The organism is Streptomyces sp. NPDC002577 (assembly GCF_053594815.1).
This window is the reverse complement of sequence record NZ_JBSFWK010000018.1, coordinates 1-57671: the sequence shown is the minus strand read 5'-3', so window position 1 is coordinate 57671 and position 57671 is coordinate 1. Positions and strand designations below refer to the sequence as shown.

The following is a 57671-nucleotide window of genomic DNA, read 5'->3' as shown; positions in this document are numbered from 1 at the left end:
CTCGGGCCGCGCGACGGCGCGCCAGCCGGAGAACCAGTCCTGCTCCTTGCGTGTGCGCCAGCGGTCGCGCCGGTAGACCTGTTCGACGGCGAGTGCCCGCTCCGACCGGCCGTCGCTCAGGACGAGTTCGATGCGGTTGCCGAAGACGTGGGCGATGTCGGCACCGGACAGGACCATCAGCCCCTCGAAGGCGATCCCGTGGCGGTCCGCCTCGAAGGTCTCCAGGACAGCCTTCTGCCGCTCCACACGCAGCAGCGACGTCTCCAGCCGGTCGCCGGTCAGTCGCCGGTACAGCCCCTGGTCGTCGACGTGCAGGTACGGCCGGTACTCGGGCTTGGAGTGCGGGTCGCAGAACAGCGCGAAGTTGCCGGTGCCGACGGCGTGGTGCTGCAGCCGGGACATCGGAACGACGGCGTACTGCAGTACCAGGTCGTCGGGTATCTGCGCATAGACCTTGTGCAGCGTGGGGAAGATCGCGGCGATCTCCGCCTCGCTCATGATGCGATGGATGTTGCGCAGGTACGGCTGGAAGGTGCGGACGACGAAGCGCTGGGCGAGGCGCACGGTGCGTGCGTTGAGCGAGCCCGTGCGCTTCAGAAGATGGTTGGACAGCCGGATCAGTTCCTGCGTCTTGACCGGGTCGTTCCACGGCAGGTCGAAGAGTGAGTCGCTCTGTTCCTGGTCACGCTCGTAGCAGGTGGCACGGGGCGCGGTGGTGACCCGGCGCGCGTGCAGCAGCGCGGGCACCGTCATCCAGGCGTCCTCATAGCCGGGCCCGGCGCCGCAGCGCAGCCGCTGCTCGCGCACGAGACGGGTGCTCAGCAGCTTGGCGCCCAGACCGGTCGAGAAGACGAGATAGGGGGCGTCGTCGAGTTGGGTGACGCTGTCGGGCTTCTTCCCGAAGTAGCGCTTCCACGGCTCGTCGGTGCCGCGCCGCGGTCCCGGGAAGTTGTCCTGGTCACCGACGACGACATCGGCCTTCGCGTCCCGGGCTGCCCGCACGAGGTGGCCGACGCTGTCCTCGCCGAGGATGTCGCGCGCTCGCGCGAACATGACGTACGGGGCGCTCACGTACTGCAGTCCGTTGTCGAACGCGGCACGCATCCCCATGGCGACCTGCGTGACGACCCTGGTGTTCGGGTAGTGCGCGGCGAAGTTCGCCAGCTGCCGGGGCGTGGAGTCGCTCGACCCGTCGTCGACGAAAATCACTTCGGTACGGGTGAACTCGCCTTGTGCAGCGAGGGAGTTGAGGAACTCGTAGAGGTTGTACTCGTCGTTGTGGCAGTGGACGACGACCGCGGCGGCGTAGCGGCGCGGCGGAGTGAACGGCTCGGGGGCCTGGCTCTTGGCCCACCACAGCCACGGGGTGCCGCGCGGGTCCAGCTGGGCCTGCCGTTCGCTGGTCTCGGGCCGCATCGCGAGATTGCCGCTGACGGTCTCGTAGATCTCGTACGTCTCGCCGTCACCGTGGTAGCGCTCTCGATGGACGTCGAGCCCGCGCACGCAGACCGTGGTGGTGGCCCGCTGGCCGTCGTGTCGGATCTGGACGAAGAGGTTCCAGACGGCCGACCGGTCGGCCCGTCCGACGGTCTCGTCCAGGTCGACGGTGGTGTGGTAACGGATGTACTCGTCGTCGACCTCGATGCCGCTGACCGCGAACGTGTGGTCGGTCTTGGGACTGCGGCGGCGCAGTACGGCGGTGAGGTCGAGCTTGTCCTTGGGGCCCACCCTGCCGAACTGGTTGCGGATGTAGCCGGTGACGTGGAGTTCGCCGTCCCGGATCTCGGCGCGGGTCGCCTGGTTGAACAGTCGCGCGTCCGACAGGCTGGTGCCGGTCAGGTCGAGGTCGGTGACGTCGAGGAACTCCTCGGCGCGCGGGCGGCCGAGCAGCGACCCCGACCAGTAGACCCTGCCGTCGCGCTCCACGAGGTCGGAGCTCAGAACACTGCGTCGCTGGGTGTAGTCGGCGACGGACAGTGCCACGTCGACGCGGCCGTGCATCAGCCCGAAGGCCCGCACACGCTCCATCGGGCCGCACAGCTCGTACGTGTCCGGTGTGAAGGAACGCAGATACGGGGCGACGCACTGGACGAAGCCCTGCCGGTAGGAGTCGTCGCCCGACCGCAGCTCGGGAGTGTAGAGCCGCAGGTCGTGCGAGAGGAACTTGGCGGCCTTGTGGGCGATCAGGTTGTGCGCGCCGTTCTGGGCGAGAAACGCGTCCGCCCACTGGTGCACGAGCACCCGGTCGCGGATGCTGCGTAGCTCGGCGCGCCGGTTGGTGATGGAGGGCGCATCGGTCTCGCGCTCCCAGATCCACCGGTAGACGGGCGCGGAGAGCAGGGTGATCGATTGCGCGCAGTAGCCCGCCACCGTGGAGAAGTAGGTGTCCTCGAAGAAGACGCCTTCGGGGAAGCGGATGCCGTGGTTGTGCAGGAAGTCGACCCGGTAGAGCTTGGCCGCGGCGATCGGATCCTCGAGGAGTTCGGGCGCCGCCGCGAGGCCGCCCACGACCGTGCGGTCCGTTCCGTAGAGCTGCGGCTGCCAGACAGTGATCTCGTCCTTGTCGAGATTGACCCGCAGGGCCCGTCCGGCCGTGATGTCGGCGCCCGTGGCGGTTGCCGAGGCGAGAAGCACCTCGCAGGCCTTGAGCGGCAGCTCGTCGTCGGCGTCCAGAAACAGGACGTACTGGCCGGTAGCCACCTCGATGCCGTTGTTGCGGGGGGCGCCCACGCCACCGCTGTTCTGCGGGCGGGCGACGACCCGCACCCGCGGATCGCGGTGCGCGTACTGCTGGGCGACGGCGAGGGTGCCGTCCGTGGAGGCGTCGTCGACGACGACGACCTCGATACGCCGATGTGTCTGGCCCAGGGCGGAACGCAGAGCACGGTCCAAAGTGGCGCTCGCGTTGTAGGCCGCGACGACGACGGTGACCGTGTACGCGGAGGGGTCGGCGTGCCGGACCGGAGGCGAGTACGGAGCGGAAGTCGGGTACGAGGCGGCAGACGCCTGCGCAGCGGGGGCCGCGTACGAGGTGGGAAACGCCTGCGGAGCGGGGTCGTGCGGGACACTCATCGCAGTCGGCCCTCGGCCTCCGTCCAGGCCGAGTCGACGCGCTGGACGGGTATCTGCTGTGTGGACGCCTGCGGCACGTACGCGTGCTGTGCGGCGGCCGGCTGGCGTATGTAGGCCTCGTGGCCCTGGAACTCGGGCTGCGGATAGGGCTGGAAGCCGGGGTCCTCGTACGGCTCAGGTGCCGGGAAGCGCTCCTCGAGCGTGAGCGGAGGCTGCGCGCCGGGGCCCGCGGAGCCGCCCCGGTGACGCCCGGCGTAGAGATGGTCGGCCACGGTACCGACAGTGGACGCCGCTGGGGCGAGGTTCTCCATGACCCGGGTGAAGTCCCGGGTGGAGAGCCAGAACTTGTACATGATCACGAGCTCGAAGAGGCCGAGCAGCACCGCCGAGACGGCCGTGGTCCACAGGATCTGACCGATCAGCGGCCCGACGATGAAGATGAACATCTGGAACTCGATGCCGCTGATGAGATGCGGCCGGATCCGGCTGCGCAGGAGGGCCTGCCGCACGCGGGCGTACCAGGGGAAGCGGCCGCGGAACTGTGCGTGGAGGTCGACGACATCGCCCGCGTCCGCGTGCTGCTTGAGGACCTCGGCCTCGACACCGGGATTCTCCCGCAGCAGATCCTCCATGAAGACGACCGTGGGCTCGGTCCCGCCGGCGGTGCCGGCCTCCGCCGACAGTTGGTGCTGCCGTGCCTGCGCCTCGGCGGCCTTGCGCTCGGCGGTGACCTTCTCGATCTTCGTACGCATCGACATGCGCATCTTGTAGATCTGGAGGGCGTCGACGTAGCGCAGCATGTCGAGGAAGACCACGACGAGCGCGGCCAGCAGGTAGTACGCCTCCTGCGTGCGCAGGTACTGGCCGCCCATCAGAGCGAGCGCGCAGAAGAGCACGCGGATGCGGTCGAAGACGTAGTCGAGCCAGCCGCCGAAGACCGAGCCGTTGCCCTTGAGCCGGGCGAGCTTGCCGTCGATGCAGTCGAGGATGAAGCTCACGTGGTAGAGCGCGGCGCCGATGATCAGTGAGGTGCGGTCGCCGCGCAGAAAGAGCCCGGCGGAGCCGAGCCCCACGAACAGCGCGGCCCAGGTGACGCCGTTGGGCGTGACGAACCGGAATCTGGCCAGCCAGCACAGCAGGCGGGTCGCCACCGGGTCGACCAGGAGGACCGTCCACCAGGCATCACGCTTCTTGCACGTGAGCTTCTGCACGGCCCTCAAGGACAGCTTTCTCATCGACCCCTCAGCCTCAACCCGACCGAGGCTCGCCACCTCAAAGTCTTCACCTGTACTTCACGCCATGTTCCGCGATCGTTCGCATGGGAACCGGCGCGAAGGATCTTTGCTCTTTCATGAAAGATGCGTCAAGCACATAACTAAACAGGCATGAAGGTTGCAAAATCGCCCGACTTTGCCGCCGCGAATCGGACCTTCCCGGGCAACTTGCCTGCAATATCACGCAGGACTGTGGAAGAGACCGCACTTCGCCGACCTGTGACAAGAGACACGCAGAGCCACGTACAACTTTCCCGTCGTTCGGGGCGTCCGCGAGAACAAGGCCCAGCTGTGGACGTGCGAGTTGAACTGGGCGCGACGGAGGGGTGATAGCGCCGCGAATTCTGTTTATAGTGCTTCGATGTCCGGCCGATCTTCGCACGTCCGTACGCCCGCGACGGCGTCCTGACGCGCGTCGACCCCACCCCGCGCCGGCCCGCACGAACAGGCCCTGCCCTCGGCGATCCCCCCACGGAACTGCCGCCGTTCCCGCGTGCGACGACCAAACGGCCGCGTCCCGGAGGATTGCGAACACATGAGTCATGCCACCGCCACGCACAGCCGACCGCGCTCGCACGGGCGTCGAGGCCGTCCGGAGCGCCCCGGACGTACCCGTGGACAGCGCGTCCGCCGGATCATCCTGTGGACGCTGCTGATCGTGCTACTGGCTGCAGGCGGCACCGGCTACTGGCTCTACAGCAGCCTGGACGGCAACATCGACGGTGTCGACCTGGACAAGGCGATCGGTGACGACCGCCCCGAAAAGCTCCCCACGTCGGGCCAGAACATTCTGGTCCTGGGCTCCGACTCACGCTCCGGGGCCAACGCCTCGCTTGGCACGGGCAAGGTCTCGGGAGCCCGCTCGGACACGGCTCTGGTGATGCACATACCCGAGGGCCGCACCCAGGCCACCGCCATCAGCATCCCCCGGGACACGCTGGTCACGCGCCCCGAGTGCACCAAGTCGGACGGTTCGACACTCCCGTCGGCGAAGCGCGTGATGTTCAACTCCGTGTACTCCCTTGCCGGTCCGGCCTGTGTGGTCAAGACCGTGGAGCAGATGTCCGGGGTACGTATGGACCACTTCGTGGAGATCGACTTCGCCGGCTTCAAGGGGCTGGTCGACGCCATCGGCGGCGTGACGGTCACCATCGACCAGGCCATCCACGACAAGTCCAGCGGGCTGGACCTGGAGGCGGGCACCCACAAGCTGAACGGCACCGAGTCGCTCGCTTTCGTGCGCACTCGGCACGGCATCGGGGACGGCAGCGACCTCGGACGCATAGGCCTCCAGCAGCAGTTCATGCTCGCTCTGCTCTCCGAAATCAAGAAGCAGGACCTGCTGGGCAGCCCCACGAAGGCGTACAAGATCGCCGACAAGCTGACCGAGTCGCTCACCACCGACTCCGACCTGGCCTCCCTGACGTCCCTCGCCGAGTTCGCGCGCAGCATGAAGGGCGTCGACCCCGCCACCATGGAGACGATCATGCTGCCCGTGAAGTACGACACCGCGGACCCGAACCGCGTGGTGGCCGCCGAACCGCAGGCTTCGCGCCTGTGGAAGGCGATCCGCACCGGCACGGAGATCCCGGAGTCGGCCAAGAAGTCGCCCGCGCACGGGGCTTCGGAATGATCGCTGCGCGGGCCCTTACGAGGGCCCGCGCACGCGCCGGACGGACGGTTCACGGCCGGACCGGATCATCGGCACACATACGGCCCGGAGGGTCAGATGCGGTACCAGTCGCCGAGCGAGAGCCCGGGGGCGTCCGTCTGATGGGCCACCCACAGTTCGCCACGGTCGTCGATCGCGGCGAGCGTCACCCTGCCGTACCCGTCGAGTGCGAGGCCCGGGCCGCCCTCGCAGCGCCGGCCGGTGTCCGCCCACCACACGCCGCCCGCCTCGGACTCGGTGACGAAGGCGGAGAGCATGACGGAGCCGGTGGCCGACCGATGCGCCAGTACCGTGCAGTCGTAGCCGTCGATGAACGTGCGTACAGCCGCGATCTGGGTGTCGTCCGTGGTACTGCCGAGCGGAGTCGGCCAGGCGCCGGGGCGCTGTACGAGGATGCCGCCCCCGGGGTCGGACCAGTAGTACGACACGCGTTCCTGCGCCGTCTCCAAACCGACGACGGAGCCGGCCACGGGCGCCTGTTGAATGTCCTGGCCACGAAGCAACTGCCCACGGGCCTCGGTCTGGTACCAGTGCAGCGCACCCCTGCGGCCGGGGGCGAGCAACTCGATCCGGCCCGAGGCGGTGACCGCGGGCGCGAGACCGTGAAACGCGTGGTCTCCGCCGAGGTTCTGCCACGGCTCCCATTTGCCGCTCGGGCCCTCGCGGCGCATGTGGACGCTGCCGTCGCCGTTCCGCACGAAGACATGGACCGTGCCGGAGGCGTCGACGGCCCCGGCCGGGCGGCCGAACTTGTTCGCGGCTTCGGGGTCCTTGAACGGGTTCCCGAGGCTTCGCCACTCCGAGAGCGGACGCCCGGTCTGGTACTGGATGGCGTGCACGATGTCGACGAGGGGCGTCCCATCGGCCCGTCGACGGGTACGGCGCCCGAGGACATGGACGTATCCGTCCGCCCCCTGTGCCAGCGAGACGAAGCGCACCTTGGGGGCCGGGAACAGTTCGGGCCCGCTCCAATCCGCACCGCCGACCCGGGTCTGCGTCCAGCGCAGGATGCCGTCCTTGACCGGTACGTAGGCGGTCAGCCTGCCGTCCTTCCCCAGCAGCAGCCAGCGGCCCGAGTCGGTACCGACGAGCTCTCGCCGCTTGCCAGGTACGTCCGAGAGCTCCTGCCGGCGCTGCCCTCGTCCCCCCTCCGAGCGCGCGGACTTCATCCGCATGACGGTGTGTCACCCTCCCACGAAGTTGTGGTCCGGCCTCGAGGCACGGATCCCGATTTTTCTTATCATAGTGTTTGATTCAATGACAGAGAGGTGGGAGCCATGACGCCACTCGTGATCATCGACGCCGCCAACGTCGTCGGCTCCGTCCCCGACGGCTGGTGGCGCGACCGGCGCGGGGCCGCGGAGCGGCTCAGGGACCGGCTCGTGCGGTACGCCGTCGACGGGTTGCCGGGCCGGCCCGGCCCCCTGGGCATCGTGCTCGTGGTGGAGGGCGCGGCCCGTGGAGTGGAATCCGTGCCCGGTGTGCGCGTCGATGCGGCACCCCGCAGCGGCGACGACCGCATCGTGGAGCTGGCGGCCGAGGCGCAGGGCCTGCCCTGTCTGGTCGTCACGGCGGACGGTGAACTCAGGCGTCGGGTCGGTGAGTTGGGGGCCGAGGTGGCCGGGCCGCGGACGGTCCTGGGTGACGGCTGACGGCGGCTCCCAGCACGAGCGGCGAGGGCCTCACGACGGCACCCCACGCCCCCTCACACCACCCGCGCATACAGCACCGCCCCGTCCACCGTCCCCACCGCCTCGTATCCGGCCGCCAGCAGATGTTCGAGCGACGGCACCCGGTCCGGGGCGTACGGCTTTCCGCGTGAGTCGTCGACGATCAGTGCCGGGGCGTGTCTCCTCATCTCCTGGCGGAAGACGGGCCATGCGCCCGCGACCGCGTACTTCTCCCCCACCTGGGGCCCGTTGCGGCCTCCGCTGTAGTTCGTGAGCAGGCCCGCTGTCAGATAGCGGGTGGCCGGGGTGCGGTCGGCGAGCCAGTAGGTCTCCGGGTGTATGCCCCAGACGAGGACCCGGTCGCCGGGTGCCGTGCGGTGCGCCACCGCGGCCGCGACGCGCTGCGCGTGCGTCAGTTCGGGGCGCGGCGCCAGGACTCCCCACGCGAGGAACAGCGTGCACGTGCAGGCCGAGGTGAGCACGGCCGTGGCCAGGCGGTCGCGGGGCAGGATCTGCAGTGCGGCGGTGGCCAACAGCGCCATGGGCGGGATGACTTGAAGGTAGTAGTGGCCGAAGAAGTGGAAGCCCACGAGGACCGCGGCGGCCGAGGAGCCGAGCCACAGCCACAGGTCCCTCGATCCGGTCCTGGCGATGCGCAGGACGCGTACGACCGGGGGGATCAGCCCCGCGCAGGCGACGGCCACAATCGCCGTGTTGACCAGCCCGCGCGCCAGTACGTGGAGTTCGGATCCGGTGAAGGAGGCGTACGTGCCGGAGCCGGTGACCGTCCAGAACAGGAAACCGGACGGATCGGTGACCGCGGCCGCCGCCAGTACCGGCGCCACCAGTCCCACCGCGAACCGCAGCAGGCCGCTTCGCGGTGGGCCGGACCGCCACAGCAGCCACACCACCGGCACCAGTACCGCCCCGCCGGTCTGCTTGGTCAGGAACGCGCAGGCCACGGCGGCGCCCGCGGCGCCCCAGCGACGGCGGTCGGCGCACCACATGGCCGCGGCCGTGGGCGCCAGCATGAAGATCTCGAAGGTGGCGGCCTGGGCGTCCTCGGGGTTGAGGCCGATGGCGGCCGACAGGTACAGGAATCCGGCGGTGCGGCCCGCGCCGTCGCCCCAGCGGCGCCGGGCCAGGGATGCCAGCAGGACGGCGGTCAGTAGTTGGGCGAGGACCGCCAGGATCCGTACGGAGGTGAGCGACGCGTCGCCGAACAGCGCGAACGCGCCCGCGTACAGCCAGGGCACCAGAGGCGGTTTGCGGTCGACGACCGTCTCGTACAGCTCTCCCCCGTGGGCCAGCATCCGTGCCTGCACGGCCAGATAGCCCTCGTCCGGGTTCCACAGCGGGCGCAGGAACGCCGGTACGTGGGTGATGAACGCCAGCGCGGCGAGGGCGGGGAGCAGGCGTGCCCAGTACCGGTACCGGGAGCAGCCCGGCAGCTCCGTGCGCGGTGCCGGCGGACGCGGCGGCTGCGGCGCCCGCCGCGTCTGAGGCGTCCGGGGCCGCGGCGGCAACCGCGGTTCGATTACGGAACGTGGCGATGCGGTGGGCTCGGCGAGCATACGGGCACGCTATCCGGCCCCGCACTCTCTACCGAAGCAGGACATACGGGTCCGGATGGCTGGCGACCACGGACCTCGGCGCCTACTTGCGTCGCTTGACCAGCTCACTGTGCGTGCGCCCGTACAGGAAGTAGACGACGAACCCGATCACCATCCAGATGGCGAATCGCAGCCAGGTCTCGGCCGGGAGGTTCAGCATCAGCCACAGCGACGCCGCCACCGAGATGGCGGGCACCACCGGCACCCAGGGGGTGCGGAAGGCACGGTGCAGATCGGGGCGGGTGCGGCGGAGGATGATGACGCTGATCGCGACGACGACGAACGCGAAGAGCGTGCCGATGTTCACCAGCTCGGCGAGTTCGCTGAGGCTCGTGAAGCCGGCCAGGATCGCGATGAGTACGCCGAGCAGGATGGTCGGCCGGTGCGGCGTCTTGTACTTGGGGTGGACGTGCGAGAAGAACCGGGGCAGCAGCCCGTCGCGGCTCATCGCGAAGAAGACGCGGGTCTGGCCGAGCAGCAGGATCATGCACACGGTGGTGAGGCCGACGGCGGCGCCGAAGCTGATGATGCCCGCGTAGAAGGGGTGCCCGGTGGCCTTGAAGGCGTCGGCGAGCGGGGCGTTCACGGACAGCTTGCTGTAGTGCTGCATGCCCGTGACGACGATCGACACGAGGACGTAGAGCAAGGTGCAGATGAAGAGGGAGCCCAGGATGCCGCGCGGCATGTCGCGCTGCGGGTTCCTGGTCTCCTCGGCGGCGGTGGCCACGATGTCGAAGCCGATGAAGGCGAAGAAGACGACCGAGGCCGCCGTGAAGATGCCCATCACCCCGAAGCTGGTGGGCTGGTACCCGAACATGAGCTGGATGAGCGGCGCCTTGAGACTCTGGCCCGCCGGGATCTTCTGGGATTCGGGGATGAAGGGCGAGAAGTTCTCGGCCTTGATGAAGAAGGCGCCCGCGATGATGACGATCAGCACGACGACCACCTTGACGGCGACGACGACCGTGGTGACGCGGGCGGACAGTTTCATGCCGAGGACGAGGATGCCCGTCAGTACGAGCACCAGCGCGAAGGCGAGGATGTCGAAGCCGACGCCCTGGGCGACGTCGGGCCCGGCCAGCGCGTCGGGCAGGTGCCAGCCCGCGTTGTCGAGGAGCGAGCGGATGTAGCCGGACCAGCCGACGGCGACCACGGCGGTGCCGAGGGCGAACTCCAGCACCAGGTCCCAGCCGATGGTCCAGGCGGGCAGCTCCCCGAGCGCGGCGTAGGAGAAGGTGTAGGCGGATCCGGCCACCGGCACGGTCGAGGCGAACTCCGCGTAGCACAGGGCCGCCAGGGCGCAGACGACGCCTGCGACGACGAAGGCGAGCGCGGTGGCGGGACCGGCGTTCTGCTTGGCCACCTGGCCGGTGAGCACGAAGATGCCGGTGCCGATGATGACACCGACACCGAAGACGGTGAGATCAAGCGCGGACAAGGACTTCTTGAGCGCATGCTCCGGCTCTGTCGTGTCCCGGATCGACTGCTCGACACTCTTCGTCCGGAAGAGAGCGCTGTACAAGACTGGACCTCCCACGCTTGTCGCCTCGACTCGGTCGAGAGCGGGTACGGTCCATATGCCACGTTGTGCCCGGTTTCATGCGAATGGGCCGGTCCCGCCACCCGTGCAGGGTGCGGAACCGGCCCAAGGGATCGGCTGAGCGGCCCCCACCGTCGTGCCGGCCGAGCCGCGGACGGATCAGTCCCGCACCGGCTCCACCGGGTCCACCCCGTCGGCGGCGGTGCGCGCCGCGGGCGCGCCGTCGGCCGCACGGAGCTGGGACTGCGATGACGGGCCGTCGAGCTTCGCGACCAGGCCCGTGACCTGGCGGGCGATGTCCGGGGCGGTCAGTCCGATCTCGGCCAGGACCTCCTTGCGCGAGGCGTGGTCGAGAAAGCGCGGCGGGACGCCGAAGTCGCGCAGCGGCAGGTCGACGCCCGCGTCGCGCAGGGCCTGCGCGATCGCCGAACCGACACCGCCCGCGCGCGAGTTGTCCTCCACCGTCACCACGACGCGGTGCTGCTCGGCCAGCGGCGGCAGCGCCTCGTCGACCGGCTTGACCCAGCGCGGGTCGACGACGGTCGTGGAGATGCCCTGCTTGTCGAGGAGGCCGGCGATCTCCAGGCACATCGGGGCGAGCGCGCCGACAGAGACCAGGAGCACGTCCGGCCGGTCCACTCCGGCCTCGCGCAGGACGTCCATGCCGCCGACCTTGCGCGCGGCCTGTACGGCGGGGCCGACGGCGCCCTTCGAGTAGCGCACGACGGTCGGTGCGTCGTCGATCTCGACGGCCTCGCGCAGTTGGAGGCGCACCTGGTCGGCGTCGCGCGGGGCCGCGATCCTGAGGCCCGGCACGCACTGCAGGATCGACATGTCCCACATGCCGTTGTGCGAGGCGCCGTCGGTGCCCGTGATGCCGGCCCGGTCCAGAACGAAGGTGACTCCGCACTTGTGCAGGGCCACGTCCATCAGCACCTGGTCGAAGGCGCGGTTGAGGAAGGTGGCGTACACCGCGAAGACGGGGTGCAGGCCGCCGGTGGCCAGGCCCGCGGCCGAGACGGCGCCGTGCTGCTCGGCGATGCCGACGTCGTAGACGCGGTCAGGGAATTCCTCGGCGAACTTCTTCAGGCCGACCGGCTGCAGCATGGCGGCGGTGATGGCGACGATGTCCTCGCGCTCACGGCCGAGCTTGACCATCTCCTCGCCGAAGACGGACGTCCAGTCGAGGCCGGCCTCGGAGATCGGGAGACCTGTGTCCGGGTGGATCGGGCTGATGCCGTGGAACCGGTCCGCCTCGTCCTGCTCGGCGGGCTTGTAGCCGCGGCCCTTCTCGGTGAGGCAGTGCACGATGACCGGGCCGCCGAAGCGCTTGGCGCGCGACAGCGCCGACTCCAGCGCCGCGATGTCGTGGCCGTCGATCGGGCCGACGTACTTCAGGCCCAGGTCCTCGAACATGCCCTGCGGCGCGATGAAGTCCTTCAGGCCCTTCTTCGCACCGTGCAGCGTGTCGTAGAGCGGCCGGCCGACGACCGGGGTGCGCTCGAGGAGATCGCGGGTGCGGGCCAGGAACCGCTCGTAGCCGTCGGTGGTGCGCAGCGTCGCGAGGTGGTTGGCGAGGCCGCCGATGGTGGGGGCGTAGGAGCGCTCGTTGTCGTTGACGACGATGACGAGCGGACGGTCCTTGGCGTCCGCGATGTTGTTCAGCGCCTCCCAGGCCATGCCGCCCGTCAGGGCGCCGTCACCGATCACGGCGACGACGTGGTCGTCCCTGCCGAGTACCTCGTTGGCCTTCGCCAGGCCGTCGGCCCAGCCGAGGACGGTGGAGGCGTGCGAGTTCTCGATGACGTCGTGCTCGGACTCGGCGCGCGACGGGTAGCCGGACAGGCCGCCCTTGGTGCGCAGCCCGGAGAAGTCCTGGCGGCCGGTGAGCAGTTTGTGCACATAGCTCTGGTGGCCTGTGTCGAACAGCACCTTGTCCTTCGGCGATTCGAAGACCCGATGCAAGGCGATGGTGAGCTCTACCACACCCAGGTTGGGGCCGAGATGGCCGCCGGTCTTGGCGACCGCGTCGACGAGGAAGGTCCGGATCTCCTCGGCCAGCTGGTCCAGCTCCTCCAGGCTGAGCCGGTCCAGATCGCGCGGTCCCGTGATGCGGTTCAGCAGCGGCACCCGTGCCTCCTTGCAGTAGAGCTGTTCGAGCCTTGGCAGGCCTGTCGAGTCTAATGTTGCGCCTGAGCGGCACGTGTCCGGGTTGCGTGTCGTCCGTCACCCGGACGGCCGTACCCGACCTGGGCCGCTCCTATGGCGCGACTGTGCCCGGCACCACATGTGGTGCCGGGCACAGGAGCTTTCAAAAGAGACTAGGCGCGGCCGGCCGCCTTCTGGCTCCTCCGGGACACGGAGTCGATGACCACGGCGCCCAGCAGCACCGCACCGGTGATCATGTACTGGATCGACGTGTTCATGTTCAGCAGGTCCAGACCCGTCTGGATCGACTGGATCACCAGCATGCCGAGCAGTGCCGACCACACCGAACCACGGCCACCGAAGAGGCTCGTACCACCGATGACGGCCGCCGCGATGGCGAGCATCAGCGTGTTGCCGCCACCGGCGTTCAGCGTCGCGCTCGCGGTCTGGCCGGCGAAGAACATACCGCCGATCGCCGCGAAGCCGCCCGAGATGGCGAACACGGTGATCCGGACCATCGGCACGTTGATACCGGCACGACGGGCCGCCTCGATGCCGCCGCCGACCGCGAAGACCTTGCGGCCGTAGGTCGTACGACGCAGCACGAAGTCGACGATCACCAGCGCGGCGAGGAAGATCACCAGGGCGTTGGAGACACCGGCGGCGCTGTTCAGCACGGCCGCGGCGGCGAAGGCCGCGACCGCGAGGGCACCGACGCGCATCAGGATCTCGCTGGTGGGCCGGAACGGCACACCGGCCGCGCGGCGGCGGCGCTGCTCGTTGAAGGAGCCCACGGCCGACAGCACGACAGCGAGACCGGCCAGCAGGTACGCGCCGATGATGTCCTGGTCCATGAAGAAGGAGCTCTGGCCGAGCACGTGCACCGGACCGCTGTCGGCCGGGATGTTGATGGTGCCGCTGTCGCCCAGCAGCCACAGCATCAGACCGTTCCAGCCGAGGAAGCCGGCCAGGGTGACCACGAACGCCGGGACGCCGATCTTCGCGAAGAACCAGCCGTGCAGCGCGCCGATGAGGACGCCCGTGATGATCGTGAGGATCAGGGCCAGCCACTGGTTCATCCCGTGGTTGACCGCGAACACGGCGAACACCGTGGACGCCAGACCGCTGACCGAGCCGACGGAGAGGTCGATCTCGCCGAGCAGCAGCACGAACACCAGGCCGATGGCGAGCATGCCGGTGGCCGAGAGGAAGTAGCTGATGTTGGACAGGTTGTCCGCGCTGAGGAACAGGCTGTTCTTCACCTGGAAGATGGTCCAGATGATGATCAGGCCGACGAAGACCGGCAGCGAACCCAGTTCGCCGCCCTTCACCTTGCGCTTGAACTCCGTTATATAGCCCTTGAAGCCCTCTTCGCGGACCAGCAGACGCGGGTCGACGACGGCGGCGACGGGCGCGGCCGTGGGGTCGTCGGCGGGCGCGGCCGTGGCCGTCGCCCCGGCCGGCTCGGCCTTCGCGGTCTTCTCGGTCTTGGACGTCTCGCTCACTTTGCCGCCTCCGTGGTGCGACGCTCCGCACGACGGGTCACGGCGTTGTCCGTGGCGCCCGTGATCGCGGCGATGATCTCTTCGTGGCTGGTGCTCTTCACGGGGAAGGAGCCGTTGTTCTTGCCCAGGCGCAGCACGGCGACGGTGTCGGCGACCGCCTTGACGTCGGCCATGTTGTGGCTGATGAGGATGACGCCGAGGTTGCGCTCACGCAGCCGCTCGACCAGGTCGAGGACCTGTGCGGTCTGCTCGACGCCGAGGGCGGCGGTCGGCTCGTCCAGGATGACGACCTTCGGGTCACCGATCAGGGCGCGGGCGATGGCCACGACCTGACGCTGACCGCCGGAGAGGCTGGCGATCGGGATGCGCACGCTCGGGATCCGGATGGAGAGCGTGCTGAGCAGCTCGCGCGCCTGCTTCTCCATCGTCACCTCGTCGATGACACCGCGGTGCAGCAGCTCGCGACCGAGGAAGAGGTTGCCGACCACGTCGAGGTTGTCGCAGAGCGCGAGGTCCTGGTAGACCGTCGCGACGCCGAGTCCCTGGGCGTCGTGCGGCTTGTTGATGCTGACCGGGTTGCCCTCCCACTCGATGACGCCCTCATCGATGGGGTGCACACCCGCGATCGTCTTGACCAGGGTCGACTTTCCTGCGCCGTTGTCGCCCACCAGGGCGACCACTTCTCCGGCGTGGACCTCCAGATCGACGTCGGTGAGTGCCTGCACCGCACCGAATCGCTTGGAGACTCCGCGCAACGCCAGCACGGGCGTAGCGGACACGTGAACCATCTCCTTCGCCGCCTGACCGGCGGGGATGCCGCGCTTGTTGATCAGGCGCGGAGGGGTGTGCGCGGTACCTCGGGGTTCCTCGGGTGCACGCACAAGGTTTACAAAATGAATGCGCGAATCCGCCGCGTACGGCAGCGGTTCCGTCCGACGCCCGCCCCGGCAGCGGGGTTTGTAGGCCGAAGCGGGCGTCGGAGGGTTACGCGGGACCGCCGCCGAGCGGCGGTCGTAGCCCGGGTGTCGTCATGCGATCACCCGGGCACATGGGACCGGTGCGGATTACTGCAGGCCGGCGGTCTTGCAGGCCGCCGCGTAGTCCGAGGTGCAGATCTGCGCGACGGTGTACAGACCGTCCTTGACCACGGTGTCCTTGATGTTGTCCTTGGTGACCGACACCGGGGTCAGCAGCTGCGAGGGCACCTTGTCGCCGGAGCCGCTGGTCTGCGTGGTGGTGGCGAGCGACGAGATGCTCTTGCCCTCGGCCAGGTTGACGGCGATCTGGGCGGCGGCCTCGGCCTCAGGCTTGAACGCCTTGTAGACGGTGGACGACTGGGTGCCGGCGACGATGCGCTGGATACCCGCGAGCTCCGCGTCCTGACCGGTCAGCGGGATGCCGCTGATGCCGGCGCCCTTGAGCGTGGTGGCGATACCGCCGGCCATGCCGTCGTTGGCGGAGTAGACACCCGCGATCTTCTTCGCACCGAGCTGGGTGATGGCCGCCTTCATCTTCTGCGCGGCGACCGTGTCCTTCCACAGACCGGACTGCTCGTAGGCGATGTCGACCTTGCCGTCCAGGACCTTGTGCGCGCCCTGCTTGAACTGGCCGGCGTTCGGGTCGGCGTCGTCACCGTTGACCATGACGACCTTGGACTTGGTGGTCGCCTTGGAGCCGAGGGCGTCGAGCAGGGCCTGACCCTGGAGCTCGCCGACCTTGACGTTGTCGAAGGAGACGTAGGCGGAGACCGGTCCCTGGGCGAGGCGGTCGTACGCGACGACCTTGATGCCCTTGTTCACGGCGGCCTGGATGGAGGACTTGATGGCGGCGGAGTCCTGGGCCGAGACCACGATGACCTTGACGCCCTTGGTGACCATGCTGCTGACCTGCTGGGCCTGCTTGGCGGCGTCACCGGCGGCGTTCGCGTACTCGACCTTGCAGTCGGCACACAGCGAGCTGACCTTGTCCTCGAAGTACGGCTTGTCGAACTTCTCGTAGCGCGCGGTCACGCTGTCAGGAAGCAGCAGGCCTATGGTCTTGCTACCACCGGCGGAGCTGCTGCTCGAGTCGTTGTCGTCCTTCTTGTCGCCGGCCTTGCCGCAGGCGGCGAGCGACAGCGCCATGGAAACCGCGGCGGTGCCGATCACGACTCTACGCATCGTTGCGTTCATGTGTGGGGTGCCTCCCTGACAGGGCCGCAACGCTGCGGCCGAGGTGGCTGGAAGTCAACTCGGCCGCACGTGCGACGTCAAGAAGTAAATCCTTAACGAGATGGCAACGGCTGAATTCGTTCTTTAGGTGAAGGCAGGGGTGGCGGCAGGCAGCGCATCATCCAAAAGGGTCGAATCACCCATCTCGCTGAGGGCGAGCGCGAGCGCCCCGAGTACTTCGGCGCGGCCCCCAAGTGCCCCGGGAAGCACGGAGAGTTGGCGCGCGGCGCTGGGGATGGCGTAGCGGCTGACGGACTCTCTGACGGGCCCCAGCAGCAGTTCTCCGGCCTCGGCGAGGTCGCCGCCGAGGACCACGCGGCTCGGGTTGAGCAGGTTGCAGAGATTGGCCACCCCGGAGCCGATGTGACGGCCGACGTCGGCGATCACGCGGCGGCAGCCCGGGTCACCCTCTCGCGCCAGTCTCACGACGCCTTCCATGGTCAGGTCGGTGCCGTGACTGGACTGGAGCAGCGGGAGCACGTAGCGCGCGGCCGCGAAGGTCTCCAGGCAGCCCCGGTTCCCGCAACGGCAGACGGGGCCGGCTTCGTCGAGTGTGATGTGTCCGATCTCACCCGCCGTGCCGCCGGGCCCCCGGTAGATCTTGCCGTTGATCACCAGGCCGGCACCGACACCGCTGGCGACCTTGATGTAAGCGAGATCACGCACGCCTCTGCCGCTGCCCCAGACCAGCTCGCCCAGGGCGCCCAGGTTGGCGTCGTTGTCCACGTGCACGGGGACGCCGAGCCGGCCGCGCAGCTCCTCGGCGGGCTTGGTTCCGGTCCAGCCCGGCAGGATGGCGGTGGAACCCAGGGTGCCCGACTCCACGTCGATCGGGCCGGGCACGCCGAGGCCCACCCCGGCGATCTTGGAGCGGTCCACCCCTATGGCCGCGATCAGCCGGTTGACCAGCTCTTCCGCCCGGTCGAAGCCTTGTGCGGAGGAGGCGTCCACGTCCAGCGGCTCGGACTCCTCGGCGAGCACCTGGTGGGCGAGGTTCCCGATCGCGACCCGCAAATGCGCGTGCCCGAAGTCCACGCCGATGACGATGCCGGCATCCCCGCTCAGGGACACGCTGCGGGCCCGCCGGCCACCGGCAGAGGTGGGCGTGACCTCGACCGTTCCACCGTCCTTGAGCTCCCGCACGATGTTGGAGACGGTCGCCGCGGACAGACCCGTCGTCCTCGCGATCTCGGCCTGCGTGAGGGCTCCGGCCAGCCGCACGGCGCGCACGACCCGCTCGAGATTGGCCCGGTGCAGCGACGACTGCGACCCCGGAGTCTCCATCGACCCATCCACTCCTGCCCTAGGACGGGCAGCGTCGATGCCGCCCGTGGGCCCGGTTCACGGCAGCGGTGAACCGGGCCACGTACAAGTTGTGAACTCCAAGCTCTGCCGAAGGGGTTACCAGAGTCAAGAGCTTGACAGAAATCGCTGCCCTTGGATCCAGGTCCAGGGCCGTGCCGATAGCCCGGTTCACGGGGCGTCCTCCCTGGTACCGGGCGGTGATGGTGGCCTGAGGCTACTTCAGCGCGCCTGCCGTGAGACCGGCCTGCACCTGCCTCTGGAAGATGAAGTAGACGATGAGCACCGGAAGCATGGCGATCATCATTCCGGCCATGAGGGCGCCCCAGTCGTTCTCGTAGCCCTGCTGGAGCGCGATCATCGCGAGGCCCTGGGTGAGGACGTACTTGTCCTCCTGCTGGTTGAGGACCATGGGCAGCAGGTACTGGTTCCACTGGCCCAGGAAGTTGAAGATCCCGATGCTGATCAGGCCGGGCTTGGCCATCGGCAGCATCACCTGGAAGAACACCCGGGTGTGCGAGGCCCCGTCGATCAGGGCGGCTTCCGCGACCGAGGTGGGCAGGGTGCGGAAGAAGGCCGTCATGAAGAAGACGGTGAACGGCAGCGAGTACGCGATGTAGACCAGGATCAGGCCCTGGTACGTGGCCAGCAGGGACGTCCCGGGGAAGTCGCGCAGCACGAAGAAGAGCGGGATCACCAGCATGAAGACCGGGAACGACATGCCCGCCACGAACAGGAAGTAAATGAATCTGTTGCCCGGGAACTCGAAACGGGCCAGGACGTAGGCGGCCATCGAGCCGAGCACCATGGTGCCGATCAGCGAACCGCCCACCACGATCGCGGTGTTGATGAAGTACTGGCCCATGTTCGCCTTGTCCCAGGCGTTGGACCAGTTCTCGAAGTGAAGGCTCGTGGGCAGCCCCCAGGGGTCGGAGAGGATGCCGTTGCTGGTCTTGAACGAGCTCCACAGCACCCACAGCAGCGGTACGCCGACCATGAGCGCCCACACGATGAGCATGCCGTGCGAGAAGACGTTCAGGATGCCGCCCTCGGAGCTCCGGCCGTCGGTCGGGCCGAGCTTCCTGGTGACGCCGGGCCTGGCCGTCGCCTCGCCCCCGGCCACGCCGTCGTCCTTGGCCACCCCGTCGATTTCGGTCGTCATGCGCCCGTACCCCTAGAACTCGATCCGCTCACGCCGCGCGAAGCGCATGGTGAGGATGGCGAACGTCATGGTGACGATGAGCATGGCGACGCCCATCGCGGATGCGTAGCCGAACTGGCTGTCACGGAAGGCGGTCTGGTAGAGGCGCAGCGGCATGACGTCCGTCGCGCCGTCAGGACCGCCCATGTTGACCGACATGATCTGCACCAGGGCGAAGCCGTCCAGCGCGATGATGCCCATGTACACCCAGCCCGTCTGCACCGTGTCCCACAGGAGCGGCAGCGTGATCCGGAAGAAGGTGTGCATGCGGTTGGCGCCGTCCAGCAGCGCGGCCTCGTAGATGTCCCGCGGGATGGACGCCATGGCGGCGGAGAACAGCACGACGTAGAAGCCGACGTGCGACCAGATCATCACCGCCATGATGCAGAGCAGGGCGATGCTCTTCTCGCCCAGCCAGGCGTTCTGCAGGCTGTCCAGGCCCACCGCGCCCAGCAGGGAGTTGAGCATGCCGTCCTGCGGGTCGGGGTTGTAGATGTTGAACCAGATCACCGCGATGATCGTGATTGAGATGACCTGGGGGAAGAAGAAGACGAACCGGTAGAACTTCGAGCCGGCGACACCGGTCACCACTTCGTTCTTACGGCGCTTTCCCCCGACGTTGAGCATGAAGGCGAAGAACAGGCCGAGCCCCAGCGTGACGATCGGCACGGCTATCAGCATGTAGAGGTTGTGACGCAGCGCGTTCCAGAAGTCGTCGCTGTTCCACAGCTTCTGGAAGTTGTCGAGGCCGACGAACTTCGCGGTGCCGACGAGCCCCGACCAGTCGGTCATCGAGATCTGGAACGCCTGGACGAACGGCGAGATCACGAAGACCGCGTAGATGATGAGAGGCAGGGCCAGGAAGCCCACGATGAATCGGTACTTGCCGTGCTGCATGGTGCTCCCCGGGCCCTTCCCCTCGGCGTGCCGTGCTGCCTGCCTACCCGGTCAGGCCGTGCGCTTGAACTTCTTGACCGAGTCGTCCTTGGCGACCGCGTCGCAGTAGGCCTGGGTCTTCTTGATCCAGTCGGCGGCCTTCAGGTCGCCGGTGAGCAGCTCGCTGGTGAGGCCGCCGATCTTCTCGTCGGTCAGCGCCGGGTACCACTCCTGGAGCTGCAGGCTGATCAGGTTCTCGCCGGCCTCCTTGAAGACCTTGCTCGCGGAGGCGAGGCCCGGCGAGAGCGTCATGCCGTCGGTGGCGCCCACCACGCAGGTCAGCGACTTGACCTTGGTGGCGAAGTTCTGGGCGTGCTTCTTGGAGAGCATGATGCGCAGCAGCTCCATGCCGCCCGCGGGGTTCTTGCCCTTGCTCGCCACGATGTAGGGCTCGCTCGGCTCGCCGCGCAGCGTGCCGTGCGGCATCTTGTCGCCGGAGCCGCCGTCGAAGAGTGCGCCCACGGCCATGCCGAAGTCCTTGGGCGTGGTCGGCGCGGACTCGTTCTCGACCCAGGAGCCGTTCGGGATGAAAACGGCCTTGCCCTTGTTCCACGCGGTCTGCGACTGGATGTGGGTCAGACCCTGGCTGCCCGCCAGGAAGTACTTCTTGGCCGCGAGCTCCTCGTAGTGCTCGACGACCTGCTTGACCGCGTCGTTGCTCGTCCAGGCGTTCGGCTCGAGGTTGTCGATGGCGATCCAGCCGTCCATGCCGCCGATCTTGGCGATCTGGGCGAAGAGGTTGAAGTGGACGTAGTACGGATACTTGCCCGCGTACGTCCAGGGCGCGATGCCCTCCTTCTTGATCTCGCCGCAGAGCGTGACCATCTCGTCGAGGGTCTTGGGGTACTCCCAGCCCTTGTCGTCGAGGAGCTTCTGGGAGTACCAGGTGCCGTAGATGGTGAAGGCGTAGTACAGCACGTCGAAGACGTCGCCGTGCTTGCCCTTCTCGATGGTGCTCGGGTGGATCGTGTCCTTGACCTTCTTGCTCGCGTCGTCGATGGACGCGGCCTCGAGCAGCGCGTTCAGGTCCTGCAACTGGCCCTGCGTGGACAGCTTGTTCATGTCCAGGTGGTCGGCGCCGGAGTTGTCGATGACGTCCGGCGGGTTGCCGCCCGCGAAGCGCGGGGTGAGCTTCGGGCCGACCTGCTGGGTGCCGGTGTGCTTGACCTCGGCGCCGTAGGTCTTCTTGTAGTCGGCCTCCGCGTCCTTGGCGTACTGGTCGCCCAGACCGCCCTTGAAGATGAATGCCTCCAGCGGAGCGCCCTTCTCCACCCCCAGCGGGTTCTTCGCGGACGTCTTGCCGGGGGCCTTGCTCGGCTTGCTCTCACCGCCGCCGCCACCGCCGGTGGCACACGCGGAGAGGAAGCCCATCGTGGGAACGGCGATCAGGCCCAGCGCCGCGGACCGCTTGATCAGATCACGGCGGCCGACACCCGCGTGGTTGCTGCCGGCGTTCTCGGGGGTGCTCTGGCCGGAAGTGGGTCCCATGCTCAAGTCCTCGCCTTCTCCAGGACTCAGGCGGTGAACCGGATCCTCCCCGGCACCGCGATGATGTGCTGTGACTTCCCGGGAGGCAACCCCCGGGCCCCGGCCACAGGGCCGGGTCGGACGGCGTACTCGGTGCGCCCCTGACAAGGGGGTTGGGTGGAGCTGGGTCGTGCGGGGCACGGGGACCGACTGGAACACACGGTTGCCGGCACTGCTGAGAGCGCATTCGGTGCCAGTGAAACCGTCTCCATCACCCCCGCCCCCCTGGTCCGCCCACGGCCGGTCGACGGCCATACGGACGCCGACAGGTATAGTCCACTTTCCGAGGCAGGGGCAAGATCGAAAACAGGTTTGGTCGGCAGTCTTTCCCGAGTTGAGACCTGGGAGTAACGCCCGGGCCCGTGCGACACCGGGGCAGAAACATATGAACTGCCTGTGAATTGACTGCATGCCGGCCGAGCGGCCCTCGGCGTTTCTCCCGGCGCCTTCTGGATGGCGGCCACCCGGCGATGCCGGCCCGTAGGCCGGCTCAGACTTAGGCGTACACCGTGCGCAGGTTGTCCTTCGCCGGGCGGGTACGGCCGGCCGGGCCCTGGGCGAAGACGCGGAGCATGTTTTCGGTGACGCGACTGGTGAACGCGCCTGCGCGGGCGTCGAGATGATGGTTGCCGCTGCGGCCGTCGCCGTGTGCGTCGAGCGCCTCGACCCAGCGCATCGTGCCCGTGGCGAAGACGCCCGCACCGCTCGGCACGGTGTAGTAAGCGCTGTTGTGGTGGCTGCGACGGCCGTCGCAGACCAGGGGAGAGTGCGCCAGGAGCTCGATCGGGCGCGGGGTGGGGAAGCCGGTGTCGACCCGGTCGTACTCGACGCCGACCAGGTGCGGGAAGCTGTCGCCCGCCTTCACCCCGGTCCCCTCGAACAGCCAGTGCCCGGGGTGGGTGACCACATAGGGGGCGTCCGCCGGATAGCCGTCGTAGATCACGCCCAGGAGGGAGCTCTCCGGCGCGGCACCGGGTCCGGCACGGAAGTCCGTCGTGGCCGGGCGGCCTTGCTGGAAGCCGGGGTCCTGCTCGTAGGCGGTCTTGTAGCAGACCACCGTGCGGTCCGCCCCCAGCTCCGTGTCCTCCAGCCGGATGCGCCGGAAGCAGCAGTTGGCGCCGAGGATCGCCACGTTGCTCCCCGCGTCCCGCGCGGCGGTCACATGCGCACGCTGCTCCGGCGACCAGTACTCGTCGTGGCCCAGCGACACGAGGGTGGTCGCGCCCTTCAGGAGGTGCTCGTCACGGGCCACGTCGACGCCGGTGGTGTAGGCGAGCGGGATGCCGATCCGCTCGGCCAGCGCGATCAGCGGTGCCTCGTACACGAGGAACAGGCCTGCCCCGTCGGCGTATTGGTAGGGCCGGTCGAAGGTGACGGTCAGCGAACGCGTCTGGTAGCTCCCGGACTCGCCGAGATAGCTGCTGTAGCCGCCCCAGCGGTTGTACGCCTGCCAGGTGCTCACCGCGTTCATGATCACTGTCAGTCCCGCGGTGGACGCCGACCGCACCGTGAGCGGTACGAAACGCTGGCCCGCCCCACCGTGCGCGTCGAGGCGGAGCAGATAGCTGCCTTCCGGCCAGCCGGTGGTGTGCACCGTCGTCGTGCGCGGCCACCGGGTGTGCACCATGCGGGTGCGCGCATCGAACGCCGCTTCCGGCTGGCGCCTGCCGGGCAGGTCCTGGGAGCGCCACACCAGCCGGGCGCGGGCCCCGCCGTACCAGCCCATGCGGTACGCCGAGACCGTGAACCGGGAGGCCGTGGTGGACACATGCAGCCCGAACGACTCCCCCGGCAGCACGCTGACCCGGTCGGCGTACCCCTCGATCGCCCCCGCCGGACCGGCCTTGGTCACGCGCCAGTCCCGGTCGCCGCGGCGGGCGTTCTCCGCCTTCGTGTCGAGCGGGCGCGGTGGGGCGGGCTTGTGGAGGGGTTCGCTCCTCACCTTGCCAACGGGCTCCCGGGTGGGGCGGCCCTGCTTCGCCGCGTCGTGGCTCGCGCACCCGGCGAGCCCACCGAGTGCCGCCGCGCCAGTCCCTGTGGCCAGCGTCAAAAACTGTCGCCTGCCTGGGCCTTCACCCGCGCGATCGGTCGCCTGTTGCGTCATGCCGGGCACGCTAGGACGCAGGCCGGAGAAGACTTCGCCGGATGAACCGGTGCGACGCGATCTTCACTCCAAGTGGCACATGAGGTGGCGCCGGCCGGCCCACGCAGGTCAACGGCGAGCCGTGGCCCCCTTACTTCGAGTGACGGTACCGTCGTACACAGGACCACGGCGCGTACCCACGTCCACACTCGCACCCATGGGAGCAGTGATGATCAACCCCCGGGGAGAGCGGGCCACCGAGGACACCTGGATGTTCCCGCCGGCGGACGGCTGGACCTTCGACCAGGTCAAGCACTTGGAGCTGCCCTTCGACTGGGAACTCGTGGACGGAGTGATCGTGGCCCGGGGGCAGATCAAGCTGTGGCACAACTATGTACGGGACGGCATCGCGGACGCACTCAAGGCAGCCTGCATCGAGCCTTACGAGGTCGTGATCGAGCAGTGCGTCATGTTCGACGACCAGAACACCCCAAAGCCCGACGTCATCGTCTGTGACCCCCGCGAGCTGAGTTTCTTCGAGATCGAGTGCGTACCCGTGGAGACGGTCATGACCGGGCAGGGCACACAGAAGTGATCCCGCCTGCAGGCTCAGCAGGCGGGACCGTGGACACGTGGGCGGGAGCCGGTGTACCGCTCCCGCCCACCGATCGTCACCCTGGCCGGCAGGCCAGATCGGTGGCGGGATCATCCCCTGAACCGGTGACGACGTAGCCGAACGTCGTACTCTCACCCGGATCCAGGGACCCGTTCCAATCGGCGTTGTGCACCATCACGTCCTGGCCCTCGGTCGTCACGGTGCCGTTCCACAGACTGTCGATCGCCTGCCCGTCGGGCAGCGTCCAGTCCACCATCCAGCCGAGCAATGGGATGTCGCCGGAGTTGGTGACGGTCACCTCGGCCTGGTAGCCGCCGGACCAGGTGCCGGTGGTACGGCGGGTGGCGGAGCACTCGCCGGCCGGCGGCTCGGTCGGGGTGTCGCCCGGGTCCTTGATGCCCGTCACCTCACCGTTGCCGCCGTCGAAGACGACGTCGGAGCAGGAGTAGAAGGTCTCCTGGCTGTCCGAGCGCTGCCACACCATGTAGATGATGTGGCGGCCGTCCTTGCCCTCGGGCAGCGTGCCCGTCCACGAGTAGTTGGCCTCGACCGTCCCCGGCGTGCCGTTCAGCGGCGGGTGATCGGCCGTGAGGAAGGGCTCTTCCTCCATGTCGTCCCAGGTGAGCGGCTGGGTCGGGTCGAAGCCGTCCTTGGTGATGTAGACGTAGAACCAACCCGGGTGCGCGGCCCATGCGTTGTACGAGAAGTCGACCGTCGATCCCGCCGTGAGATGCGTGAGCGGCCAGTCGTCGCGCGGCAGGTTGAACCCGGTGAAGTTCGTGTTCCCGCCGCTGCACAGCTCTCCGTCGGGGACGAAGCCGCGGGTGCGGCCGCCCCCGTCCGAGCGGAGCACGGAGAACCAGTTGTAGAACGGCGTGGTGCCGCTCACCTGGGCGGCTGCCGCGCACGCCGGGTTGACGGGCTTGATCTCCCCGGTGTCCGTGAGCCCGTCCTGCCAGCACAGGAAGGTGCGGCTGCCGGGCTTCATGGGCGTGCCGTGCGCCTCGGCCTTCCCGCCTGCCGTGAGGACCAGTCCCAGGGCCGGGATCGTGGTGAGCAGGGCCAGGAGGACGAGGAAGAGGGCTCTGTGTCGGCGGGGCAACAGCGGTAATCGCAGTGTTGTAGCGGACATGACAACTGCGTCCCTTCGTTGTCGATGACTCGATGGTCGCGAGGAAGGTGCGCGTGGGATGGGAGCACTCCTTGGGGCGGGTTCCGGTCCGCTGAATATGGGAGCGCTCCCATCTCACTGCTCGTGAAGTTAGCGAGGGCCGCCACAGTTGTAAACGCCCGGCGCAGCAAGCAGCACCGACACATCAGGGCCGTCTGTCCACCGCTGCGTCGTCTGTCCGCCGATGCCCACCTGTCCGCGGGCACACGAGGGCCGCACCCCCGTGACGGCGGGCGCGGCCTCGCGATGACTGGAAACCCTGTTCAGCTCGCTCAGCTCACCGGTGGATCACTGGTGGATCACTGGTGGTGAGGAGACGTCAGATAGTGCTGTCGAAGGAGCTCCTTTCCGTAGTCGTTGCCGTTCGGCGTGCGGATGATGGAGTGGACGTGCTTCTGCGTCGCGCCGCTTCCCTGCGCCGCGCCGTAAGCACCCGCGAGAGGGCCCGGTGCCTGGCAGTCGACCTCGATCCAGACGACGGGGCTGTGCACCCGGATATAAAAGGCGGAGTCGTCCTCGATACCGCCGGCCCAGGTGACGTAGGTGTCGCCCAGGTGCTTGCGGATCTCGGACATGCGCACCTTGGCGGCGTCCGCCTTGGCGCGGCCGACGAACGCCTCGGCGACGGCGAGGAGCTTGAGCTTCTGGGCGCCGGTGAGTGCGTTGCCCCGGATGCCCGCGTACTCCTGAACGGTGTTGTCAGAGAAGGCTCCTGCCTTCATCGACTCGTTGGACTTCGTCGAGGACGCGATGGCCACCTTCTGCTGGGCCTCCGTCAGGGAGTTGATGAAGGCCAGGCTCGCCACGACCTCCTCGTGGCACACCGTCACGGTCTCCCCGTCGATCTCCATGGAGGTCGGCTCCGAGCCCCAGAAGCAGGGGCTCATGACGACCTGGTCGCCGAGGACGAAGTAGTTGATGACCAGGTGGTGGCCGTCGAACTGGAAGCCCCAGGGCTCAGTGGCGGACGGGGTGCCCATGACCGTCCAGTAATAGGCGTTCTCGTTGAACGAGTTGGTGTTATTGATCGCCTCGCCCGCCGCCTGGTTGATCTTGCGGATCTTCTCCGTGATCTCCAGGCCGTCGGCGCTGAGGGCCGACTTCAGCAGGGCGGTGCCGAGCGCCTTCTGGTCGTCGGAGAGGTCGGCGAGGCTGACGCCCTGGCGCTCGTACGAGTCGACGTTGCTCCACAGCCGCCACTCGGTGGAGTGCACGGTGAACTGCGTCGACGACTTCTGGTCGTCGGTCAGGCCCGCCAGGAACGCGTTCGCGGCGGCGATCACAGGAGCGGTGGCCACACCCGTGGAGTGGATCGTGAACAGGTCGTCGATCTTCTTGCCGTCGGTGGTGAGACCGAAGAAGTCCTCGGTGATCGACTGGTTGCCGGGGCCGCCGGCGCCGCCGCCCGGACCGCCACTGGGAGCGCCGCTCGGAGCGGCGGACGCCGAGGCGTCGGCCGTGCCGGTGGTGTCGTCGGCGAGCGCGGCCCAGGCCCCGGCGCCGCCCATGGTCGCAACGGCCGTGGCGCCGCTCGCGAAGAAGACCTTGCGCATGAAGTTGCGGCGGCTGGCGTGCGCGCCTCGGCCGGTCTTCGCCTGCGCGGGCTCTCCGGTGTCGAGCTCGGTCATCGTCGCTGGCTCCCTTCGTCGTGGCCACGTCCCTTCCGGACGGCCGTGCGTCACGACTGTGAGGCCCCAACCTGAGCCGAACCTGAAGCCGCGTCCGAAACCGCGTCCGACGCCATGTCCGGGGCCGCGCCTGCCGGGGGCAGCGTGAGCGCGAACTCCGTGCGGCCGGGTTCGCTGTCCACGGTGATCTGGCCGCCGTGCGCCGCCGTGATCGCGGCGGCGATGGCCAGTCCCAGGCCCGTACTGCCGCTGCCGCCGCTGCCGGTGGTGCTGGTCCGGGACCGGGAGGCGTCGCCGCGCGTGAAGCGCTCGAAGACCGACGGCAGGAACTGAGCGGGGATGCCGGGGCCGTCGTCCCGTACGCGAATGGTGCAGCACGCGTCCGTAGCCTCCACCGAAGCGACGACGGTCGTCCCCGGCTGCGTGTGCACACGGGCGTTGGTCAGGAGGTTCGCCACGACCTGGTGCAGCCGCGCCTCGTCGCCGACGACGAGCGCCGGACGGTCGATGAGCAGCGCCAGCTCCCAGCGGTGAGTGTCACCGGCGGCCCGCGCGTCCCACACGGCCTCGGCGACCAGCGCCGCGAGGTCCACCTCCCCGGAGTGAAGGGGGCGGCCTTCGTCGAGCCGGGCCAGCAGCAACAGGTCCTCGACGAGCCCGGTCATACGGGCCGACTCGGCGGAGACCCGGCGCCAGGCGAGGCTGGACTCGATCCGCTCGGTGCCGCGGTTCATCAGCTCCGCGTATCCGGCGATCGACGCGAGCGGCGTGCGCAGTTCATGGCTGGCGTCCGCGAGGAAGCGGCGCATCCGTTCCTCGCTGCGCCGCATCTCCTCCTCGCTGCGCTGGCGCTGGGCGAGCGAGGTCTCGACGTGGTCGATCATGCGGTTGAGCGCGGCGCCGACCTGTCCGGCCTCGCTTCCGGGGTCGGTGTCGCGTTCGGGGACCCGGGTGAGGCCGGTCACCTCGCCGCGGTCCAGCCGGAAGCGCGACACCTCGACGGCGGTGGCGGCGACCCGGCCGAGCGGGCGCAACTGCCGCCGGATCACCACGGCGCACACGCAGCCCGCGACGGCGAGGCCGACGCCGGCCACCACGGCCTCGACCACGACCAGTCGGCTGATCATGTCCTGTACGTCGTCCATCGGCAGCCCGGCGAGGACGGACGTGCCGTCGCCGCCGATGGCGGTGACGCGGTAGGTGCCGAGGCCCGGGACGGTGCGGGTGTGCAGCGTGCCGTCGGTCCTGATGCCGTCCAGAGCGGCACGCTGGCCGGCGGTGAGTACCTGCTGGCCGCCGTCCTGGGTCACCACTTCCGCGGCGATGACGTTCCCCTCGTCGTCGAACCGGGCGGCGAGCGTACCGACGGCATGCCCGCGCTCGCCGAGAAACCCCAGGTCCGTCTCGTCTCCTGGACGGCGCTGGATTCCGCCCTGGCTGCGTTCGGCGGTGTCGGTGACGCGCTGGTCGAGATTGCCGAGCAGATAGGCACGTTGGGCGAGGATCGTGGTGAGGGCCATAGCGGCGAGCACTGCGACAAGGGTCATGCTGATGAAGACCAGCAGCCGCGTCCGCAGTGACCGCCCGTTCAGGCGTGCGTGCCCGCGGGTGTTCATCGCCCGTCCCCCACCGGCCTGATGGCGTACCCCACCCCGCGCACCGTGTGGATCATCGGCGCCCGCCCCTTGTCGATCTTGCGGCGCAGGCTGGAGATGTACACCTCGACCAGGTTCCCGCCGCCGTCGAAGGAACTGCTCCACACGTACTCCAGGATCTGGGCCTTGCTCAGCACCTGGCGCGGGTGGCTCAGGAGCAGACTGAGCAGGTCGAACTCCTTGGCCGTCAGCTGGATCGACGTGCCGTCGCGGTGCACCTCCCGGCTCTCCTCGGTCAGGACCAGGTCCCCGAGGACCAGGACGGAGTCGTCGGCCTTCGCGTCCTCGACACCGGCCCGCCGCAGCAGCCCGCGCAGCCGCAGCACGACCTCCTCCAGGGAGAAGGGCTTCGTGACGTAGTCGTCGGCGCCCGCGGTGAGCCCGTCGATGCGGTGCTCCAGCGCGTCGCGCGCCGTGAGCATAAGGACGGGAAGCTTCGGGTTCTCGTACCGCAGTCGCTTGAGCACCTGGACGCCGTCCAGGTCGGGCAGCATCCCGTCCAGCACGACGGCGTGCGGGGCGCAGCGGCGGGCGGTCTTCAGGGCTGTCTGTCCGTCGCCCGCCAGATAGGGCCGCCACCCCGCCTCCGTCACCGCCACGGACAGCAGTTCGGTCAAACTGTGCTCGTCGTCGACGATCAGCACGCGGACGTGGCCGCTTCGGGTGCCAGGCATAGCCGGATGCTCCCCCGGTCGTCTGGGAGGAGCCTGTGGGCCGCATGTGCGTGGGCGACGAGTTCAGCGCTCCGGGCACCGCGGCAGCCGGGGCGGCGCTGCGTCCCTCCCGTGACCGAAGTGGGCCATGGCACAGCTCGGCCACAGAGATCCCTTGAGCGCCTGATCTCACGGCGACCACCCTGATCACAACTCCCGGCAGGACAGCCGGGTGTCATCAGGGGAGGCAGCAGACACATGCGAAGACTCCATATCCTCTGGGCCGCCGTGGGGGCGGCCGCCGGACTGCTCGCGGGTGCCATCGCGCCCGTGGCAGCAGCCGATCCGAGGTCCCCGGCCACCACGCCGGGGACCTCGTTGGCGAAGGGGGCCGGTGCCCGGACCGTCACCCTCATCACCGGTGACACGGTGACCGTCACCACCGCCGCGGACGGGAAGCACGCCGTGGACGTGCAGCGCGGCGAGGGGCGCGAGGCCGTCGAGTTCGTGTCGACCGAGCAGAACGGCGAGGTCAGTGTCGTACCGGTGGACGCGCTGCCGCTGGTGCAGGCGGGTCGGCTCGACCCGGCGCTGTTCAACATCACGCGGCTGGTGAAGCAGGGTTACGCAGACAAGGCTGATACGGGCGCCAAGAAGACGGGGACCACGGCGATCCCGCTGATCGCCACCTATCGGAACGGCAAGGCGGCCGAGGTTCCCGAGGGTGCGCGCAAGACGCTGGCGTTGCCGGGGATCGACGGGGCCGCGCTCTCCGCGAAGAAGGCGGATGCCGAGGACTTCTGGGCGGACATCGCCCCGGCATCGGCGAAGGACGCCGAGGGCGTCAAGAACTCCAAGCTCGGCGACGGCATCGACAAGCTCTGGCTGGACTCCAAAGTCAAGGTCTCCCTCGACGTCAGCGTCCCGCAGATCGGCGCCCCCGAGCTGTGGAAGGCTGGTTACGACGGCAAGGGCGTCAAGGTCGCCGTCCTCGACACGGGCGTCGACACCGGCCACCCCGACCTCGCCGGGAAGATCGCCGAGTCCCGGAGCTTCGTGCCTGACCAGGTGGTGCAGGACGGGCACGGCCACGGTACGCACGTGGCGTCCACGATCGTGGGGTCGGGCGCGGCGTCGGGCGGCAAGTACAAGGGCGTGGCGCCGGGTGCCGAACTGATGGTCGGCAAGGTGCTGGACAACTCCGGCTCCGGGGAGTCCTCCTGGATCATCGCGGGCATGGAGTGGGCCGCACATTCCGGGGCGGATGTCATCTCCATGTCGCTCGGCGGCACCGCGTACGCGGCCTCGGACCCCCTGAGCGAGGCCGTCGACGAGCTGTCCGCCTCCACGGGCGCCCTCTTCGTGATCGCGGCGGGCAACTCGGGCCCGGGCGAGCAGACCGTCGCCACCCCCGGCATCGCGGACTCCGCCCTCACCGTGGGAGCGGTCAGCAAGACCGACAGTCTCGCCTACTTCTCCAGCCGCGGTCCGCGTACCGGCGACTACGGGGTCAAGCCGGAGATCACCGCGCCGGGTGTCGGCATCGTGGCGGCCCGCGCCTCCGGCACCACCATGGGGACGCCTGTCGACGACAACTACACGTCGTCGAGCGGTACGTCCATGGCGACCCCGCATGTCGCCGGCGCGGCAGCGCTGGTCGCCCAGGCGCACCCGGACTGGACGAACGAGCAGCTCAAGGCCGCCCTCGCGAGCACCGCGAAGACCAATGCCACCAACTCCGTGTTCCAGCAGGGCGACGGCCGCGTCGACGTCGTGCGCGCCGCCACGCAGAACGTCTTCGCGACGCCCACGCTGAGCTTCGGGCTGTACGAGGACGGCGACACGGAGATCGGCAGCAAGAACATCACCTACACCAACACCACGGACGCGCCGGTCACCGTGAAGCTGAGCAGCTCCCTGACCGACGACTCGCTGAGCCTGGGCGCCTCCGAGGTGACGGTCCCTGCCGGCGGCACCGCCACCGTCCCGGTCTCCGTGGACCCCGCCAAGGCCGCGCAGGGCCGGTACGCGGGCCACATCACCGCGACAGCCGACGGCGTCACCGTCACCACGGGCGTCGGCTACGAGAAGCAGCCGAAGAAGTACGACCTGAAGGTGAACGTCCTGGGCCGCGACGGCGCCGACGCACCGTACGCGCTGTACACCATGCAGGAGCTGAACCGCGCCTATCCCAACGAGTACGGGTACATGGGCGGTTCGTGGACCTGGCGGGTCCCGGCCGGGACGTACTCCTTCGCCACCTGGATCCCCGAGCTGGACTCCGGCGACAATCCGATCAGCAGCTCGGTCGTCGGCGATCCGGAGATCGAGGTCACCGGCGACACGGAGGTGACGCTCGACGCCCGTAAGGCGGTCGAGATCAAGCCGGTGACGAAGGAACGCGACGCCGAGCACCAGGGCGTCACCACGGCGTGGCACCGGGAGGGCCCGGGCAGCAGCTTCGGCCTGACGTACTCCGAGGGCCAGTGGAAGGACCACATCTACGTCGCGCCGACCGAGCAGGTCACGAAGGGGACCTTCGACTTCTACGCGAAGTTCCGCCTGTACGCGAAGGAGCTGACGGCAAGCGTCACAAGCCCGGAGCAGTACACGCTCAAACCCGAGTACGCCAATACCTACACCGGCTTCCCCGTGAAGATCACTGGTGATCACACCGTCCAGGCGGTGGACGCAGGCGGCGGCACCGCAGCCGACTTCGAGGGCCTCGACGTGAAGGGCAAGGCGGTCGTGGTCGGCGTCGGCGCGACGGTATGGGGCCCGGACGAGGCGCTCGCCAACGCCACCGCGGCCGGGGCGAGCTATCTCATCGCGTACCGCAAGACGCCCGGTCGCTGGCTCACCGCTGTGGACAGCGCGACGATCCCCGTGATCACCGTCTCCGGAGAGGAGGGCGAGAAGCTCACCTCGCTCCTGAAGAGCTCCGGGAAGGTCACGCTGAAGCTGGGCGGCACGGAGATCAGCCCGTACGTCTACAACCTGGTGTTCCCGCAGTCCGGGGCGATCTCGGGCGACCAGACGTACAAGCTCGACCAGACCAACCTCGCCAAGCAGAAGGTCCGTTACCACGCAGCCCGGGCCGGCGCGATCAGCTGGGACAGGGCGTACACCTTCCGCCCCTGGCAGCTCTACGCGATCGAGTCCGGCAACTATCTGTACGTGGGCAAGGAGCGCACCGAGTACTACCTCGCGGACCCCGACACTCGCGTCTGGCACACCGCATACCCGGACTACGACGCCGGACAGCCTCTGTGGGCCAACCTGCGCACGTACGAGAAGCCGGGCACCGAACCCAGCGAGAACTGGTTCCGGCAGGTCGTTCGCCCCGCGACGGACGCCGAGTACGGTCTCTCGCAGCGCACCGGCGACAAACTCACCTTCGAGGTACCGGAGCTGAGCGACTCCACGCCCGGTCACTACGGATACGTGGACGGCACTCAGGACACGGCGAAGGGCACGCTGTACGCGGACGGCACGCCGGTCGGCGACCCGCTGTCGCCGTACGGCGGCTGGGGCAGCTTCAACGTCCCGGCGGCCGAGGCCTCGTACCGATTCGTGCTCGACACCCAGCGGACGGCCGACTGGGCGCCATACTCCACGAGCACCCACACCGAGTGGTCCTTCACCTCTGCGAACACCGACACGGAGACGGCGCTGCCGCTGCTCTCCGTCGACTACGAAGTGACGGGTCTCGACCTCCTCAACCGCGTCGAAGGCCCGGAGTCGGAGCTCGGGCTCTCCGTCCGGGATCAGGAGGGAAGCGTCGAGGCTCGCGATCTGAAGGCCTGGGTCTCGTACGACGACGGCACGTCCTGGAAGGAGGTGAACGTCGGGCACAGCGACGGCGGCCACCTCGCGAAGATCAAGCACCCGAAGGGCGCGAAGTTCGTGTCGCTGCGCGTCCAGGCATCCGACCCGGACGGCAACAAGATCGACCAGACCGTGCTGCGCGCCTACGGCGTGAAGTAGGCATCACAGCTTTAACACAGATCCACTACCGTGCCGGGCCATGGTGAACACGGGACACTACTCGGCACCCCGGACCCCCGCCGCGAACCCCTGGGCCGCGGTGGGGGTCACCGCTTTCGACGAGCTGCTGTACCAGGCGATCCTCCATCAGCCCGACGCCGGCCACCCGGGCTGGGCCCTGCTGACCGGTGCGTCCGACGGCCAGGTCCGCGAGGCCTGCGACCGGCTCCTTGCTCTGGGGCTGCTGCAGCCGCCGGACTCGGTCGGCGGGCTGCGGGCCGTCGATCCGCGCGTGGCGATCCGCGCCCTGATCCGCCGGCGTGAGACCGAGTCGGAGCTGCTCGCCGCCACCGCCGCGGAGATGGCAACGGCATACGAGGCGGGGCTGTTACGCGAGAAGCCGGACCGCCTGCTCGATGTGGTGTCGGGCGAGGGTGCCAACGCCGCGCGCCTCGAGGAGCTGTACGCCCGAGCCGAGCACGAGGTGTGCCTCTTCGACACGCCGCCGTATCTCGCCCCGCGCACCCCGCAGCTGGATCTTCAGTCCGATCTGCTGAGCCGAGGCGTCGTCTACCGCACGATCTACGCGGCCACCGCCCTCGAGGACCCGGACGTCCTCTCCCACGCCCGGAAGATGGTCGAACTCGGCGAACAGGCCCGGGTGCTGCCCTCCGTGCCGGCGAAGCTGCTGCTCGTCGACGGCCGGGTGGCGATGCTGCCGCTGACGGCCTCCGACGCGGGCGGCTACTGCTCGGTCGTCGTACGGCACTCGGCGGTGACCGAGGCGTTGCAGAAGCTGTTCGAGATGGCCTGGCAGCAGGCGACGCCGCTCGGCCAGCCGGTGCCCGACGGTGACCTCACGGAGGGCGAGCGGAGGCTGGTCGGTCTGCTCGCGGCCGGCATGAAGGACGAGGCGGTGGCCCGGCACCTGGGCGTGAGCCTGCGGACGCTGCGGCGCAGGGTGAGCGAGTTGCAGGACCGGCTCGGCGCCGCGAGCCGGTTCCAGCTGGGGGTGCGGGCGGCGCAGCGCGGCTGGGTGTGACACCGCCTCCGCACACCGCATACGTACGGCGGAGGGCCGCACCCCCGGGCGTACCGGGAATGCGGCCCTCAAATGCCGTTGCCGTACCGCTTACTTGCGGATCAAGCTGCGCAGCACGTACTGCATGATGCCGCCGTTGCGGTAGTAGTCCGCCTCACCGGGGGTGTCGATGCGGACGACCGCGTCGAACTCGACGCCGGTGTCGGTGGCGACCTTCACCGTGCGCGGCGTGGTGCCCTCGTTGAGCTCGGTCACGCCGGTGAAGGAGAAGGTCTCCTCGCCGGTCAGGCCGAGGGACTCGGCCGAGGCGCCCTCCGGGAACTGCAGCGGCAGGACGCCCATGCCGATGAGGTTCGAGCGGTGGATGCGCTCGTACGACTCGGCGATGACGGCCTTGACGCCGAGCAGCGCGGTGCCCTTCGCGGCCCAGTCGCGGGACGAGCCGGAGCCGTACTCCTTGCCCGCCAGGATCACCAGCGGGATGCCGGCGGCCTGGTAGTTCTGCGAGGCGTCGTAGATGAACGACACCGGCGCGTCTGCCTGGGTGAAGTCGCGGGTGAAGCCGCCCTCGGTGCCCGGCGCGATCTGGTTGCGCAGGCGGATGTTGGCGAAGGTGCCGCGGATCATGACCTCGTGGTTGCCTCGGCGCGAGCCGTAGGAGTTGAAGTCACGACGCTCCACACCGTGCTCGGTGAGGTACTTGCCGGCCGGGGTGTCGGCCTTGATCGCACCGGCCGGGGAGATGTGGTCGGTGGTGACCGAGTCGCCCAGCTTGGCCAGCACGCGGGCGCCGGCGATGTCCGAGACCGGGGTGGTCTCCATCGTCATGCCCTCGAAGTACGGGGGCTTGCGGACATAGGTGGACTGCGGGTCCCACTCGAAGGTGTTGCCGGTCGGGATCGGCAGCGACTGCCACTGGGCGTCGCCGGCGAAGACGTCCTGGTAGGACTTGTTGAACATGTCCTCGCCGATGGCCGAGGCGACGACCTCGTTGACCTCGGCCTCGGTCGGCCAGATGTCCTCGAGGTGGACCGGCTTGCCCTCGGTGTCCGTGCCGATGGCGTCGCGCGTGATGTCGACCTTCATCGAACCGGCGATGGCGTACGCGACGACCAGCGGCGGGGACGCCAGGTAGTTCATCTTGACGTCGGGGTTGATCCGGCCCTCGAAGTTGCGGTTGCCGGAGAGCACCGAGGTGACGGCCAGGTCGTGCTCGTTGACGGCCTTGGAGACCTCTTCGTCGAGCGGACCGGAGTTGCCGATGCAGGTGGTGCAGCCGTAGCCGACGAGGTTGAAGCCCAGCTTGTCGAGGTACGGGGTCAGACCCGCCTTGTCGAAGTAGTCCGTGACGACCTTCGAGCCCGGGGCCAGCGTGGTCTTGACCCACGGCTTGCGGGTCAGGCCCTTCTCGACCGCCTTCTTGGCCACCAGGGCGGCGGCGACCATGACGTACGGGTTCGAGGTGTTGGTGCAGGAGGTGATGGCCGCGACGGTCACAGCGCCGTGGTCGATCTCGTACGTCGAGCCGTCGGGGGCGGTGACCAGGGTCGGCTTGGTCGGCACACCGTTGGTGACGGCCGGGGAGTCGGAGGCCGGGAAGGACTCCTCGCCCGCCTCGTCGGCGGTGTCCACGTAGTTCCGTACGTCCTGCGAGAACTGGTACGCGGCGTCGGCGAGGACGATGCGGTCCTGCGGGCGCTTCGGGCCGGCGATCGATGGGACGACGGTCGACAGGTCCAGCTCGAGCTTCTCGGAGAAGTCGGGCTCGGCGGCCGGGTCGAGCCAGAGGCCCTGCTCCTTGGCGTACGCCTCGACGAGCGCGACCTGCTGCTCGGAGCGGCCGGTGAGCTTCAGGTAGTTCAGGGTCTCGTCGTCGATCGGGAAGATCGCGGCGGTGGAACCGAACTCCGGCGACATGTTGCCGATGGTGGCGCGGTTGGCCAGCGAGGTGGCGGCGACGCCCTCACCGTAGAACTCGACGAACTTGCCGACGACACCGTGCTTGCGCAGCATCTCGGTGATCGTCAGCACGAGGTCCGTGGCGGTGGTGCCGGCGGGCAGCTCGCCGGTCAGCTTGAAGCCGACGACGCGCGGGATGAGCATCGAGACCGGCTGGCCGAGCATCGCGGCCTCGGCCTCGATGCCGCCGACGCCCCAGCCCAGCACACCGAGGCCGTTGACCATGGTGGTGTGCGAGTCGGTGCCGACCAGGGTGTCGGGGTAGGCCTGGCCGTTACGGACCATGACCGTACGGGCCAGGTGCTCGATGTTGACCTGGTGCACGATGCCGGTGCCCGGCGGGACGACCTTGAACTCGTCGAACGCGGTCTGGCCCCAGCGCAGGAACTGGTAGCGCTCCTTGTTGCGGCCGTACTCCAGCTCCACGTTCTGCGCGAAGGAGTCCGGGGTGCCGAACTTGTCGGCGATGACGGAGTGGTCGATGACCAGCTCGGCCGGGGCCAGCGGGTTGATCTTCGCCGGGTCGCCGCCGAGCTCCTTGACGGCCTCGCGCATGGTGGCGAGGTCCACGACACAGGGCACACCGGTGAAGTCCTGCATGATCACGCGGGCCGGCGTGAACTGGATCTCCTGGCTCGGCTGCGCCTGCGAGTCCCAGCCACCGAGCGCCCGGATGTGGTCGGCGGTGATGTTCGCGCCGTCCTCGGTGCGGAGCAGGTTCTCCAGCAGCACCTTCAGGCTGTAGGGCAGGCGAGCGGAGCCCTCGACCTTGTCCAGCCTGAAGATCTCGTACGACTCGTCGCCCACCTGCAGCGTGCTGCGGGCGTCGAAGCTGTTCGCCGACACGACAGTCTCCTTCATTTTTGTGCGCGTACCACCGCATCCTGCCGCCACGACTCGTCGCCGATCCGCTAAGGTAAGGCTAAGTTAGGTAACCCTTACCAGGGTGGTGGCTGCGGTGCGCCTCGGCAGATATCTCGATGTCGAGATAACTCTAGTACATGGGGGCACGCTGGTCATGTGCGCCCTCCTCGCTGACCGCTCTCATCCAATCGAGGCGTTTACTCAGCGAACCCAGTCGTCTCGCCTTCTGTCTCAGCGAACCTAGCCGTACGGGCTAAACGCGCTGGGGGTGCTGGTGGCCGTACCGGCTGGGGTGGATCTGGCAGGGCCGGACGTCGAGCTGTCGTACGTGGACGCCCTATGCCAGCGGCAGCGGCGTCCGCTGCTGGACTGTGTTACGGCCCGGTTCGAGGACGCGGCTCCGGTACGTCCTTTCCGTTGGTCGCGTGGTGAGCGTCACTTCGCCGGGTGGTACTGGGCGGCGACGACCGGGCAGCACGTGGGCTTCGAGTCCTGGCTGGAGCGGGACCGGCTTGTGCTCATGGACTTCGATCCGCAGGTGGCGGGGATGGCCTCGCAGCCTTTCTGGCTGCACTGGCACGACGGAGTACGGGAGCGTCGGCACGCTCCGGACTACTTCGTGCGCCGGGTGGACGGCTCGGCCATGGTCGTCGATGTCCGCGCGGACGAGCAGATCGAGCCGAAGGACGCGGAGGCGTTCGAGGTGACGCGGATCGCCTGCGCTCAGGCGGGTTGGCACTTCGAGCGGGTCGGGATGCCGGAGCCGGTGTTGCTGGCGAATGTCCGGTGGCTGTCGCGCTACCGGCACCCGCGGTGCCTGCGCCACACGGCTGCGGATCGCCTGCGGGAGGTCTTCGCGACGCCGGGGCCGCTGCTGCCCGGGGCCGACGCTGCGGGTGACCGGCTCGCGACGCTGCCCGCGCTGTTCCATCTGCTCTGGCGTCAGGAACTGCTTGCCGAGGACCTGTCGGTCCAGTTGCTGGGTCCGCACACGGTCGTGGGCCGGGTCGATAGGGGTGGCCATTGAACAGGCAGGGGCGGAAGGTCCCGCCCACGGCCCGGCTGGGGGAGTTTCCCGAGACAGCGGCTGAACAGGCACTTTGGTGGGAGGACCACATCCTGGAGGTGCTGCACGGGCTGCCGCCGGGGGCGTCCGAAGAGGCAAGGTCTCGGCCGGAGTTCGACCCGAGGCAGCACTCGTTGGCTGAGCGCGAGCGGGCCAAGGCGGCCGAGTTGACGGCGGCCGGGCACAAGGTGACGGCCAGCGGGATCAAGCAGCGGCGCCAGCGCTATCAGCGCGACGGGTTGGTCGGGCTGGCCGACGGCCGGTCGGCCAAGCAGATGCCGGCCTTCGGCAAGGTCGATGCGGCGGTGGTGGAGGCGATGCGGCAGGCGATCGACGAGACGGCCGAGAACTCGTCGAAGACGATTGGTTTCATCGTCTGGCGGACCAAGGAGATCTTGGCAGGCCGTGAGGACGCCGCAGGTGTCGAGGTTCCTTCCCGGGCCACTCTCTACCGGCTCTACAGCAAGCTGGCGACCGGCACGCACGCGACGGGTTCGGCCCGCACACGCCGGTCGGTCAAGGCCCGGCCTCCCGGCCCGTTTGGGGAGGTTCCGGCCAGTGCGCCGGGCGAACTGATGCAGATCGACTCGACCCCGCTGGATGTGCTGGTGCGCCTGGACGACGGGATTGCGGAGAAGGTCGAGCTGACGGCGATGGTCGACATCGCGACGAGGTCGATCACTGCGGCGGTGCTGCGGCCGACCACGAAGGCCGCAGACGCGTCCGCGCTGCTGGCCCGAAGCGTCACCCCGGAGGCGATGCGGCCCGGCTGGTCAGAGGCCATGCGGATGTCCCGTTCGGTGCTGCCGCACCGACGGTTGCTGACCTTGGACGAGCGCCTGGAGCACGCGGCGGCACGGCCGGTGATCGTGCCGGAGACGATCGTCTGCGACCACGGAAAGGTGTTCGTCTCGCGGAACTTCCGGGCCTCCTGCCGGTATCTGGGCATCAACCTGCAACCGGCCCACAAGGCGACGCCGACCGACAAGGGCACGATCGAGAAGACTCTGGGCTCGGTGGCCACGCTGTTCGCCCAGTTCGTCGCGGGCTACACCGGCTCGACCGCGGACCGCCGCGGCCGGAAGCTGGAGGACGGGCCTCTGTGGTCTCTTCCTGAACTCCAGAACCTGCTCGATGAGTGGGTCATCGCTATCTGGCAGACCAGGCGGCATGACGGGCTTCGTGATCCGCAGGCGCCGGGGCGGGCGTTCTCGCCGAACGAGAAGTACGCGACGCTGCTTCAGTCCTGCGGCTACGTCCCGGTTCCGCTGGACGGCGAGGACTACGTCGAGTTGCTGCCCGAACGCTGGCAGGCGATCAACAGCTACGGCATCCGGATCAAGCACCGCACCTACGACGACGGCGAACTGGGCCCGTTGCGCCGCCAGCACTCCGGAGTGATGGAGAAGAAGGGCTTGTGGGAGATCCACCACGACCCCTACGACATCTCCCGGATCTGGGTACGCGACCGCCGGCGCAATCGGTGGATCACCGTGTTCTGGAAACACCTCCACCGCGTCGGCGTCCCGTTCGGGGAACTGGCCTGGGACCACGTCTGCGAGCAGGTCCCCGGCGGCACGGAGGAACAGATCGCGGACGCCGCAGCAGCGCTGCTGCGGCGGGCCCACGACGGTCCCGCCCCGAAGCAGGGGCCCGCGGCCAAACGGTCCCGGCGCGTCGCCGCACGGACCCGGGCCACCGCCTCTAACCGGCCGGCCTTCGATCCGCCCGCCGACGAGACCGTTCAGGAAGACCAGGCGAACACCGAGCTGGCCGAAGTCATCCCGCTGGGTCTGTTCGACCCGCTCGCGAACCCCTGGAGGCGTCCGTGACCATCTCCGAACCGGCTACCCGGCACACCACGCTCCAGGAAGCGGATACCGAGGCCAACCGGCAGTTGACCACCCTGGACGGATGGCGGAAGTTCGCCGCTGGGCCACCCAGTCCTCCAGTCCTGCTGACTCCCGCCGAGCTGGCCAAGCTGTCTCCGACCGAGCAGGCGCTCTATGACGACGACCGGCTCGACCACCACGCACGGATGCTGGTGGTCGCCACCTCGTTCGTTGAGAAGACCGTGGTCTGCGGCCGGCGGCTGGTTCTGCTCAACCGGCACGCGATCAGCGCCCGCCGCGGCCTGATGGTCTCCGGGCTCCCCGGAACGGGCAAGACCAGCGCGATCACCCAGCTCGGGCTAGCCCACGAACTGCTTGACCGGGCCCGCCACCCGAACGTCAACGACCGCATCCCGGTGCTCTACATCACCGTTCCGCCCGCGGCGTCCGCCCGCATGGTCGCGGCCGAGTTCGCGCGCTTCCTGGGGCTGCCGGTCCGGGCCAGATCAAACATGACCGACATCATCGAAGCGGTGGTCGGCATCTGCACGGACACCCGCACCGGTCTGGTCCTCGTCGACGAAATCCACAACGTCTCGCAGGTCACACGGGCCGGGGCCGAGGTCTCCGACACCCTGAAGTATTTCTCCGAGCGCATCCCCGCGACGTTCGTCTACGCAGGCATCAACCTCGACACCAGCGAGCTCCTGGCCGGCACCCGGGGCGCTCAGATCGCGGGCCGCTTCACCCTCGTCCCCACCCGCCCGTTCCCTTACGGCGACGAGTGGAAGGGACTGGTCGCAACGATGGAGGAGACCCTGCTGCTGCACGATCACCCGCCGGGCAGCCTGGTCAAGCTGGACCGCTACCTTCACAAGCGGGCCGACGGCATGATCGGCGCGCTCTCCCACGCGATCCGGGGCGCTGCGATCGACGCGATCCTCAGCGGCACAGAACGCGTGACCAAGGCAAGTCTCGACGCAATCCCCCTGGACCATGCCGCAGAAGCCGCGAAGAAGGGCCGCTGAAGTGTCCCGCCCGCTGCCAGAGCTGCCTCGCCCGCTGGCTCCGCTGCCCGTCCGGCTACGCCCCTGCGTCGGCGAGATCACCGACTCCTACGTCCGCCGCCTCGCACGCGCGAACCATCTCAAGCCCAGCTACCTCCACTGCTTCCTCAACGGACCGCCCTTCTGGTTCGGCAAGCCCCAGCTGGACCGCCTGGCTGCGGTTTCCGGCCGCTCCGAGCAGTCTCTGGACCGAGCGCTCGCTGACGCCAGCTCCCCGCGCGGCCGCATGAAACCCAATCCGCGCACTGCTCGAACCGAGCTGTTCCCCGGCCAGCCCCATCTCGCCTTGCTCATCTACATCGACGCCCGCAGAGGCCACACCATTCAGGAACTGGCCCTGCGGCACCACGTCCCTCGCCGTCTCGTCCGCCTCGCCCTGGACACGATGCAGCCGCCTCCCCGAGGGGTCGAACGGAGCCATTCGCATCTCGACGCCGACCTCATGGAGCCCATCCAGGCCATGCTGGATCAGGGCCTCGGACCGAAACAGATCTGGCTGAACCTCATGGACGACCACGACGTCTCCGTGTCCTACACCCTGCTCCGCCACTACGTCCGCCACCGGTTTCCCCACCGTTACGCCGCGCAATGGCAGTCCTCACCCGATCCAGTCAATCGCTAACCTGTTCGCATGACGCCGAATGAAGATCGCCACTTTCCCGCCGCGCTTGCCGGTGCCATGGCGGTTCGGCTCGACTCCATCGGCAAGGACGGCGTCGACTTCGAGCCCTTCACAACCTTCCTTACCGCCGATGAGACAACCGACTGGTTCCGGGCATGGACCGGCAACCGCGAACTGAGCGGCGACGAGTTCCGCGTGTTCGGCCAGGACGGCACCGGTGGATACGTCGCGTTCTGGCTAATCCGCCCGGATCAGCCACTGGCCGAGCAGCCCATCGTCTTTCTCGGCTCCGAAGGGGAGACCGGCGTCGTCGCCCGCAACCTAGGCGCCTTCCTGTGGTTGCTGGCCGACGGCTTCGGCCCGTGGGAAGCGGCCACGTCACACGATCCCGAGCCGGACTGGGCCCCACACCCCAACCGTGACCTGATGGCTATCGCAGAACAATTCGCACCTGACCACCGCGCATCCGCCGCTGCCGTGATTGAGCAGGCCACCAGAGAGTTCCCAGACTTCGACGACACCGTTATGAACCTCTGCCGCTGAACCTGATCACCCAAGGTCAACAGCGAATCGGACCAAGCCGCTCGCAGCGCGGGCCACATCAGCGGACGCGAGACATGACACCCCGGCCCGGAGCCCGCACTGTCTCACGGAAGGCAGTCCACCCAGGTCAGCCTGACCCCCGGCGACTAACTTCACTGAGACCGGACACTCGCGCACCGCGAGCGACGGGTGCGACGGCTTCGTCGATGTCACACTCGGCCGCATGGGCCAGGACGGCAACCAGATCCCGCCGCACGCACGGCTCACGGAAGGCTTCGAGGAGGATGCGGGCCGCCTTGTTGACGTGGGCCGCCGTGAACGTCTGATCGTCGATGACGCGGGCACCGCCGTCGGGTTCCTTCTGCAGGCGCCTTGACGTCCTCTCACCATTCCTTTGTGTAGAGGCCGGACGGCTGCGCAGAGGCCAGACGGCCGTGCAGGGACCAGGCGGCCGAACATCTTCGCCACGGCTCCACGACCTTCACATTCTCGACTCGCACGGTGGCGACCATTCCGCTATCCCTCCGTTCGGTGGACACCCGTTAAGGTGCGGACCGGACGCGGTACACATCACCCGCGTGAGCGGAAGCTCTTGGGGGACTGTCACCCTGATGGCCCACCCGACGCGAAGTCCATCTCATATCTGAGATAACCTCCGTCACATGGCAGACGACTACCTCGTACGCATCGGAAAGCTCATCCGTGACGCGCGCCAACATCGTGGCTGGTCACAGGCGCAGCTCGCGGAGGCTCTGGGCACCAGTCAGAGCGCCGTCAACCGAGTCGAACGCGGCAACCAGAACATCAGCCTTGAGATGATCGCCCGGATCGGGGAGGCCCTGGACAGCGAAATCATCTCGCTGGGCTACGCGGGCCCGATGCACCTCCGCGTGGTGGGCGGGCGCCGGTTGTCGGGCTCCATCGACGTCAAGACGAGCAAGAACGCCTGCGTGGCGCTGCTGTGCGCATCGCTGCTGAACAAGGGACGCACGGTGCTGCGCCGTGTCGCCCGTATCGAAGAGGTGTACCGGCTCCTCGAGGTGCTCAACTCCATCGGGGTGCGCACCCGTTGGATCAACGACCGGGTCGACCTGGAGATCGTGCCGCCCGCCGAGCTGGACATGGGCGGCATCGACGCGGACGCGGCGCGCCGCACCCGCTCGATCATCATGTTCCTCGGTCCGCTTCTGCACCGTATGGACCACTTCAAGCTGCCGTACGCGGGCGGCTGCGACCTCGGCACACGGACCGTCGAACCGCACATGATCGCGCTGCGCCGGTTCGGCCTCGACATCACGGCGACCGAGGGCCTCTACCACGCGCAGGTGGACCACGCGGTGACGCCCGAGCGCCCGATCGTGCTGACCGAGCGCGGCGACACCGTGACCGAGAACGCGCTGCTCGCGGCCGCGCGCCACAACGGCACGACCGTCATCCGCAACGCCTCGTCCAACTACATGGTCCAGGACCTCTGCTTCTTCCTGGAGGCGCTCGGGGTCAAGGTCGACGGCATCGGCACGACGACCCTGACCGTGCACGGCGTACCCAACATCGACGTGGACGTCGACTACTCGCCCTCCGAGGACCCGGTCGAGGCGATGAGCCTGCTCGCCGCGGCCGTGGTCACCGAGTCCGAACTCACCGTGTGCCGCGTGCCGATCGAGTTCCTCGAGATCGAGCTCGCGGTCCTCGAGGAGATGGGCCTCGACCACGACCGCACCCCGGAGTACGTCGCCGACAACGGCCGCACCCGGCTCGTGGACCTCACCGTCCGGCCCTCCAAACTCGAGGCGCCGATCGACAAGGTCCACCCGATGCCGTTCCCGGGTCTGAACATCGACAACGTCCCGTTCTTCGCGGCCATCGCCGCCGCCGCCCAGGGCAAGACCCTCATCCACGACTGGGTCTACGACAACCGCGCCATCTATCTGACCGATCTGAACCGCCTCGGCGGGCGGCTGCAGCTGCTCGACCCGCACCGGGTGCTGGTCGAGGGCCCGACCCGCTGGCGCGCGGCGGAGATGATGTGCCCGCCCGCGCTGCGGCCGGCCGTCGTCGTCCTGCTCGCGATGATGGCCGCCGAGGGCACGTCGGTCCTGCGGAACGTGTATGTCATCAACCGCGGTTACGAGGACCTCGCGGAGCGGCTCAACTCGGTGGGCGCGCAGATCGAGATCTTCCGGGACATCTGAGCGGGCAGTGCCGCCGCACACACCGCGAGGGCCCCCGGCGTCGTGCGCCGGGGGCCCTCGCGGTTCGGGATCACTTGATATAGACGAGACCGTCGGTGGTGATGGTGGGACGGCCGCTGGTGCCGACCACGACGATCTTGATGGTGTGCTTGGCGCTGCTGGACCAGGTCTTGGTCCAGATCGCCTGCCGGTACTGCGTGGTGGACGACTTCAGGTCGACGGTCGTGACCTTGGTGCCGTCGACGTAGACGTACGCCTGGCCGGAGGTCGAGGCGCGCGAGACCACCCAGGCGGCGGAGCGGCCGGTGAACGTCCAGGAGAGGCTGGCGCCCTTCGAACCGCTGGAGTACGACTTGCCGCCGAGGTAGCTGCTGGAGGAGCGGGTCGTCCAGCTGCCGGACTTGGTCGCCGAGGTCTCCTGCAGGATCACCGGCGTGTAGGAGGGCGACGAGGTGCGGTAGTTGCCGGCGTAGTCGTAGGCCCGCATCGACCAGGTGGTGGCCGTACCGGACGCGGCGGTGCGCTGGGAGCTGGTGGTGGTCGGGCCGAAGGTGGCCGTCGTCGGGGCCAGCAGCTTCACATAACGCAGGGCCTTGTCGTCCGTGGCCTTCCAGCCGAGGGTGACCGGGACGGCGCTGGTGTTGACGGTGCCGCTGCGCAGGGACAGCTTCGGGCTGGTGGAGAAGGTCGGTGCGGTCGTCTCCGCAACGGCGCTCAGCGCGGTGGTCGTCGTGGTCTTGCCGGACTGGTGCACGGCCCGCACGGCGACGGTGTGGCTGCCCAGGGCCAGGGTGGTGCTCGCGGAGGTGGCGGTGCCGGAGGTGGTGGCGACGGTCTTGCCGTCGACCAGCAGCTCGAACTTGGAGATGAGGGAGCCCGGCGTGGTGGTCGACCAGTGCACCGTGATGGCGCCCTTGGTGTAGTACGTCGAGCCGGACAGGCCCGCGCCGTCGACCGAGGTGGTCTTCAGGCCCTGCACCGGCCCTGCCGCCCAGGTGCGGATGGTCGGCAGCTGGGCGTAGAGGGAGCTGCCGGGGCACTGGGTGTTGTAGCCGTCGCGGTGGGCGGAGATCCGGTGGAAGGTGTACTTGCTGCCCGCGGTGAAGCTGGTGCCGAAGTAGTTCGTCTGGCTGGCGCCCGCGGTGAGCTGCACGGTCCCGGCCGGGTCGGCGCCGTACTGGCCGAGCTTCCAGGCCGCCACGCGGGCGACCGCGGCCAGCGCGGCGTTGGAGGCGGCGGTGGAGGTGTACTCACCGAGCACCGCGATGCCCGCGGACTCGCGGTTCCAGCCGTAGGTGTGGGCGCCGAGCACCGGCAGGTCGACGCCGCCCTTGCGGCCCTCGAAGATGGTGCCGCACTTGTCTACGAGGAAGTTGTAGCCGATGTCCTTCCAGCCGTTGACCTGCACGTGGTACGCGTAGATGCCCCGGACGATCGACGCCGAGTCGGCGCAGGAGTAGTCGTTGGAGCCGTCGGTGTGGTGGACGAAGACGGCCTTCACGTCCGCGTTGTACTCCGGCGCCTCGGGGCTCATCGACTCGTCGGCGCCCCAGCCGGCGCGCGAGGTGATCGGCGGTTCGGGCACCGTGGACGGCGGCGCGGTCGGCGTGGTGGACGACGGGCTCGCGGACGCGCTCGCCGAGGGCGACGCCGAATCCGAAGCGGTGGGGCTGGCCGCCGTCGTGGTGTCGGTGGGAGCCGGGGACGTGGTGGTCGCGCCGTCCGTCGGCGTGGCGGTGGTGCCGTCGCTCGGCGTGGCGGAGTCGGTGGGCGTGGCGCTCGGGGTCTCGTCGGCGACGAACGCGGCGGTGTCGGCATCGGCGGCGGACTTGGCCTCGGCCGCGGTCACCACGCCGGGGTCGACCAGGTTGACCTGAAGCCCCTTGGGCAGCGCGCTGGTGGTGCCGTTCTTGCGGACGACCTGGACCTGGACGCCGTCGGACGACCCGACCCACAGCGGCTCGGACGCGCCGCGCACCTTGGGACCGGGCTTCTCCAGCGGGTCGACGTTCACTTCGAGGTCCTGCCAGGCGCTCCACTCGCCGGTCTCACGGCTGCGAGTGCGCACCTGCGCCGTACCCTTGAGCCGCTTGGCGCCGCCCGTCCAGGAGACGCCGACCATCGAGAACTGCTCGGTGCCCGTGCGCGGTAGCTCCCGCTTGTCGCTCGCGGAGCCTTTCAGCGCGAGGTCGTAGACCTTCACCGGCCGCTTGGCCCGGCCCGGATCGGCGGACGGACTGGCGACGGCGTACGTCACCAGGCCCCCGCCCCCCAGGAGCACCGCACCGAGTGTCAGCCATGCCCGTCGCTTCAGGCTCAGCGGCCTGTACGCATGCAACGTACGACGACTCGTACGACGACTCACGATGTATCCACCCCACAGAAGGCCGGGCAAGGCCATGGAAGAAAGTCACATGAGGCGCACCCGTCACATAGGTGAGCCATCCCGTACTGCGCCCACCGACGGACAAACATCACGGGAAAACGGGCTGAGGTGATGCAGATCACTTTCGAACTCCCGGATGGCAGGGGCGCCTTCGTTCCCTGACAACGAAAAGGCCCGTTACCCGGTCACACCGTCCGGGCAACGGGCCGCCGCAGTAAGCGATTCGGCCGGGACGGAACCGGCCCGCCGATCTCCACCCGCCGACCAGGCTGAAGGAACAGGGGCACGGTGTGCGGCTCCGGCTCCCCGACCTCGCTACGGACGTCTCCGTCGACATCGGAACGCGTGGCCACATAGATCCCGCCGGGCGTGTAGATCACCTCCTCCTCACCTGTCTCCGCCACCGGATGGTCGGCGGTACCGAAATCCCGAATCGAGATCAGCGAATACTGCACACTGAGGCCCCTCGGACCAGAGGAGCCGGTTCATGCCGCCCCTTTCCTTCACGGCGCCATGTGGATTCCGTTGACTTGACGCACGTCGATCCCGCCTAAGCGGCAATGCGGGCAATTACTCCGCCCAATCCGGGTCACACGCCAGACATTTCCTCATGGCCGGTGGCCGGGCTCCGCCACTCCCGACCTCGCCCCGAGAAGGCGGACGGAAGCCATTGGATGGGCAGCGTCGGGCGACGTCCAGCTGCACGCATGCCCTCAAGTCAAGCGAACAGACATACGCGGAACTTGCAGGATCAGGCGGCGCGATCCGGCCACAACGGGGCCCCTGATGTCCGATATCTCCTTCGGCTGGTGATCGGCCGGCGGAATCCTGTATAACCGCCCCGGCCGCTGCCCGAGCACTGACGAATTCACGGTCGCCGAAGGGGAATTCTCGGGTGACAGCACCCGGCAATCCGGCACTTCCCGGTCACACCGAAGAACGCCCGACCCGGCCTGATACGGAATCAGATCTTTTCTCGGAGAGCTGCGGGAGAAGAGCGTCGCACAGCGCTCGGCGCGGCCAAGGCTGACAGCGCGCTCGGCTCGCGTACCGCAGTAGACGAGCGACAGACGAAAAAGGGAGGGCCATGAGCCCCAGAAGACCCCACGCCCGCCGGAAGTCCGGCGCCGCACGCACCACCTGGCTGGCCGTCGGCGCCGCCGTACTCGGCGGCGCCGGCCTCGCGACGGTGGCGGTGGCCGCGCCCGACGGGGCAGCGAGCGCGGAAGAGGCCGCCCGCCCGGCCGGCGCGCAGACGATGGCGTTCGGGGGCACCGCCAAGGCCAAGCGCACCCTCCCCCGCACCGAGACCAAGGTCTTCTCGCTGATCGGCGTCTCCTGGGAGGACCACACCAAGCGCTTCGACGGCACCGCCCAGATACGCACCCGCAGCGCCGAGACCGGCGAGTGGAGCGGCTGGCGCGACCTCGACTTCGACACGGTCGCGCCGGAGACGGACGAGACCCGGGCCGCCGACACGCGCGGCGCCTCCGAACCGTTGTGGGCGGGCCCCTCCGACGCGGTCGAAGCGCGGGTCGTGGCAGACGGCACGCAGACCGCCGTACCCCAGGGGCTGCGCCTCGACCTGATCGACCCGGGAACCGCCCCGAAGACCAAGGGCAAGAGCAGCAACAGCGGTACGCAGCCGTCCACGCTCACCAGCACGGACAGCACGCCGTCCGCCACCTCCGAGCCGTCGGAGCCCGCCGCCACCGAGCCGTCGGTGCCGGCAGCCACCGGCGATGCGACCGCCTCCGACCCCGCCGGCAGCGGGTCCGGCGCCGAGGACACGGCGTCTCCGACGCCCTCCGACAGCGCCCCGGACGCGAGCCCCACCACCGGTGACAGCAGTACGCCCGTCCCGTCCACGCCCGCCGAGACCTCGGGCGGCACGACGGATCCTGCCCCGACCCCGACCGGCACCCAGGAGCCGGACCCGACGCCCCCGGCCGACTCGGCGACGCCGACGGAACCCGCCGCGCCAGCGGTCGTCAGCCGCGCCGCATGGGGCGCCGACGAATCCCTGGTGAAGGACCCGCCCGAGTACCTCTCCAAGGTCGAGGCCGTCTTCGTCCACCACACCGCGGGCACCAACGACTACAACTGCGCCGACTCACCCGCCGTCATCCGGGCGATCCTCGTCTACCACGTACAGACCAACGGCTGGAACGACGTCGGCTACAACTTCTTCGTCGACAAGTGCGGGACGGTCTTCGAGGGCCGCGCGGGCGGCATCGACCAGCGAGTGCGGGGCGCCCACACGTACGGCTTCAACGGCGTGTCCTCCGGCATCGCCCTGCTCGGCGACTACGAGAACGGCGGCACGCCCACCGCCGCGGCCCAGCAGGCCATCGCCGACCTCGCCGCCTGGAAACTCGGCCTGGACGGCGTCGACCCGCAGGCCCAGGTGACCCTCACCGCGGCCGGCGACACGGGCGTGTACAAGACCGGCGAGAAGGCCACGCTGTACACCATCTCCGGCCACCGCGACGGATACGCCACTCTCTGCCCCGGCCAGACCCTCTACGACGCCCTCCCGGACATCCGGACACAGGCCGCCGCCTCCCGCTACGCAGCCGGACTCTGAGACGAGGCACGCGCTGGCGGCGGCCTCGGCCGTCGCCACCGCCGTGTCGAGCGCGCGCGGTTCAGGGCACGCCCCGTCAGGGCGCGGTCGCGCTCTCCGGCCCTCGGCACTCCGGCACCGCCGAGAGACGGCGGACGGCAGACGGCTACTTCAGGGCGGTCAGCGACGCGTAGACCACGACGTTGCCCTGGTAGCCGGTGCGTTTGGTGTAACCGCCGCCGCAGGTGATCAACCGGAGTTCTGGCCGGCCGGAGCCTCCGTAGACCTTCTTGCTGGGGAAATTCTTCTTCTCGTAGAGCTCGACGGCGCTGACCGTGAACACGGCCGTGCGCCCGTCCGCCCGGCTGATGTCGATGGTGGCGCCCTTGCGCACGGCACCGAGGAGGTAGAAGACGCCCGGCACCCCGGTGGGCGTGTCCACATGCCCGATGGCGACGGCTGTACCGGCCGAGCCGGGAGCCGGGCCGTCGCCGTACCAGCCGGCGAGGCCGGGATTGCCCGGCGGTGGGACCTGCAGCACCCCGGCCGCGTTGAGGCTCAGTCGCGTCAGGGCGGCGTCGACGCCGATGGCCGGGATGCGGATCCGGACCGGATTCGCCGGGGGCAGCGGCTGGACCCCGGGGCGGGGTGTGGCGGCCGGAGCGGTGCCTTTCGCCGAGTGAGTGCGGGTGGCAGACGCGGCATGCGAAGGGGTGGAGCCGGCCGGGGCGGTGGGCGCCGCCGATGCGGTGGCCGAGGAGTAGGGCGTGGCCGGGGCGGTGGCGGCGGGCGCGGGATTCGCCCAGGCGGGGAAGGCCTGCAGGGCCGAAGGCTGCGGTGGTGGCGGCAACGGCCGGTCGTCGGACACCGCGCTGATCAACAGCCCCGTACCCGCCATCAGTGCGCACGCCAGAAGGAGGGTCGAAGGGGAGAAGGCGTATCGGCAGTTGCTGGTGCTGCGCCCGGGGTCCATCGCGGTTGAGCCTTTGCTTCGCGGCGTGTGCTTCGTGGCGAGGTGGAGGTGGGCCTCACGGCCCCCGGCCGATGCTGATGCTGATGCGACGCGGTGTCAGGGGCCGCTCGAGTCCGCAGGAGCCGTACGGGGACGCACGGAAGCCGGGTCGATGGTCAGGCCCGGCCGATGTTCACCCGGCGACGCATCCTGACCGCACCGACGGCCGCGGCCCCGGCGATCAGCGCACCGCCGAGCGCGAGCCGCAGGTCGCTGCTCCCTTCGGCCGGCCCGAAGCCGGCGCCGACCGAGCCCCTCGGGGAGCGGCCCGTCACCTGGTACGTCTCCGTGATCTTGATCCGCGGTGGACACTTCAGGGTGATCGTGTCCGTGCCCGGTCTGGTCCCTTTGGGAATCCGGAAGTGGCCGGTGAGCGCCCCTTCGCCGTCATCGCCGAAGAGGTTGAACTGCCCGCCCACCTTCGACCAGCCCTTGCCGAAGGTCACGTCAGGGCCGCAGGCCGTGGTGGTGACGGTGACCGTGGAGCCCGGGGACGCGCTCCACGGGTTGATGTAGATGTCCGAACCGTCGGCGGCAGCGACGGGGACATGCAGACCAAGTGCGCCGAGAACCAGGCCGATACCTGCACCGACGTGTGAGTAACGCATGAGAATCCTCCAACGGAGCAGTGTGACTGCGCGGCGCTTCTGCTGTGCTCCGCTCTCGAGGCAACCGACAGTGCGTCAGCCCCGCAACATGACGGGTCGACAGATCTGTCACCCAGTCAGCCCCAGCGGCGTTATCTCTTGATCGTTTTATGCAGGTCACCGGCACAGGAAGCGTCGCGGCCACGGGAGCACCGGAGGGGGAGCGAACGGGCTACTGGTGTCTCGTCAGATCCGCCGGCTCCGGAGCGAGTCCGTGGAGCCTCTGGAGTCCCTGGAGCCCCCGAGTGTGCCTATCCAATGGCCCATAAGTTAGGTTAGCCTAACCTTGCCCGCTCTTCTTGGAGGTCCGATGAACCCCACCACCGCCTCCGCAACGGAACCGGCCGCCGTGGAACCGACCGCCGCGGAACGGATCCGTTCGGTACTGGCCCGCGCCGGGTCGCTGACCCTCACCACGGACGGGCACCGCTACGACCTCGTCGGCCTGCACGCCGTCGACGGCACAGGCCAGGTGAGGCTGCGGCTGCCCGCCGACAGCCCCCTGCTCGCGCGAGCCGTGTGCGCTCCGCGCGGCGCCCTGGCCGCACTGCTGGAGTTCACCGACGTCTCCCCCACCTCCGTCCGGGCCCGGGTGCGCGCCAAGGTGACGCTCTCGGGATGGCTCGCCCTGGCCGGCGCCCCGGAGGACGACGCGGACGACGGCGCCGGCCTCCGCTTGGACCTCGCACGCGCCACCCTCGAAACGCAGACGGACATGGCAGTCGTCGGCCTGGACGAACTCGTGCTCGCCGAACCGGATCCCCTGGCCGTCGAGGAGGCGGCCCTGCTGACGCATCTGGTCGACGCCCACGAGGACATGGTGACGAGGCTGGCCCGGCTGGCCGGGCCGCAGCTGCTGCAGGGGGTCGTCCGCGTGCAGCCCGTCGCCCTCGACCGCTACGGCATCACCCTGCGCTGCGAGTACGCCCGCGGCCACGGCGACCTCCGGCTGCTGTTTCCCGAGCAGGTGCACGACCCCGCCCAGGCCGGGGACGGGATCCGCCGTCTCCTGGCCACCGCGCAGGCCTGCCCGCACCGGCGCCGCACATCGTCCCGCCCATGACGTCGCATCAGCAGCAGTCCCGTACGGCCGAGCCGTACGACCAAAAGCCGTACGGCCACGTGGCGGCGATCATGCGCGCCGCTCCCCTGGCAGCCGCTCTCTGCACGCCTCCACCGCGCGACGGGCACGGCGGCCCCGCAGCGGTGGCGGCGACCGCCCGCAGCGCGTTCCGCGCCTCTGATGAGCCCGAACCGGCGAAATCGAGCTGATGAATCAGGGCGTCGCCGTCCTGCGTACGAAGGTCCGGATCGCGTCGGCGAGCCCGTCGGGGCGGTCCAGCGGGATCAGCGTGCGGCACTCGCCGAGCTCCACGAGGCGCCCTTGGGGCAGCAGCTGCGCCAGCCGACGGCCGTGTTCCGGCGGCATCATGCGGTCCTGCCTGCCCCAGACCACCAGCGCGGGGCGGTCGTAGGAGCGCAGGCCCTCGGCCGCTTCGGACATCTCCGTCTTCCGCACGCCGCGCAGGTACCCGACGAGCACCTCGCGGGCGGCGCGATCCCTGCGCAGCGGTTCGATCCAGCGGTCGATCAGGTCGTCCGGTACGGGCTTGTGGCCCATGACGGCGTATCCGGTGCCCGGGATCCGGCGTAATGGCCGGACGGCGAGGGCGTTCGCCAGCATCGCGATACCGCCGGGGATCCTGGCGGCCGCCGCCAGCATCGTGCCGCCCGCCCGAGGCGGATAGTTGTCGAAGGCCTCGCAGCCCGCGATGACCATCCGGCCGACGCGGTCCGGCCGCTCGGCGGCCAGCTGCTGCAGCCGTCCGGCGTCGTTCTCGACGAACACCGCGTCGCCGCCCAGCCGCAGCGTGTCGGCGAACTCTCCGACGAGCAGGGCCATCGAGTGCGGGGTGAGCCGCGCTCCGGGGCGCAGAGGGGTGCGGTGGCTGCCGTACGGGAGGGTCGGCACGATGCAGCGGAACCCTGGGCCGAGTGCGTCCACGACGTGGCGCCAGACCGTGCCGTCCTGCACAGGGCCGTGCAGCAGCACCACAGGGACGCCGTATCCCCCCGTGTCCTCGTACTCGATGGTGCCCACGCTGAGCTCGGTCTTCGGCATGACGGCCCCCATGTCGTCGTGTCCTGCGCTCGGCCCCGAGGCGTCACCACGCTACCTCTGCCCGGTGCGGTCCGCCCCGCACCGCGACCGGGAGACGGCGGAGCTTCCGGGAGCCGGGGACCGTAGAGTGATCACGTGGCCGAGCAGCACACTCCGCGATCCCTGATCGTCACGTTCTACGGCGCGTACGGACGGGACTTCCCCGGCGCCGTGCCGGTGGCCGAGCTGATCCGCCTCCTGGCCGCCGTCGGCGTCGACGCCCCGTCCGTGCGCTCGTCGGTGTCCCGGCTGAAGCGGCGCGGACTGCTGGTCCCCGAACGCACCGGGACGGGCACGGCCGGATACGCGCTGTCGGCCGACGCCCGCCAGCTGCTCGACGACGGCGACCGGCGTATCTACCGCACGCAGCCGCCGCAGGCCGAGGACGGCTGGGTGCTCGCCGTCTTCTCCGTCCCGGAGCAGGAGCGCCACAAGCGGCACGTCCTGCGCTCGCGATTGGCCGGACTGGGTTTCGGCACGGCGGCACCGGGCGTCTGGATCGCCCCCGCCCGGCTGTACGAGGAGACCCGGCACACGCTCGAGCGTCTGCAACTGGCCCGGTACGTCGACCTGTTCCGCGGCGACCACCTGGGTTTCGCACCGACCGCCGAGGCCGCCGCCCGCTGGTGGGACCTCGCGGCCGTCGCCAAGCTCCACGAGGAGTTCCTGGATCTCCACGAGCCGGTGCTGCGGGCGTGGGGGAAGCGGGCCGGCACCCCGTCGGAGGACGCGTACCGCGATTTCCTGCTCGCGCGGGACTCGTGGCGGCGTCTGCCGTACGCGGACCCGGGGCTGCCCGCCGGGCTGCTGCCGCAGGGGTGGCCGGGCGCACGGTCGACGCAGGTCTTCCAGGAGCTGCGGGCCCGGCTGCGGGACGCCGGGGCCGAATTCGTGCATATGGCATGAATCGCGTGACGCCTGAGGCGGGTGAGGCGTGCGTCACATCTTGAGTCGCTAAGTAAACCCTAAGGTTCCTACGCCCCTCTTCTCAGAAATCACTCATAGCATCGGGCCGCATGAGATTGCTGCCCAAGCTCAACCAGGCGCTCGCATCGACCACGGGCTACCAGGTCCGGCGCGCGGGAGGGGCGTCCACGGCGCCCGCCACGAAGACACCTGCGAAGAGCGCCCCACCGAAGAAGCGGCCCGACGTGCCGTTCCGATGTCCCGGCGACCCCGAGGTCGACCGGCTGCTGCGGCACCCGGTCTTCATCATGTCGCCCGTGCGGTCCGGCTCCACGCTGCTGCGGATGCTGCTCAACGCGCACCCGCGCCTGCACGCCCCGCACGAGCTGCACATCCGCCGGCTGGAGGTCGGCTACGGCAGCAAGCTCTCGGAGAAGGCGATGGACGCCCTCGACCTGGAGCGCGGTGACCTCGAGCATCTGCTGTGGGACCGCGTCCTGCACCGCGAGCTGGCGAAGTCCGGCAAGGACTTCATCGTCGAGAAGACGCCGAGCAACGCTTTCGCATACAAGCGCATAGCCGCCTGCTGGCCGGACGCCCGCTTCGTGTTCCTGCTGCGCCACCCCGTGTCCATCGCGCGCTCCTGGCACGAGGCCGACCCCGAGAAGCGGTCCTTCGACGGGGCGGCGGCCGACGCGCTGCGCTACATGAAGGCAGTCGACAACGCCCGCAAGGGCCTCACCGGCGGCCACACCATCCGTTACGAGCAGCTCACCGAGGACCCCGAGGGGCAGCTGCGGGGCCTGTGCACCTTCCTCGGCATCGACTTCGACGCCTCGATGCTCGCCTACGGCGAGCGGCAGGACGGCGACCTGGTCAAGGGCCTCGGCGACTGGCGCGACAAGATCCGCACCGGCCGGGTCCAGTCGGGCCGGGCACTGCCCACGGAGGACGAGATCCCCGAGATCCTCCGGCCGATGTGCGCGTCCTGGGGCTACGCCTCGTGAAGCCGCACGCCGAGATAGCAGAGGTGTGGCCGCGGGACGGACGTATACGCGTCGTGGGCCGGCTGCACGGCGTGCGCGCGGACGGCGGCGGCAAGGACTGGCAGCTGCTGCTGGTCCGCAGGAACGGCACGCAGGAGCAGCTGCGATACGGGGCCCGGGTCGAGGCAGACCGCTTCGAGAGCGAGGTGTCCGTCGCGGACCTCGCGGCGTACGACGCGGCTGGCATCGAGCAGTGGGATCTGCACGTCACCGACGGCGAGGTGAAGCTGCGGGCCGGGCGGCAGCTCGACGACATCCGCGGCAAGAAGAAGATCATGGTCTTTCCGGCGCAGCGGGTGCCGGCCGCGCGCGGCACCCTCACGGTGCAGCCGTACTACACGGTCCAGGACAACCTGTCGCTGGAGTGCCGCGTATGAGCCACGGCATCAAGATCCGCTATCTGCTGCTGCACGCGTACGGCCGCGGCGGCACCATCCGCACCGTCATGAACCAGGCCAACTCGCTGGTGGCCGCGGGCTGGGACGTCGAGCTGGTGAGCGTGCTGCGCCGCCGCGACAAGGTGCAGTTCCCGCTGGACCCCCGGGTGACCCTGTCCACGCTGGTCGACCTGCGCGAGAGCGTCCAGGAGCAGCCGCGTGGGCTGCTGGGGCGCTGGCGCGACCGCCGCCGGGGACGTCAGCTGGAGGAGCCCGCCCGGGAGATCCCCCGCGGCGAGTTCGGCTACCGCTACTTCAACCGGCACGTCGAGGACTCGGTCATCGCGTACGTGGCGTCGCTGAGCGACGGCGTCCTGGTGACCACCAGGCCGGCCCTGAACTTCCTCGCCGCGCGGCACGCGACCGGCGGGGTGGTGCGGGTCGCGCAGGAGCACATGAACCACGGCACGCACCGGGCGGACGTCCAGCGGCGCATCGTGGAGTGCTATCCGGAGTTCGACGCGGTGGCCGTGCTGACCGAGCGCGACCGCGAGGACTACGCGCAGCTGCTGCCCGGCACGCGCGTCATCCGGATTCCGAACGCCGTTCACTCGCTGGACCAGGTTCCGTCACGCCACGACTCCAAGATCGCGGTGGCGGCCGGCCGGCTCTTCCCGCAGAAGGGCTTCGACATGCTGATCCCGGCATGGGCGCGGCTCGTCGAGAAGTACCCGGACTGGCAGTTGAGGATCTACGGCAGCGGCGAGAAGAAGGCGGAGCTGAGGGCCCTCATCGAGGAGCACCATCTCTACAACCACGTCTTCCTCATGGGGCACACCGACCGCCTCGACGACGAGCTCGCCAAGGCTTCCCTGTACGTGCTCAGTTCACGCTTCGAGGGTCTGCCCATGGTGATGATCGAGGCGATGAGTCACGCCCTGCCCGTGGTCGCCTTCGACTGCCCGACCGGACCCGCCGACGTTCTCACGCACGGTCTGGACGGACTGCTGGTGCCGCCGGAGGACATCGACGCGCTGGCCGACGGCATGGCCCGGCTCATGGCCGACCAGGAGCTGCGCGCCGAGATGGGCACGGCGGCCCTGCTGACGGCGGGCTCCTACGGCCCGGACGCCGTCCATCACCGGTGGGAAGCACTCTTCACCGAACTCCACGAGACCCGGCACCGCGACGGTGCCGCGAAAGGACTTCACGTATGACCACGGCACGGGCACAGGGAGCCACGATCTGGCTCACCGGCCTGCCGAGCGCGGGCAAGACGACGATCGCACGCGGGCTCGCGGGCCGGCTGCGGGCGGAGGGACACCGCGTGGAGGTCCTGGACGGTGACGAGATCCGTCGCTTCCTCTCCGCGGGCCTCGGCTTCAGCCGCGAGGACCGCAACACCAACGTGCAGCGCATCGGCCTGGTCGCCGAGGTGCTGGCGCGCAACGGCGTGCTGACGGTCGTCCCGGTGATCGCCCCTTACGCGGACAGCCGTGAGGCGGTGCGCAAGCGGCATCAGACCAGCGACACGCCCTACTTCGAGGTGCACATCGCGACTCCGGTCGAGGTGTGCAGCGACCGCGACGTGAAGGGCCTGTACGCACGGCAGGCGGCCGGGCAGCTGACCGGGCTGACGGGTGTCGACGACCCGTACGAGCCGCCGGTCGACCCCGAACTCGTGCTGGAGACGCAACACCAGACGCCGCAGCAGTCGGCGGACGCGGTGTACGCCATGCTGGCGGAGAGGGGGCTGGTGTGAGCATCATGACCAGCCCTGCCGTGACCAGCCCTGCCGGTGGCTTCACGCTGTCGCACCTGGACGCTCTGGAGTCCGAGGCGGTGCACATCTTCCGTGAGGTGGCGGGCGAGTTCGAGCGGCCGGTGATCCTGTTCTCCGGTGGCAAGGACTCCATCGTC

The 57671-nt window shown here is 69.2% G+C and carries 44 protein-coding genes and 1 pseudogene (1 of these 45 running past the window's edge); 21 read left to right on the top strand and 24 right to left on the bottom strand.

From position 1 onward, the window contains the following. Both ACWD4J_RS22935 and ACWD4J_RS22930 read right to left on the bottom strand, forming a co-directional pair. Positions 1-3072, bottom strand: the 5' portion of a protein-coding gene (locus tag ACWD4J_RS22935; protein ID WP_451397276.1) for a bifunctional glycosyltransferase/CDP-glycerol:glycerophosphate glycerophosphotransferase. Its footprint begins 1494 nt before the window's first position; 3072 of the gene's 4566 nt are visible here — the first part of the coding sequence; its start codon is at positions 3070-3072; its stop codon lies off the left edge, out of view. Beyond that, the gene (locus ACWD4J_RS22930) at positions 3069-4307 is read right to left on the bottom strand and encodes a CDP-alcohol phosphatidyltransferase family protein (RefSeq protein WP_451397275.1); all 1239 of its coding nucleotides are present in this window, start codon (positions 4305-4307) and stop codon (positions 3069-3071) included. The genes ACWD4J_RS22935 and ACWD4J_RS22930 overlap by 4 nt, the downstream gene beginning before the upstream one ends. A 574-nt stretch (positions 4308-4881) precedes the next feature. Here ACWD4J_RS22930 and ACWD4J_RS22925 point away from each other — a divergent pair. After that, on the top strand, positions 4882-5979 hold the full coding sequence (locus ACWD4J_RS22925) for an LCP family protein (RefSeq protein ID WP_451397274.1): 1098 nt from the start codon (positions 4882-4884) through the stop codon (positions 5977-5979). 92 nt (positions 5980-6071) lie between these two features. On the opposite strand, the gene ACWD4J_RS22920 is transcribed toward ACWD4J_RS22925, so the two are convergent. Next, positions 6072-7187 (bottom strand): hypothetical protein, encoded by a 1116-nt coding sequence (locus tag ACWD4J_RS22920; protein WP_451397273.1) that lies wholly within the window; start codon positions 7185-7187, stop codon positions 6072-6074. Positions 7188-7295: 108 nt separating this feature from the next. Here ACWD4J_RS22920 and ACWD4J_RS22915 point away from each other — a divergent pair, with 108 nt between their 5' ends. Further along, positions 7296-7670 (top strand): NTP pyrophosphohydrolase, encoded by a 375-nt coding sequence (locus ACWD4J_RS22915; protein ID WP_451397272.1) that lies wholly within the window; start codon positions 7296-7298, stop codon positions 7668-7670. Between the two features lie 53 nt (positions 7671-7723). On the opposite strand, the gene ACWD4J_RS22910 is transcribed toward ACWD4J_RS22915, so the two are convergent. The 11 genes from ACWD4J_RS22910 to ACWD4J_RS22860 all read right to left on the bottom strand — a co-directional run bounded on the left by ACWD4J_RS22910 (position 7724) and on the right by ACWD4J_RS22860 (position 23612). Continuing rightward, complete coding sequence (locus ACWD4J_RS22910) at positions 7724-9262, bottom strand: ArnT family glycosyltransferase (RefSeq protein ID WP_451397271.1); 1539 nt, start codon at positions 9260-9262, stop codon at positions 7724-7726. An 82-nt stretch (positions 9263-9344) separates the two neighbouring features. Beyond that, positions 9345-10823, bottom strand: coding sequence for an amino acid permease (locus ACWD4J_RS22905; protein ID WP_451397270.1), 1479 nt, complete (start codon positions 10821-10823; stop codon positions 9345-9347). Between the two features lie 177 nt (positions 10824-11000). Next, on the bottom strand, positions 11001-12971 hold the full coding sequence (gene dxs, locus ACWD4J_RS22900) for a 1-deoxy-D-xylulose-5-phosphate synthase (RefSeq protein WP_451397269.1): 1971 nt from the start codon (positions 12969-12971) through the stop codon (positions 11001-11003). Between the two features lie 191 nt (positions 12972-13162). After that, a complete protein-coding gene (locus ACWD4J_RS22895) occupies positions 13163-14494 on the bottom strand; it encodes a sugar ABC transporter permease (protein WP_451397268.1) in 1332 nt (443 codons plus the stop codon). Then, positions 14491-15282, bottom strand: a complete 792-nt coding sequence (locus ACWD4J_RS22890; protein WP_451397334.1) for an ATP-binding cassette domain-containing protein — start codon at positions 15280-15282, stop codon at positions 14491-14493. The genes ACWD4J_RS22895 and ACWD4J_RS22890 overlap by 4 nt, the downstream gene beginning before the upstream one ends. A gap of 276 nt (positions 15283-15558) precedes the next feature. Next, on the bottom strand, positions 15559-16665 hold the full coding sequence (locus ACWD4J_RS22885) for a sugar ABC transporter substrate-binding protein (protein ID WP_451397267.1): 1107 nt from the start codon (positions 16663-16665) through the stop codon (positions 15559-15561). A gap of 123 nt (positions 16666-16788) precedes the next feature. Further along, positions 16789-17988: an ROK family transcriptional regulator gene (locus ACWD4J_RS22880; protein ID WP_451397266.1), complete on the bottom strand. Its 1200-nt coding sequence runs from the start codon at positions 17986-17988 to the stop codon at positions 16789-16791. Between the two features lie 235 nt (positions 17989-18223). Then, positions 18224-19168, bottom strand: a complete 945-nt coding sequence (locus ACWD4J_RS22875; protein ID WP_451397265.1) for a carbohydrate ABC transporter permease — start codon at positions 19166-19168, stop codon at positions 18224-18226. A 12-nt stretch (positions 19169-19180) separates the two neighbouring features. Further along, a complete protein-coding gene (locus tag ACWD4J_RS22870; protein WP_451397264.1) occupies positions 19181-20104 on the bottom strand; it encodes a carbohydrate ABC transporter permease in 924 nt (307 codons plus the stop codon). A 51-nt stretch (positions 20105-20155) separates the two neighbouring features. Beyond that, a complete protein-coding gene (gene ngcE, locus ACWD4J_RS22865) occupies positions 20156-21631 on the bottom strand; it encodes an N-acetylglucosamine/diacetylchitobiose ABC transporter substrate-binding protein (RefSeq protein WP_451397263.1) in 1476 nt (491 codons plus the stop codon). 535 nt (positions 21632-22166) lie between these two features. Further along, entirely contained in the window at positions 22167-23612 is a 1446-nt protein-coding gene (locus ACWD4J_RS22860; RefSeq protein WP_451397262.1) for a N,N-dimethylformamidase beta subunit family domain-containing protein, read from the bottom strand. A 358-nt stretch (positions 23613-23970) separates the two neighbouring features. Here ACWD4J_RS22860 and ACWD4J_RS22855 point away from each other — a divergent pair, with 358 nt between their 5' ends. Then, complete coding sequence (locus ACWD4J_RS22855; protein ID WP_451397261.1) at positions 23971-24348, top strand: hypothetical protein; 378 nt, start codon at positions 23971-23973, stop codon at positions 24346-24348. A 76-nt stretch (positions 24349-24424) separates the two neighbouring features. Here the strand turns inward: ACWD4J_RS22855 and ACWD4J_RS22850 are convergent, their stop codons facing one another. The 4 genes from ACWD4J_RS22850 to ACWD4J_RS22835 all read right to left on the bottom strand — a co-directional run bounded on the left by ACWD4J_RS22850 (position 24425) and on the right by ACWD4J_RS22835 (position 29497). Beyond that, complete coding sequence (locus tag ACWD4J_RS22850) at positions 24425-25501, bottom strand: lytic polysaccharide monooxygenase auxiliary activity family 9 protein (RefSeq protein ID WP_451397260.1); 1077 nt, start codon at positions 25499-25501, stop codon at positions 24425-24427. A gap of 338 nt (positions 25502-25839) precedes the next feature. Continuing rightward, positions 25840-27168 carry a DUF3500 domain-containing protein gene (locus ACWD4J_RS22845; RefSeq protein WP_451397259.1) on the bottom strand — a complete coding sequence of 443 codons (1329 nt, stop codon included), beginning with the start codon at positions 27166-27168 and terminating at the stop codon, positions 25840-25842. Positions 27169-27218: 50 nt separating this feature from the next. Continuing rightward, on the bottom strand, positions 27219-28784 hold the full coding sequence (locus ACWD4J_RS22840) for a HAMP domain-containing sensor histidine kinase (RefSeq protein ID WP_451397258.1): 1566 nt from the start codon (positions 28782-28784) through the stop codon (positions 27219-27221). Next, positions 28781-29497: a response regulator transcription factor gene (locus ACWD4J_RS22835; RefSeq protein WP_451397257.1), complete on the bottom strand. Its 717-nt coding sequence runs from the start codon at positions 29495-29497 to the stop codon at positions 28781-28783. Before ACWD4J_RS22835 ends, ACWD4J_RS22840 begins: the two co-directional genes overlap by 4 nt. Before the next feature lie 237 nt (positions 29498-29734). Between ACWD4J_RS22835 and ACWD4J_RS22830 the strand changes: the two genes are divergently transcribed. Both ACWD4J_RS22830 and ACWD4J_RS22825 read left to right on the top strand, forming a co-directional pair. Continuing rightward, positions 29735-33463, top strand: coding sequence for a S8 family peptidase (locus ACWD4J_RS22830; protein ID WP_451397256.1), 3729 nt, complete (start codon positions 29735-29737; stop codon positions 33461-33463). Between the two features lie 40 nt (positions 33464-33503). Next, a complete protein-coding gene (locus ACWD4J_RS22825; protein WP_451397255.1) occupies positions 33504-34505 on the top strand; it encodes a response regulator transcription factor in 1002 nt (333 codons plus the stop codon). Positions 34506-34595: 90 nt separating this feature from the next. Here the strand turns inward: ACWD4J_RS22825 and acnA are convergent, their stop codons facing one another. Continuing rightward, positions 34596-37310: an aconitate hydratase AcnA gene (gene acnA, locus ACWD4J_RS22820; RefSeq protein WP_451397254.1), complete on the bottom strand. Its 2715-nt coding sequence runs from the start codon at positions 37308-37310 to the stop codon at positions 34596-34598. A 292-nt stretch (positions 37311-37602) separates the two neighbouring features. Here acnA and ACWD4J_RS22815 point away from each other — a divergent pair, with 292 nt between their 5' ends. The 7 genes from ACWD4J_RS22815 to ACWD4J_RS22785 all read left to right on the top strand — a co-directional run bounded on the left by ACWD4J_RS22815 (position 37603) and on the right by ACWD4J_RS22785 (position 44650). Beyond that, complete coding sequence (locus ACWD4J_RS22815; protein WP_451397253.1) at positions 37603-38355, top strand: TnsA-like heteromeric transposase endonuclease subunit; 753 nt, start codon at positions 37603-37605, stop codon at positions 38353-38355. A gap of 356 nt (positions 38356-38711) precedes the next feature. Further along, positions 38712-40226 (top strand): Mu transposase C-terminal domain-containing protein, encoded by a 1515-nt coding sequence (locus ACWD4J_RS22810; RefSeq protein ID WP_451397333.1) that lies wholly within the window; start codon positions 38712-38714, stop codon positions 40224-40226. After that, positions 40223-41254, top strand: coding sequence for an ATP-binding protein (locus tag ACWD4J_RS22805; RefSeq protein WP_451397252.1), 1032 nt, complete (start codon positions 40223-40225; stop codon positions 41252-41254). Before ACWD4J_RS22810 ends, ACWD4J_RS22805 begins: the two co-directional genes overlap by 4 nt. A 1-nt stretch (position 41255) precedes the next feature. Beyond that, complete coding sequence (locus tag ACWD4J_RS22800; RefSeq protein ID WP_451397251.1) at positions 41256-41915, top strand: hypothetical protein; 660 nt, start codon at positions 41256-41258, stop codon at positions 41913-41915. A gap of 9 nt (positions 41916-41924) precedes the next feature. Further along, entirely contained in the window at positions 41925-42458 is a 534-nt protein-coding gene (locus ACWD4J_RS22795) for an SMI1/KNR4 family protein (protein ID WP_451397250.1), read from the top strand. A 223-nt stretch (positions 42459-42681) separates the two neighbouring features. Then, positions 42682-42834 carry a hypothetical protein gene (locus ACWD4J_RS22790; protein WP_451397249.1) on the top strand — a complete coding sequence of 51 codons (153 nt, stop codon included), beginning with the start codon at positions 42682-42684 and terminating at the stop codon, positions 42832-42834. 286 nt (positions 42835-43120) lie between these two features. Continuing rightward, positions 43121-44650 (top strand): UDP-N-acetylglucosamine 1-carboxyvinyltransferase, encoded by a 1530-nt coding sequence (locus ACWD4J_RS22785; RefSeq protein WP_451397248.1) that lies wholly within the window; start codon positions 43121-43123, stop codon positions 44648-44650. A gap of 70 nt (positions 44651-44720) precedes the next feature. Here the strand turns inward: ACWD4J_RS22785 and ACWD4J_RS22780 are convergent, their stop codons facing one another. Continuing rightward, positions 44721-46964: an N-acetylmuramoyl-L-alanine amidase gene (locus ACWD4J_RS22780; RefSeq protein WP_451397332.1), complete on the bottom strand. Its 2244-nt coding sequence runs from the start codon at positions 46962-46964 to the stop codon at positions 44721-44723. 257 nt (positions 46965-47221) lie between these two features. Continuing rightward, positions 47222-47491, bottom strand: a complete 270-nt coding sequence (locus ACWD4J_RS22775) for a hypothetical protein (RefSeq protein WP_451397247.1) — start codon at positions 47489-47491, stop codon at positions 47222-47224. Between the two features lie 632 nt (positions 47492-48123). On the opposite strand from ACWD4J_RS22775, the gene ACWD4J_RS22770 reads away from it, so the two are divergent. Next, positions 48124-49623, top strand: a complete 1500-nt coding sequence (locus ACWD4J_RS22770) for an N-acetylmuramoyl-L-alanine amidase (protein WP_451397246.1) — start codon at positions 48124-48126, stop codon at positions 49621-49623. Positions 49624-49768: 145 nt separating this feature from the next. Here ACWD4J_RS22770 and ACWD4J_RS22765 read toward each other — a convergent pair whose 3' ends face one another. Both ACWD4J_RS22765 and ACWD4J_RS22760 read right to left on the bottom strand, forming a co-directional pair. After that, a complete protein-coding gene (locus ACWD4J_RS22765; RefSeq protein ID WP_451397245.1) occupies positions 49769-50575 on the bottom strand; it encodes a class F sortase in 807 nt (268 codons plus the stop codon). Positions 50576-50730: 155 nt separating this feature from the next. Further along, positions 50731-51222, bottom strand: a complete 492-nt coding sequence (locus ACWD4J_RS22760; protein WP_451397244.1) for a sortase — start codon at positions 51220-51222, stop codon at positions 50731-50733. 349 nt (positions 51223-51571) lie between these two features. Here ACWD4J_RS22760 and ACWD4J_RS22755 point away from each other — a divergent pair, with 349 nt between their 5' ends. Together ACWD4J_RS22755 and ACWD4J_RS22750 are read left to right on the top strand one after the other, a co-directional pair. Continuing rightward, positions 51572-52324, top strand: a complete 753-nt coding sequence (locus ACWD4J_RS22755; RefSeq protein WP_451397243.1) for a DUF2470 domain-containing protein — start codon at positions 51572-51574, stop codon at positions 52322-52324. Then, positions 52321-52533 carry a hypothetical protein gene (locus ACWD4J_RS22750; RefSeq protein WP_451397242.1) on the top strand — a complete coding sequence of 71 codons (213 nt, stop codon included), beginning with the start codon at positions 52321-52323 and terminating at the stop codon, positions 52531-52533. Before ACWD4J_RS22755 ends, ACWD4J_RS22750 begins: the two co-directional genes overlap by 4 nt. Positions 52534-52537: 4 nt before the next feature. Here ACWD4J_RS22750 and ACWD4J_RS22745 read toward each other — a convergent pair whose 3' ends face one another. Next, positions 52538-53383, bottom strand: coding sequence for an alpha/beta fold hydrolase (locus ACWD4J_RS22745; RefSeq protein WP_451397241.1), 846 nt, complete (start codon positions 53381-53383; stop codon positions 52538-52540). Positions 53384-53518: 135 nt separating this feature from the next. Here ACWD4J_RS22745 and ACWD4J_RS22740 point away from each other — a divergent pair, with 135 nt between their 5' ends. The 6 genes and pseudogenes from ACWD4J_RS22740 to ACWD4J_RS22715 all read left to right on the top strand — a co-directional run. Beyond that, positions 53519-54328, top strand: coding sequence for a PaaX family transcriptional regulator (locus tag ACWD4J_RS22740; protein WP_451397240.1), 810 nt, complete (start codon positions 53519-53521; stop codon positions 54326-54328). Positions 54329-54438: 110 nt separating this feature from the next. Further along, positions 54439-55335, top strand: coding sequence for a sulfotransferase family protein (locus ACWD4J_RS22735; protein ID WP_451397239.1), 897 nt, complete (start codon positions 54439-54441; stop codon positions 55333-55335). Next, complete coding sequence (locus ACWD4J_RS22730; RefSeq protein WP_451397238.1) at positions 55332-55751, top strand: hypothetical protein; 420 nt, start codon at positions 55332-55334, stop codon at positions 55749-55751. Before ACWD4J_RS22735 ends, ACWD4J_RS22730 begins: the two co-directional genes overlap by 4 nt. After that, positions 55748-56968, top strand: coding sequence for a glycosyltransferase family 4 protein (locus ACWD4J_RS22725; RefSeq protein ID WP_451397237.1), 1221 nt, complete (start codon positions 55748-55750; stop codon positions 56966-56968). The genes ACWD4J_RS22730 and ACWD4J_RS22725 overlap by 4 nt, the downstream gene beginning before the upstream one ends. After that, positions 56965-57513: an adenylyl-sulfate kinase gene (gene cysC / locus ACWD4J_RS22720; protein ID WP_451397236.1), complete on the top strand. Its 549-nt coding sequence runs from the start codon at positions 56965-56967 to the stop codon at positions 57511-57513. Before ACWD4J_RS22725 ends, cysC begins: the two co-directional genes overlap by 4 nt. A gap of 5 nt (positions 57514-57518) precedes the next feature. Continuing rightward, positions 57519-57671: pseudogene (locus tag ACWD4J_RS22715) on the top strand (sulfate adenylyltransferase subunit CysD); the annotation flags it as partial.

Excerpts from the sequence above, each read along its gene's own strand:
- ACWD4J_RS22930 (WP_451397275.1), bottom strand. The coding sequence starts at position 4,307 with ATGAGAAAGCTGTCCTTGAGGGCCGTGCAGAAGCTCACGTGCAAGAAG.
- ACWD4J_RS22925 (WP_451397274.1), top strand. The coding sequence starts at position 4,882 with ATGAGTCATGCCACCGCCACGCACAGCCGACCGCGCTCGCACGGGCGT.
- ACWD4J_RS22920 (WP_451397273.1), bottom strand. The coding sequence starts at position 7,187 with ATGAAGTCCGCGCGCTCGGAGGGGGGACGAGGGCAGCGCCGGCAGGAG.
- ACWD4J_RS22915 (WP_451397272.1), top strand. The coding sequence starts at position 7,296 with ATGACGCCACTCGTGATCATCGACGCCGCCAACGTCGTCGGCTCCGTC.
- ACWD4J_RS22910 (WP_451397271.1), bottom strand. The coding sequence starts at position 9,262 with ATGCTCGCCGAGCCCACCGCATCGCCACGTTCCGTAATCGAACCGCGG.
- ACWD4J_RS22890 (WP_451397334.1), bottom strand. The coding sequence starts at position 15,282 with ATGGTTCACGTGTCCGCTACGCCCGTGCTGGCGTTGCGCGGAGTCTCC.
- ACWD4J_RS22885 (WP_451397267.1), bottom strand. The coding sequence starts at position 16,665 with ATGAACGCAACGATGCGTAGAGTCGTGATCGGCACCGCCGCGGTTTCC.
- ACWD4J_RS22880 (WP_451397266.1), bottom strand. The coding sequence starts at position 17,988 with ATGGAGACTCCGGGGTCGCAGTCGTCGCTGCACCGGGCCAATCTCGAG.
- ACWD4J_RS22875 (WP_451397265.1), bottom strand. The coding sequence starts at position 19,168 with ATGACGACCGAAATCGACGGGGTGGCCAAGGACGACGGCGTGGCCGGG.
- ACWD4J_RS22870 (WP_451397264.1), bottom strand. The coding sequence starts at position 20,104 with ATGCAGCACGGCAAGTACCGATTCATCGTGGGCTTCCTGGCCCTGCCT.
- ngcE (WP_451397263.1), bottom strand. The coding sequence starts at position 21,631 with ATGGGACCCACTTCCGGCCAGAGCACCCCCGAGAACGCCGGCAGCAAC.
- ACWD4J_RS22855 (WP_451397261.1), top strand. The coding sequence starts at position 23,971 with ATGGGAGCAGTGATGATCAACCCCCGGGGAGAGCGGGCCACCGAGGAC.
- ACWD4J_RS22850 (WP_451397260.1), bottom strand. The coding sequence starts at position 25,501 with ATGTCCGCTACAACACTGCGATTACCGCTGTTGCCCCGCCGACACAGA.
- ACWD4J_RS22845 (WP_451397259.1), bottom strand. The coding sequence starts at position 27,168 with ATGACCGAGCTCGACACCGGAGAGCCCGCGCAGGCGAAGACCGGCCGA.
- ACWD4J_RS22840 (WP_451397258.1), bottom strand. The coding sequence starts at position 28,784 with ATGAACACCCGCGGGCACGCACGCCTGAACGGGCGGTCACTGCGGACG.
- ACWD4J_RS22835 (WP_451397257.1), bottom strand. The coding sequence starts at position 29,497 with ATGCCTGGCACCCGAAGCGGCCACGTCCGCGTGCTGATCGTCGACGAC.
- ACWD4J_RS22830 (WP_451397256.1), top strand. The coding sequence starts at position 29,735 with ATGCGAAGACTCCATATCCTCTGGGCCGCCGTGGGGGCGGCCGCCGGA.
- ACWD4J_RS22825 (WP_451397255.1), top strand. The coding sequence starts at position 33,504 with ATGGTGAACACGGGACACTACTCGGCACCCCGGACCCCCGCCGCGAAC.
- ACWD4J_RS22810 (WP_451397333.1), top strand. The coding sequence starts at position 38,712 with ATGCGGCAGGCGATCGACGAGACGGCCGAGAACTCGTCGAAGACGATT.
- ACWD4J_RS22795 (WP_451397250.1), top strand. The coding sequence starts at position 41,925 with ATGACGCCGAATGAAGATCGCCACTTTCCCGCCGCGCTTGCCGGTGCC.
- ACWD4J_RS22790 (WP_451397249.1), top strand. The coding sequence starts at position 42,682 with ATGGGCCAGGACGGCAACCAGATCCCGCCGCACGCACGGCTCACGGAA.
- ACWD4J_RS22785 (WP_451397248.1), top strand. The coding sequence starts at position 43,121 with ATGGCAGACGACTACCTCGTACGCATCGGAAAGCTCATCCGTGACGCG.
- ACWD4J_RS22770 (WP_451397246.1), top strand. The coding sequence starts at position 48,124 with ATGAGCCCCAGAAGACCCCACGCCCGCCGGAAGTCCGGCGCCGCACGC.
- ACWD4J_RS22765 (WP_451397245.1), bottom strand. The coding sequence starts at position 50,575 with ATGGACCCCGGGCGCAGCACCAGCAACTGCCGATACGCCTTCTCCCCT.
- ACWD4J_RS22760 (WP_451397244.1), bottom strand. The coding sequence starts at position 51,222 with ATGCGTTACTCACACGTCGGTGCAGGTATCGGCCTGGTTCTCGGCGCA.
- ACWD4J_RS22755 (WP_451397243.1), top strand. The coding sequence starts at position 51,572 with ATGAACCCCACCACCGCCTCCGCAACGGAACCGGCCGCCGTGGAACCG.
- ACWD4J_RS22750 (WP_451397242.1), top strand. The coding sequence starts at position 52,321 with ATGACGTCGCATCAGCAGCAGTCCCGTACGGCCGAGCCGTACGACCAA.
- ACWD4J_RS22745 (WP_451397241.1), bottom strand. The coding sequence starts at position 53,383 with ATGCCGAAGACCGAGCTCAGCGTGGGCACCATCGAGTACGAGGACACG.
- ACWD4J_RS22735 (WP_451397239.1), top strand. The coding sequence starts at position 54,439 with ATGAGATTGCTGCCCAAGCTCAACCAGGCGCTCGCATCGACCACGGGC.
- ACWD4J_RS22725 (WP_451397237.1), top strand. The coding sequence starts at position 55,748 with ATGAGCCACGGCATCAAGATCCGCTATCTGCTGCTGCACGCGTACGGC.
- cysC (WP_451397236.1), top strand. The coding sequence starts at position 56,965 with ATGACCACGGCACGGGCACAGGGAGCCACGATCTGGCTCACCGGCCTG.